Below are 57,671 nucleotides of genomic sequence, written 5' to 3'. Positions count from 1 at the left end.
ATGCCGCCTCGTTTTTTGCCCTTATGCAGAAGTTCGTTTACATGCTCGTTAGTGTTCTTTTTGTCTGTCATTTTACTCCCCCCTCCCGTCGGCTGTTTGGGTCTAGGTGTAATGAGTAGCAGTTAACACTGCTGTAGTTTTCTAATCTCATCATTGATTCGCTTACTTTCAGCCAATTCCTCCTGAAAGCGACTATCCCCCATGCGTTCTAATTCATCGGCTTTTAACCGGTGTTGCTCATACAAGGCTTTAAGGCGCGCAAGCCGGATTGTCTTTAAGCAGTCGTCGACCACTTTTGTGACATCGGCACATTTCCCATCTATTAACATAATATGCGACAACTCGGTATTTGCTGTTTCGCTGAGTCCCATTGCTAAAACAGCAGGCTCCAAATTTTCACCAGTATTATAGGCCATGAAAATACGGTGCACAATCTCCTGTCGTGCGCCATCGGAAAAATCATCGACAGCGAGCTGTACCTGAACATAAGGAATTAGCGCCCCATCGTCGCACATAAGACGGATTAACTGTCGCTCCGCGGCAACAGTGGCCGCTTCCGGCCCTTTGGCAAACTTGACAAAATTAAGATGGCTATTTATATTGTTTCCCTTATTTACAATTTTATCCTTTTTATACTGGTGAATATACTTACCATATTCAGTCCTTATGGCACTTTCATCAATATTTAACTTCTGCGCCAAACGCGCGATATGATCATTCACTTCAACAGCGTTCCCAACCGAAGCCAAGACAGGTAGAACCTTCGATACAACCGCAACCTTACCTTCAAGGGTTGAATAGTCGCTACTCTCCAGGGCCTGTTGAATCTGATAATCAACAAACGGCAATGCTTGAGATAAAGCCCGGGTAAAAGCTTCCGGCCCGTGCCGCCGCAGAAATTCATCTGGATCCTTGCCATCTGGAATGGAAACAACTTTGACGTTAAACCCCCGTTCACGGACTGTTGACAAAGCGCGAACAGTAGCATTTTGCCCAGCAGCGTCGCTGTCATAGGCAAACAGCACTTGCGAAACGGAGCACTGCTTCAGTAGTCCGGCCTGTTCGGGTGTAAAGGCTGTACCCAACGAGGCTACCACATTCGTAAAACCGAAACCGTGAGCCGTAATGACATCCATGTACCCTTCCACTACAATGGCTAGGCCAGATTCTTTGATTGAACGAAAAGCCGCATCAAGCCCGTAGAGCAAGTGACGTTTATTGAAGAGTAAGGTATCCGGCGAATTTAGATATTTGGGACTACTATCATCTAGTACCCGTCCGCCAAACCCTACTACCCGCCCGCGAGCATCTCGGATGGGAAACATAACACGGTTGCGGAAGCGGTCATAAATACCGTCGCCCCTAGGACGCGCCGAAACCAAACCGGCCTTTAGCAACAATTCTTCCGTAAGCCCGCGCCGGGTAAGAGCCTGAGCTAATTTGTCCCAGGCAGGCGGTGCAAATCCCAACTTAAACTTGCGGATAATGTCGTCACTGATACCCCGACCGGCAAGGTATTCTCTGGCGGCTCTTCCCATGTTGGTCTTAGTGAGGCAGGCGTGATAAAATTCGCTGGCATATTCATTAACCAAATAAAGCGCGGCTAATTCTCGTTCCCTGGCTATTTCCGCCGGTGATTTTTCTTTTTCGGGCAACGGGATATTCAGTTTGGCAGCCAATTTTTTAGCGGCTTCAAAGAAGCTGATGTTTTCAATTTTCATTAGGAAATTAAAAACATTGCCGCCAGTCTGACAACCAAAACAATAGAAAAATCCTTTTTCCGGCGTGACAGAAAAAGACGGCGTCTTTTCATGGTGAAAAGGGCAACAACCCCAATAATTTTTCCCTTTTTTCTTTAGTGGAACATATTCGGAGATTACGCTGACGATATCGCACTCCGAACGCAGGCGATCTATGAAATCGTCAAACCTAGCATCTTTCATAACATACCTATAATATGCACGATTAATAGTTAAATAAAGGCGATTGCCCAAGATTGGTCTTATTCTACATTAAATGCCAAAATCCTCCTTTACCCGTAGGTTAATAGACCTATTTATATATTAATATTCAATGTGAACAACAAATATCCTCTTTGACCCCTTGACAAATTAAATAGTTTTTGCTAGTGACTACAGAATGTAAAAAACCCGCCTAGGCGGGGCATAACGTGTGTACTCAGGCAGTTCCTTTGCGCTGTATGACAGCCCATAAGCAAATAACAAATCTGGCGCCAACCCGTTTTGACATAATCATCCCATTCCCCACTTGGAAGGAATAAACAAGTTTTCAAAAAGACTAATCGCGTAAGAATCCGTGAGACCGGCAATATAATCTATTACTGTTACTTGAAGACCCCAGCGCTCTTCCCGGTCGAGAAATTCCTGCGGCAAACGGCCGGGATGAGCCATAAAATAATCATAGAGCTTATGGATTACATATTTGGCTTTCGTCCGATCCGGTTCGAGTTCGGCCGAGTGGTAAATCTTCTCGAACATGAACTCACGAAACTCATCCATAGCTTCTTGCACTGCCGATGACATCCGAATCTCGCTTTGGCCGTCGGAAACCTGAATCATATCCGACACCATAACCGTAATCATACTGGAAGGATTGGTGCCAAGGGTACGGGCTACTTTTTCCGGAAGGTCGGTGGGTCTAAGCATGCCGGCCCGAATGCCGTCATCGTAATCGTGGCAAAGGTAGGCGATGCGATCGCCAATTCGTACAATGTTGCCTTCAAGTGTAAACGGTTTGTTCGTGCCGGTATGGTTGACGATGCCATCCTTGACTTCAAGGGTTAAATTAAGCCCCTGCCCGTTACGCTCCAGATAATCCACAACCCGCAAACTCTGTTCGTTGTGATTGAAATGACCGATGATTTCCCGCAAGGCATATTCGCCGGCATGGCCAAAAGGGGTATGGCCGACATCATGGCCGAGTGCAATGGCCTCGGTCAAATCTTCATTGAGCCTAAGTCCCCTGGCAATGGTGCGCGATATTTGCGCTACTTCTAAACTATGGGTCATACGCATGCGATAATGATCACCCGGCGCAATATAAACCTGCGTCTTGTGTTTTAAGCGCCGAAAGGCTTTACTGTGGATAATGCGGTCCCGATCCCGTTGAAAAGAAGTGCGAAAATCGCACAGCTGTTCCTCACGGTCACGAACAGCATCACGGCTCTTGGCAGCATAAGGCGACAGCAATTTGTATTCCAGCTCTTCCAGGCGTTCACGTACCTTCATACTCTCCCCTCCAGTCTGACCTGGCTAGTTACAACCCCATTATATCATTCCTTTTGACAAATATCGCTAAAGTGTATCAAATATTTACTTACGCTTACCGGTCCAAAATTTGTTATAATTAGTGTTTAGAAGGAAGGTTGATCACATGCGAAAAAAAGTTATCCTGCTTACTATTCTGCTTTTAGTAACCCTCACCGCAACGGCGCTGGCGGCTAAACTTTCGTTTAAGGCTGACCGCCAATACTTTGACTTTAGCACCGGCTTGCACGTCCTCAGCGGCAACGTACAGATTGAAATCGGAACGCGGACTATCACCGCCGGTGAAGCGAGGGTGAACCTGGCTACGATGGAAGTTTGGGCCTCCGGCGGCGTAACTGTCATCCAGAATGACTTGTTTTTTACCGGCGACACCGTGTATGTATACGCTAAAGATAGCGCCGAGATAAGCGGCGGCGTCGTACTAACCCGCAGCGATCTCAAAATTTCGGCTGACAGTGTAGACTACAACTGGCGTACCAAAACAGCGGTATTCAGAGGCAATGTGCAGGTATCACAAAACGGAATTGTTTGGTCAGCCGCAACGGTAACCTATAATGTGAAAACCAACACCATTCTATAGTTCACAGGTGAAAACCCCAGCCTACGGCAAACGTGGCTGGGGTTAGTTTATTTTGCGTTCGCGTTCTTTTGCGCAATCTCCAATACTTTATTTGCCGTTTCCTCGATCGCCTTGTTTGATACGTCGATGATGGGGCAGCGAAGCTTGCGCATAATTGCCCTAGCATACTCCAGTTCTTCGGTAATGCGCTCCAGATTGGCATAGTTGGCATCGGCTGACAAACCCATTGCCTTTAAGCGTTCGGCGCGAATCTCGTTCAGTTTGAAGGGATCAATAACCAAGCCTACAATCCGCTGCGGCGGAATTTGAAACAATTCCTCCGGGGGCGGAACTTCCGGCACAAGTGGTACATTGGCCACTTTCAGCTTTTTGTGAGCCAAATACATGCTGAGAGGTGTCTTGGAGGTACGGGATACGCCGATAATCACCATGTCGGCTTTGTGCAAACCCCAAGGGTTTTTGCCATCATCGTATTTGACGGCAAACTCCACCGCCTCGACCCGTTTAAAATATTCCTGATCCAACTTATGAATCAGTCCTGGTTTGAGTTTAGGCTCGGTTCCCGCAATTTTTTGAACGGCAGAAATCATAGGACCCATAATATCTACCGTTGTAATGCCAAAACGCTCTGCCTGCACCTTTAACGCTTCCCGCAGGTCTGGTGATACAAGCGTATGGCAGATAACACTGCGTTGCGTTGCCGCTTCCCTGACTACCTCCTCGATTTGCTCCACCGAGTTGATATAGGGAACACGGATAATGTCAAACTTACCGGAATCAAATTGACTGGCGGTCGCCCGAGCCACCATTTCAGCCGTTTCACCAATTGAGTCCGAGATCGCATAAATGACTGGTAAAGACGAAATAGTCGTTACCTCCTTTTACCTTCGCCGAGTTCAACAAATAGCCTGGTAATATTCGTTTTCGTCAGGCGTCCCACTACTTCATATGTCCTATCCGCCGCCAAAGGACGGACTACAGGTAAGCTGTCTACCTCGTTGTCAATAATCTTTTTCGCGGCCTCTAGCACGGATTCATCCGCAGTGGTCACTATAATCTTTGTCATCGGCGTCATAATAACTTTAACCGGCACTTTGTGCAAGTCGCCGCTACCCATAGCAATTTTTAGCAAGTCTTTCCGGGAAACTACTCCGGCCAAAATTCCACCCTGTTCAACTACATATACTGTTCCCACATCTTCAAGAAACATGGTAACAATTACATCATAGGCGCTCGTGTTGGTAGGAACGACAACCGGTACGGACTGGACATCACGGACCTTGATGCGGCTGATTTCCTCGACCAACATGTTAAAGGTGTTTTTGCCGGTATAGTAGTACCCTACCTTGGGACGGGCATCAATAATACCGGCCATTACCAAAATTGCCAAATCCGGTCTCAGGGCTGCCCTGGTAACATTCAGGCGCTCAGCGATTTGCTCCCCGGTGATGGGTCCCTCGGTGCGCACAATTTCAGCAATCTTTTCTTGCCGGGGTGTTAAAGCGATGATGAACCCCCCCTTTTCACTGATATTTCGGATATATACGCTAAAAGTAAGCCAATTCCTTTCTTTCGTTATAACAAAGTTTGACTTATTTACCAGGTATAATCCTCTTTATCAACCAAACCGCGGCCAGTCAGCTTATCTAAAACAAGCCGCTGCTCGACCTGTGCCACCAATTTTTTAGTCGCTTTAACCGCATCTGGATTTACGGAAATGGAATCAATGCCGCTTTTTACTAAGAATTCGGTGAAATCAGGATACACACTGGGCGCCTGCCCGCAGATCGATACTGTTTTGCCGTCGCGGTGCGCCACCTCGATAAGGTGGCGGATTGCTCTTTTCACAGCCAAGTCTCGCTCGCTGAAAATATGAGCAACTGTTTCGTTATCGCGGTCACAGCCCAAAAGGAGCATGGTCAGGTCGTTGGACCCGATAGAGTAACCGTCGACAAACTGGTTGAACTGGTCAGCAAGAATAATATTGGAAGGAATTTCCGCCATCAGCCAGACTTTAAAATCAGGCCCGCGTCTTAATCCTTCTTCAGCCATAAGGGCCGTCACTTTGGCAGCCTCTTCGACAGTGCGGCAGAAAGGGATCATAACGTGTAAATTCTTAAAACCGTATTCTTCCCGTACTTTGCGCACCGCTTTAATCTCCAGCTTAAACGCCTCAATATATTTGGGATCATAATAGCGCGAAGCACCACGCCAGCCAAGCAGAGCACTGGGTTCATAAGGCTCATAGCGTTCGCCGCCTTTCAGTTCACGATACTCACTCGACTTGAAATCGCTGAACCGGAGCACAACCGGCCTGGGCGCCATCGCCTGGCATACCTTGCGCATTCCGTCCGCCAACCCCTCCACTACCCGGTCCGGGCGGCCTGTTTCGATCAAGTACAGCGGATGTTCGTGAATATAGGTCGTCCAGATAAACTCCTCCCGCATCAAGCCGATACCGTCACATGGCAGCGCAGCATAGCGCTCGGCTAAATCGGGATCGCCAAGATTCATGTATACTTTCGTACCGGTAACGGGGAAAGTTTCGGCAACCGTTATGGACTGACCGCCTTCCTCCGTCGTTTTGGGAACGACTAAGTCGCTGATAATACCGGCATACACTATACCATTAGTGGCATCGACGGTAATCTCGGCTCCGTCCGGAACAGCAGCCGTCGCAGGAGTACCGCGGCTTTTGGTCCCCACGATACAGGGAATGCCGAGTTCGCGGCTGACGATGGAAGCGTGGCAAGTCATACCGCCGGCATTAGTTATAATTGCGCGGGCTTTTTTCATCGCCGGTACCCAGTCGGGCGCCGTCATTTCGGTTATTAGGATTTCACCCTCCCGGAAGGTGTCAATCATGGAAGGATCCAGAATGACATGGGCTTTGCCCGCTACCCGACCCGGGCTGGCAGGCAGCCCCTTGGTCAGTATTTTACGATTGGCACTGTCCGCTGTCGAGGCCACTTCTATCCCAGCCCCTTTCTCTTTATTCCGGCGCGACCATACCGTCTCCGGGCGCGCCTGTAAAATCCATATTTTATCATTCCGTTCATCAATACCCCATTCAATATCCATGTAGGAGCCGTAATGCTTCTCAATATCCAGTGCATACCGGGCTAATTCCCGAATTTGGCTGTCGGTGAGAACAGGAGCGTTGACCATTTCCGGCGGCACCGGTTTCTCTTCACAACCGCCGGCGGGATTTCGCACCAGCATAACGGTTTTTTCGTGAACATTACTTTTCTCAATTGCCAAATCTTGCTTGCGCACCAAAAAATTATCGGGAGTAACGACGCCCTGAACGATATACTCTCCTAAACCCCAAGCACCTTCAATAAGAATATGGGTATCATTGCCAGTCGCGACGTCCACGGTAAACATAACCCCAGATGCTTTGGAAAAAACCATCATCTGTACCACGGCGCTGAGAGCTACGTCTAAATGGGCAAAATTCTTCTTCACTCGATAATACACTGCCCGGTCAGTAAAGGTAGATGCATAGCATTCCTTTACTTTTTCAACGACCTGTTCAGCGCCCTGTACATTTAAATAACTTTCTTGCTGGCCGGCAAAACTGGCGTCAGGAAGGTCCTCAGCGGTAGCGCTGGAACGTACCGCAACAAACGGGTCAACCTCTCCTGCCCGCTTGCCTAGTTCCTGATAGGCAGCCATAATTTCCCCGGCCAACTCGGTAGGCATAGGGGCATTCATAATGGCTTGACGAATGGCGGCACTAACTTCCCGCAGTTTGCGGCTATCCTCAACATCATCGAGTTGCTTTAAAAGGTCAGCAATTTTTGCCTCCAATCCGCTATGCTTGATGAAATAGCGGTACGCCGCTGCCGTTGTGGCAAACCCAAAGGGCACAGGTACTTTGGTACGTGATGTTAACTCCCCCAGCGAAGCTGATTTGCCGCCGACAATTGCAACATCCTCTTTGCTGATCTCATCAAACCACAATACTAACTTTTCCTTCTCTGCCATAAAGACCTCCTAATTGTGCTATACTTTAAAACAAAATCATCAATATAGTATATACTATATTTAAAATCCGTTTCCTTCTTTGCCTGCAATAGCTATAATTTTTTTATTTCTAGCTTCCCATATTGATGGTTCAATAATACAAAAACCTGTACCGCAAGGTACAGGTTTAAATATGACTCTACACAATTTTGCTAAGATCAGCTACGTTTGCCGTCAGGCTAGCGATTGCTTGTAACAAAGCTAAGCGGTTGTTGCGCACAGCCATGTCTTCCACCATAACCATGACTGCTCCAAAGAAGGCATCTATCGGGCCGGCCATTTCGGCCATTACCTTGAGCACTCCTGCGTAGTCACGGACGGCCAGCTTTTCCGCTACGGTTTGGCGGGCGTTTAGGTAAGCCTGATACAGCTCGTGCTCGGCGGCAGCGGTAAACAGGGACGGGTCAATTGTTTCCGTTGTCGCATTTTTCGCCAAATTGCCGGCACGGGTAAAGGCCTGAACTGCCCGCTGCATGGCCATGGTACCGCCCTCTAACGCCAACGCTTTTGCCCGTAACCAAGCATCGTACAAATCGTCGGTCCCAACGGCGATAACGGCGTCAATCATGTCATGACGCATGCCTTCCTCGGCGAGAATGTTCTTAATGCGTAAACGGAAGAAATCTCCAATATCGTCCGTTAGTTTGACCCGCCGGTCATGGTCATGAATACCCAGCAGATCCATCGCATGTTGCACCATTTCTGTCACCGACAAGTGATACTTTGCATCAATCAAGATGTTTACAATCCCCAACGCCTGCCTCCTTAGTGCATAAGGGTCCTGCGAGCCGGTAGGAATTAGGCCGCGACTAAAGGTTGCGACAATGTTGTCCAGTTTATCGGCAATACCAACTACCCTGCCGGCCGGGCTTACCGGCAGTTTATCGCCGGCAAAGCGGGGCAGGTAGTGTTCGTAAATTGCCTGCGCGACCGCCTCGGGCTCGCCGCTTATCCGTGCATATTCACGCCCCATAATGCCCTGGAGTTCAGTAAATTCATATACCATTCCGGTAACAAGGTCAGCCTTTGCCAAATAGGCGCTACGTTCAATGACGGGAATTTCCCTTTCAGGCAGACCAACCTTCCGGGCTATGCCAACAGCCAAACGTTCAAGCCGCAGCGTTTTGTCATATAAGGTTCCAAGACCTTCCTGAAAAACGATAGTCTTGAGTTTCTCCACCCGCTCGGCCAAAGGTATCTTTTGATCCTCGGTAAAGAAAAACTGAGCATCGGCGAGACGGGCTTTAAGTACCCGCTCGTTGCCATGGCGAACAATATCAATATAGTCCGCGCCGCCGTTGCGGACAGTTATAAAGACAGGCAACAACTTTCCGTCCTTGCCAAAAACCGGGAAGTAGCGCTGATGCTCGCGCATAGGAGTAATGACAGCCTCCGGCGGCAAAGATAAATATTTCTCTTCAAACCGGCCATCAAGAGCGGTGGGGTATTCTACCAGGTACACTACTTCTTCCAGCAGTTCCTCATCAATACTGGCCACACCGCCCTGGCTTACGGCAATGTTTTCGACTTGCTCGCGAATAACACGCCGCCGCACCTCTTGGTCAACCATAACATGATGCTCAGCCAGTTTGGCAAAATAGTCATCCGGGGAAGAGATTACTACCGGCCCTTTGCTCAAAAAACGATGGCCTCGCGTCACATTGCCGGAAGCAACCCCGGCCAAGGTAAAGGGAACCACTTCGTTGCCATAGAGCGCCACAAGCCAGCGAATCGGTCGGACAAACCGTAAATCCAGATTGCCCCAGCGCATGTTCTTGGGAAAACTCAACGCTAAAATAATTTCTGGTAGCAAAACCGGAAGAATTTCTTGGACGGAGCGGCCCGCTTCCTCGACGATCGCATAAACATAGCCATCCTTGGTCACCAACTGGCTAACATCCACGCCCTGGCTGCGCGCAAACCCCAGAGCAGCTTTGGTAGGAACACCCTTTTCGTCATAGGCAATTTTCACAGCCGGTCCCTTGTTTTCGCTCCTCCGGTCAGCTTGTTTTTCGCTAACCTGACGCACAATCAGCGCTAACCGGCGCGGGGTACCAACGGCCCGTATATTGCTAAAACCAATCCTGTTCGCTTCCAGTTTATTTTTGGCGACGCTTTCCAGTTGCGCCAGAGCGCCAGGCATAAATTTTGCGGGTATCTCCTCGGTGCCAATTTCCAACAGTAAATCTTTAGCCATTATTGCATCCTCCTTTGAGGAGTGGATAACCTAATTTTTCGCGCTGCTCCAAATAGGCCTGCGCGCACAGCCGCGCCATATTGCGTACCCGCCCGATAAAACTCGTCCGCTCACTTACGCTGATAGCGCCGCGCGCATCTAAAAGGTTGAATGTATGCGAACATTTCAAAACATAGTCATAAGCCGGCAGTACAAAGCCTTTTTCGATGATGCGAATAGCCTCTTTTTCATACATCTCAAATAACTGGAACAGCAAACTAGTATCAGCCAGCTCAAAGTTGTAGTGGGAATGTTCAACTTCATTCCGATGAAAGACATCGCCGTAAGTAATGCCATCAACCCATTCAATTTCAAATACATTTTCCTTGCCCTGGATATACATGGCCAAGCGCTCAAGCCCATACGTAATTTCCACTGAAACCGGTTTGACGTCAATGCTTCCCACTTGCTGGAAATAAGTGAACTGGGTAATCTCCATGCCGTCAAGCCAAACCTCCCAGCCCAGCCCCCAAGCCCCAAGGGTAGGCGATTCCCAGTTATCCTCCACAAACCGGATATCATGCTTATCCGGGTCTATGCCGAGACGAGCTAGACTCTCAAGATATAATTCCTGGATATTGGCCGGCGACGGCTTCATGATTACCTGGTACTGGTGATGCTGAAATAACCGGTTGGGATTATCGCCGTAACGCCCATCAGCCGGCCGGCGTGATGGTTCCACATACGCTACGTTCCATGGCTCAGGACCAAGTGCACGTAAGAAAGTAGCAGGATTCATGGTTCCTGCCCCCTTCTCCACGTCATAAGGCTGTTGAATTATGCATTTTTGTTCAGCCCAAAAGTTTTGCAGGGTTAAAATAATGTCTTGAAATGTCATTATACGCCCTCCTTCTTTATGTAAAATAAAAAGCCTCGCCATCCACAGTAACAGTGCTGTTACAGGGACGGGAGGCTTATCTTCCCGCGGTTCCACCCTGATTGGCCTAATCGGCCCACCTTGGTTTTATGGCGAGCTTTACTCTTCCGGCGATAAACCGGAATTTCCTCTCGCAGCTTGGGACTGCCTTCGTTTTACGGTGCCGGGCTCACACCCTCCCCGGCTCGCTGAGTGCAAAACTACTTGTGTCCCGCATTGCCGTAATTTTAATATTCACTATAACAAAAGCGACAAGATTTGTCAAATTTTACAGCATTCCTTTATCAATACGTTCGGTCTGAGCATTGTCCTGCGCTTCGGTTCGGGAAGAATCGGCCGCTTCTCGACTGGTTTCGTTACGAACGACTTCAATGGTGCACCGCTTAAACACAGCCACCAGTACGCCTAAAGCGGCAAGCTGCGGCAAAACAACAGCGCCGATGGTCCCTAAAGTAACCGGAATATCAACAAGCGTGCGACCGTCATGCTTGATCCGGATTTTGGTTACGTTACCTTCATAGATTAATTCTTTTACTTTGTCAATTACTTCCGCTGAGCGGACAGAAAACTCCTCCGCCCAAGTGCTTTCTTTTTTGCTTTCCAATTCAATCAATGCCTCGATGACATTACCGCCATTGCGCTCTAGGACTTCTTTGGCTTCGCGGTAGGAAACGCCGGTCCGCTCGCGAATGATGTCAATTTTTTCAAGCGTAATTTCCACGCAGCACCCCTCCTATGCCGTTTGATTTATTTTTTGCCGAAGTCCATATCTTTTATCCCTTACCGGGTTGCTCGAACCGCTGGATAAAGGCCCATGTCTTTAGTTCCTTTTCCAGATGGTAAAATAAGCACTGCCCTAGCAATTTCTCCAACTCCGCCAAGACAGCAGCATTCACGGTAAATCGACCAGGGCTCCTAAAATCCAATGTCAGAAACTTGGCTAGCAAATTAGCCTGTCCTTCCGTAAAGTTGGTCTGCGAGCCACCACAGGCAGGGCACATTACCCCTCCGGCCCCAATATTGAAATGGGCGGGTAGAGAAATAACCGAACCGCAGGCAACACATCTTCGGTACTCGGGGGCAAACCCCGCCAAGGCCAGAAGCTGCCAAGCGGCGGCAATGGCCGCTACGCGGGGATTACGCTCTTCCAGTGTAAACAATACATCTACCAGCAGTTCAAAAACATCAGAATCTGCTTCGTTTTCCGGCCAAAGTTCGGTTACAATTTCAGCAACAAGGGTTGCATAAACCATGCGCGGCAGTTCTTCCCGCAGTTTACGGTGCCCATGAATTATTTCACACTGCCGGATACATTCGCCACCCCGGTTACGTGCTAATAATAAATCAACATGAGAAAAAGGTTGAAGGCAACCAGCAAAACTGCTTTTGGGCCGTCTGGCCCCAAAGGCAACTGCCGTAATTTTGCCATATTGCCGGGAAAACAGCGTGACCATCCTGTCGACCGTTCCGCAATCACGGACGGTCAACAGGATGGCCTCAGCAGAATATTCTTGCGTCATCTTTTTAGTCGTGTGATGTTTCAGGACTTAACGTGTTACGGAACTGACACTCGCGGTAGATTAAGTAAGCCCGTATATCTCCGGTACTCCGGAAGATTTCCCACATTACTTCCTGCAACAACACTCGACATCATCCTTTCGTAAGATTATTCAGCAATAGCCATTCTTTGGGATTCGAGCGGCACAGCCTTTACGCGGACAACGCGAAAACCGTTTACTTGCAGAACTTCGAACTTATAATCGCCTATACTAATCTTGTCCCCTACTTCCGGGCGTCGGCCCAACATGCCAAAAATGTAGCCCCCGATGGTATCTTCATCGTGTTCTTCCAAACGGATGTTTAATAGCTCGGTCACATCGTCCAATAATACCCGCCCGTCAAATTCATAGGTGCCATCGGCCAAACGACGAACTTCTACATCCTCCTCGTCATCATGTTCATCCTGAATATCACCGACAATTTCTTCGATTACATCCTCAAGCGCCACTAATCCAGCCGTACCCCCGTATTCGTCGATAACAATGGCCATATGGGTACGCTTGCGTCGCATAAACTGGAGCAACTTAGCCACCGACATTCCTTCGGGGACCACGAGAATTTCCCGCATGATTGACCTGAGATCCTTTTCCTCGGTACTGCACATATCCAGATCCATAAGATCGCGAATATGGACCATCCCAATGACATGGTCCTTGTCCTCCACACACAAAGGATAACGCGTGTGACCTGTTTCGCGAACGATACGCATGTTTTCCTCAAAAGAATCATCGACAAAAAGGCAAACCATGTCCTGCCTCGGCACCATTACTTCGCGGGCCAGCCGGTCGGCGAAATCAAATACATTATCAATCAATTCGCTTTCCATTTGGTCGAGGACGCCGCCTCGGTGACTCGCACTTACGATCATGCGCAATTCTTCTTCCGAGTGCGCTAAATCAGCCTCGTTAGCCGCCTTGATGCCCATAACGGCAAGAATGCCTTTAGCCGCTTTATTAAACAAGATAATAATAGGATAGCCGATTTTATGAAAAATATAGAGCGGCCAAACGGAAAATAGAGCTATACTTTCTACCTTTTGGATAGCAAGTGATTTGGGCACAAGTTCTCCTATCACGATGTGGAGAAACGTAATAATGGTAAAACCTAGCATGATGGTTATCGTATGCAGAAGCCAGGTTGAACCGGGAAAGTAACGAAAAACCAAAGGCTCTAGTAGCGAAGCCACTGCCGGTTCCCCAAGCCAGCCGAGGGCAAGTGATGCCAGCGTAATTCCCAGTTGCGTTGCGCCAAGATAGGTGTCAAACCCCGAAACGACTTTTAACGCCAATTTAGCCCGCCCGTTTCCCTGGTGAGCAAGCTCTTCCAAACGGGTTTTACGAATTTTTACCAACGAAAACTCGGCTGCCACAAAGAATCCGTTAATAAGCACCAGGAGAATAGCAGCCAGTAATTTCACAGCACTATATAAAGGCGACTCGATAGCGCATCTCTCCCTATTTAATTATCTGGCCGGCGTGGCATGACGGCGCCAGCGGTTAATATATATTGTAAAGCACTTTCACTTGTTATGTCTAAAAGTATTATATCCCGCTTCGGCACGATTATATTAAAACCTGAAGTCAGGTTGAGACTCATGGGAACAAAGACACAAACATTGTCGGCACCGACTTTTTCTACGAGCGGTTCAGACAGTTCAGGCATGATAAAACCCAGTGCCTTGACGCCTGGATGGGGATAGGGCACAAGCACAGCCTGCTTAAAAAGCTGCTGCGACTCAAGCATTGCCGTGGACAGTTGTTTTACACTGTTATAAATAAACTTCACGAAGGGAATGGCCCCAAGCAGACGATCGCCTAATTCCAAGAGCCGTTTTAAAACCCAGTAGGAAGATAACCAACCTACGAGGACTATCAGTAAAAAAACGGCAATGAGCGGCAGACCGGGGAAATGAATTGGCAGATGACGGCCCAGCAGTTTTTCTGCTAAATTAAATATTTGCAATACTACCAGAATTGTAATGGCGATGGGGACCACTACAATCAATCCGCGAATGAAATTTTTAGAAATCCACTTCATGATTCACCCCTCTTAACAAATAATACCACCTAAATAAATACCGGTCAATAAAAGTCAATAAAAGCTTTGAGCCATAAAAACTGACAATAAAATAAGAAAACTGCCCTGGCGGGCAGATAATTTTTATCATTAGGCAAATTTTAAAAGCTTGCGCCGCCGCTGCGGCAAGACGGCGTCAATCACATCATCAACCGTTATGATGCCAACTAATTTACCGTTATTAGCCACGACCGGTACAGCAAGCAGGTCGTACTTGCGAATAATGCCGATCGCATCCTCAACCGGCGCTGTATCTTGCACCGCCATAATTTTGCTATGCATGATGCTGCGGAGCTGAGTCTCCGGCCTGGCAATAATAAGCTCGCGCAAAGACAATACACCCGTCAGATGTTCTTCATCATCTACCACATAAATATAGTAGATCGTCTCCGCTTCCGGCGCCAATTCCCGCAATTTACTTATTGTTTCGTCCGCCGTAAGCTGTTCTGACAGGGCAATGTATTCGGTCGTCATCAAACTTCCGGCTTCGTTTTCGTCATAGTTTCTTAGCTCCTTAACCTCGGCAGCGTCCTCATCCTCCATCAATTGCAGGATTTCCTCCGCTTTCTCGGCCGGCAGCTCATTCAGGACATCGGCGGCGTCATCCGAAGCCATAATTTCTAAAATATCGGCGGCACGGTCCTTACTCATCCCTTCCAGTATAGCCGCCTGGACATCTGCCTCCATTTCGACCAGTGTTTCCGCCGCCGTTTCATTATCAAAGGTCTGGAAAATGGCAGTGCGATCCTGAGCGCTCAGTTTACTGACAATCTGCGCAATATCATAGGGATGAAGCTCCGCCAGCTTACGCCGCGAAACAGACAGCTTAACCGAAGATAAATCAGCGGTAATAAACTCCACATAATCCCAGGAAATTAGCTTTTCTGGTATTTCTTTTTGAAATAAGCGCGCCAGAGAAGTAAATATTCGTTCCACGCCTAGACGGCGCACCAGCCCCCTTACGCCGATATCCACAGCCAATAGCCGGTATTCCTGGTGGATTTGACTTAATTTTAAATCATTGATGCGCTCTACCTTCGCGCCATTAATATCCACAATCTGACGATCCATTAAATCGCGACGCAAATATATTGCTCCGGCAGGCAAAGGATTGTTTGAAATATCCTCACGGAGCACATCTAATGACACAATCTGCTTGTTTAAAAGAGCGATGTGATTATCAGCAACAACCACGCTCCCCCCCGGACGCATAACTTCAATTCCGCATACCCGAGGAAAAGAAGCATGTGGTAAAATCAGGATGTCCGCAACCTTGCCTACCCGATTGCCAATTTTATCAATGACAAGTTTGCCAATAAGCTCGCTGACAAACACTTCGGTAAAGGCCAAGGTCACGGCTATCACCCCGCTCTCACCATATTTACTCATAGCCGAGAGAACGTAGAATACTTTCACGATTGCGCCAGTCTTTTTTCACCTTTACCCACAAATCCAAATAGCTTTTGGAACCTAATAGACCCTCTATGTCAACACGCGCTAAACGACCAATTTCCTTCAGCATGTTTCCCCCGGCGCCGATAATAATACCTTTTTGGGAATCCCGCTCAACATAAATGACCGCCCGGATGTACAAGTCCCCGTTAGGCCGTTTTACTATTTCTTCAATGTCTACGGCAATTGCGTGCGGAATTTCTTCTCTCGTCAAATGCAGCGCCTTTTCCCGGATAAGTTCGGCGATAATTAGCCGCTCGGGCTGGTCAGTGACCATATCGTCCGGGTAATACTTCGGCCCAGGCGCGAGATGTTTTTTCACTTCGTCAACCAGGCGGTCTAAATTGATTTTTTCCAGGGCGGAAATCGGGACCACCGCATCAAATTCCCGCAATTGCGCATATTGGTCGATAATCGGCAATACCTGCGGTTTTAATATTTGATCTATTTTATTCACGACCAAGATTACGGGTGTCTTCACTTTTGCCAGCCGTTCCAAAATATATTGTTCTCCCGGTCCTTTTTCGGCGGTAGCGTCTACGACAAACAAAATGACATCGACTTCGCGGAGCGTTGTTTCCGCGGCTTGAACCATATATTCGCCGAGTCGGTGTTTAGGTTTATGAATGCCTGGAGTATCGATAAACAAAATTTGCGCGTCTTCAAGAGTAAGGACACACAAGATTCGGTTACGGGTGGTCTGTGGTTTATCCGACATTATAGCAATTTTTTGACCTACCAGGCTGTTAACGAGGGTAGATTTACCGACATTCGGCCGACCGATTACGGCGACAAAACCAGATTTATAGTCCCCAGCTTTTTGCATTAAGCCTCATCTCCTGTTAAAAACCTTTCACTAAAAGCATAAGGCAACAGTTCGTCCAGTGTCGCTTCACGCCGTTGCCCGTTAGTAGTGCATAAAATCACTCTGTTTATGCCAAATTCAGCCATCACTTGCCGGCACGCCCCACAGGGAGTAACAGGCTCATTTGTATTAGCAATAACAGCTAACGCCGCAAAATCACGCTCACCTTCGGAAATAGCTTTGAAAATGGCCGTCCGTTCTGCACAAATGGTCAGACCATAAGAGGCATTTTCAATATTGCACCCCAGGTATAAACGGCCACTTTTGGCTAGTAGGGCTGCGCCTACCTGAAATCGGGAATAGGGAGTATAGGCCAGCTCCCGCGCTTTACTGGCCGCCGCAATCAGTTCATCCATACGTTGTCCCTCCTTCACCGAAATAATCTGGGATAAAATAAGATAAATCCCACTGCTACCGAAGCAAGCGCCGTCACTAAAACAGCGGCAGCGGCCACATCCTTGGCCGTCTTGGCCAAAGGATGGCGGCGCGGTGAGGCTAGGTCAACCACCTTTTCCACGGCGGTGTTAAGCATTTCAGCTACCAATACAGCGGTAACTGTCAACAGGAGCAAGACAAATTCCGTGGCGCTAAACTGAAGCCACCAAGCGAAGAACAAAACCACTATCCCGGCAGTAAAATGTATCCGCATATTGCGCTGAGTAGCAAGGCAGTAAAGTAAGCCGGCAAGCGCATAACGAAACGAAGCAAGAAGTGATTTACTGCGCATAAGTTAATCACGGGTGATACCAAGCTGCGAAAGGATATATTCTTCCTCCTGCCGCATTTCGACCCGCGCCTCTTCGGTTTCATGATCATATCCCAGCAAATGAAGCATCCCATGTACGGTTAAGTATGCCAATTCACGCTCCGAACCATGCCCAAATTCCTCCGCTTGCCGGGCAGCAGTTTCTAGAGAAATCACAATATCACCAAGTAGCTGTTCAGCCGGATCATCAATAACAACGGGCTCGTCCCCCTCGTTAAGGGCAAAAGACAATACGTCCGTTGGCGCGTCTTTGCCCCGGTATTGACGATTTAGCTCACGGATGTATTCGTCATCAACCAAGACAACGCTGACCTCCGCCTGCTCGCTAAGACCATAAACCTCAGCCGCTTTATTTAATACAGCTACCACCGTCTGCTCCATTTGCGGCGTAAAGATCATCTTCTCTTGGAGATTGCTTATTACTATTTCCACTTTTAGTTTTCTCCTCTCTAAGCCCCTTTACGTCCGGGTACTCGATACGCTTGTGAAAAACACTGGACAGTACGCGGATAAAAACATCACCGATAACATTGAGCTCCCTGAGAGTAAGATTGCAATCATCGAGCTGCCCGTCATAGAGACGCTCGCGGATTATCTTGCGCACCGTCGCCTCAATCCGGTTGACATTAGGTTTTGAAAGGGAGCGTACTGCCGCTTCACAGGCATCGGCGAGCATAACAAGCGCCGCTTCTTTTGTCTGCGGACGCGGGCCCTCGTACCGAAAGTCAGCTTCGATGATGCAATCGCCATGCTCATTTTCCGCAGCTCGCTTATAAAAATAAGATACCAGCGTTGTACCATGGTGCTGCTGCACAATATCGATGACGCACTGCGGCAGCTTATAGTCGCGGCATAAATCAACACCATCTTTAATATGTGAAGTAACAATAAGCGTACTTAGGGAGGGAGCAATCTTATCATGAGGATTTTCGACACCCACCTGGTTTTCAACAAAAAAGTAAGGGCGCCGGATTTTCCCAATATCATGATAATAGGCCCCAACACGAGCCAAAACAGCGTCGGCCCCTACCAAGTCAGCTGCCGTTTCTGCGAGATTACCCACTAGAATACTATGATGATATGTGCCCGGCGCGTCAAGCAGCAATCGCTGCAGGAGCGGATGGTTAGGCCGTGCCAAATCCAAGAGTTTGATAGGTGTAGTTATATTAAAGGTATGTTCCAGATACGGCAATAGCCCGGTAGTGATAACGGCCGAAGCAATACCGCTGATCACGCCCAAGAGGCCCTGGGTTAGTACATGCACATTATCGACCTGTTCAATGAAGCCGGTTGAACTGATAACCAAAAAATTGATCGCGGCAATCCATAATCCAGCCCTAGCAAGACTATAACCATGAGACATTTTTGAAACACTGTAAACGCCCGCCATACTACCAACTAACGCGGCGGCCACAGCCCGCAGATCATGGTCTACAATTACGCCAAACAGTAAGGACAAAGCAATGCTAACCAATAATCCTAAACGGGTATCAATCAGAATCGCCGTCAATAAGGCACCTGCCGCCAATGGCGCGGCAAAATCAGAATAATAATGGGCAGCTTTACCCAGTAGAAGCGTAACTAAAATAATCAACCCGAGCAAAACAAGATATAAATCGTTTTGGTAAATACGCGGGGCAAATTTATAAAGATAGCCTAAAACTATAACCATCACGGTAATAACAAATATGGCTAAACCAAAGATCCGAAGCTCATTCACATGACCAGCGTATAACCCAAGTTCTTCCATGGCATGAATTTGTTCGCTAGTTACAATATCTCCCTGCCGGACTAAAACTTGGCCCTTTTTTACCGTTAGCCGCACCGGCTCAATACTGGCTAGTGCCGCCTGTTTACGTTTGTCCGTTTCCCGGACGTTCAGGATATAATTAGGCCGGAGCAGCGTTTGGGCTATGCTGGCAACAACAGTTTCAGCATTGGCACCCAGTCCCAGTTCTTCCGCTTCGATGGCGACCTGTTTGCGCGCCATATCCAAATCGTCTTCGCGAATACCGCGCTGAAAATATTTGCGTAGAATATTACGTGTATATTCCTCCGTTTTTGCTAGACCGGTCTCATCAAGACTAACTAAGCCGATAACAGCACTGGTTGATAATGGTACCGGCAAAAGCATATGCAGCTTGTCAGCACGCTGGTCAGCAGTGTTTAAATTTTTATCCGCCATAACCGTACGGGCTGCCCGGAATATACCTGCTAAGTTTTCTTCAGCCTTGGTCATGACTGACACATCTAAATCATACACATTTGGCACGCTTGCCAGTACTTCCGCTTCTAGTTGCCGGGTTTTGACGGGATCAACATACGATACTGTACGCGGGGCAATGACATCGCGGTCGCTTACCTGGCCAACCTGTAATGATACCTTATCCGGAATAAAGTCAGCCGATAAAATGAGCATAAAAAGGGAAAAGAAAGCCAGCCCCAGGATTATCCGACGAACAATAGGCTTAGCATATATGCTTGCCGGCTGGACAAATAGTTCCCGCAATCGTTTATTTACTGACAACATAATATTCAACTCACTTTTCCTGCTCGTAGCGCTCATAGGCCCGAATAATACGGCCTACGATTTCATGCCTGACTACGTCGCTTTCGCTCAAATGCACAATTTCGATGCCAGGAATCCCGCTTAAAACAGTCTGCGCATGCTTCAAGCCGGAGCAAAGGCCAGGCGGCAGGTCAACCTGAGTGACATCCCCGGTAACAACGATTTTGGATCCAAATCCCATTCTAGTGAGAAACATCTTCATTTGTTCAGGTGTCGTATTTTGGGCTTCATCAAGGATGATAAAGGAATCATCCAGGGTGCGTCCGCGCATGTAGGCTAAAGGCGCCACCTCAATAATGTTTTTAGCCATATATTTCTGGAATGTATCGATACCAAGAATATCATAAAGGGCATCATAAAGCGGCCGAAGGTACGGGTTGACTTTTTCCTGCAAATCACCAGGCAAAAAGCCTAGTTTTTCACCGGCTTCAACAGCCGGACGCGTCAGAATTATCCGCTCTACTTCCTTGTTTCGCAAGGAAAAAACTGCCATCGCTACGGCTAAATAAGTTTTCCCCGTCCCGGCCGGTCCTATTCCTAACGTGATGTAATTTTGACGAATAGCTTGCAGATAACGGTGTTGTCCTACCGTTTTCGGCTTAATTTGACGTCCCCGGGCAGTGACTAAAACTGTTTCCGCATACATCTCGTGGAGCGACTTTTCCCGTCCTTCTTTCACAAGGCGAATGCTGTATTGTACATCATGGGTCGTAATCGCGTTGCCTTCGCGGTAGAAGAATAAAAGTTCCCGGAATAGCTTATCCAGTTGCTCAACTTCGCCGGGATCCCCGGTGATAACGATTTCATTCCCCCGGGCCACGATACGGCTGGAAAACTGCTCGGTAATAATGCGCAAGTGTTCGTCATTGCGCCCTAAAACCGCCATGGCTTCCTGAGTATCGCTCAAACTAAGCCGCTTCTCCATATCTGGTTGGATCTCCAATAAGATTAGCCTCCTTGTATTTATCGGACTATAGATACACTTTGCCCAATATCTTCAACTGTTTCTACGCTGACTTTCACCCGAACCAAATTGGGCTCTTCCGTTTTTAAGGTCTCGATATTGCGGGACAAAATTTGTGCATTTTCCGGAATCAGCCGCTGAACGACGTGCCATGCCTTGCCAATAGCCTCGTCGCGCGCCTGTTCTACAGTTATTTCCCGCCAGCTCGTTCCTAATTCATAGTAGATTTTTATAGTTGATTCGACAATGAACTCGCTATTCCTCCACCAGGCCAGTTTTTTATGTACTTCCTCCGTTTCGTAGTTTTCAAAAGGCGGCTCAGGAATGCGTTTCAACGGAATCTGGCGACTGCCAATGGTCACAGTAATTGCCATATCTTGATTGCCCGTTCGTTGTCGAACGGCCTGCACGGTACTAGCCTCGCCGTAGCCTTCATACCATACCCGTGCTTTAACAATTCCTTGCGCTCTTATGAGTTGAGAAGGAACGGAAATAATCGGTGTCTGGCCCGGTGCTATCGGTGCAGTGTTGCCGGGTTCCAACCCTTTAATTAGCAAATCTCCCTTCTTAACGGTATCGCCTTTTTTCACGGCTGGTTGACCTGCAACGGCGATTATTTCGGTAATGACCCCGTCCTTGGCGGCAATAACATGGGCTGGAGCCTTATCTTCTGTGCGAGGCATTGTTTTTTCCACAACTTCAATAAGTACACGCGTTCCCGCGATATGAACGCCAACCCATGCTACCTCGGGCAAACCAAACAAAATAGTGTTTTCCAGCGCCTTGACATCTACCTTTTCTTTGGGTACACCGGGCCTTAGCCCGTTACCGTCTACAATAGCCTTGATTCGGTCACTGCTCAGGATTTTCAGACCTGTAATATCCACAAACCAAATAAAACTTACAAGAAAGTTTAGTAAAAACAAATATAGAACCGCACCGACCACGAGCATTTTACGGCGCCTGAGCCTGTCGACGATGAAGGGCCAGCCATAGCGACTTACCACGCGAACACGGGCCCGGCTTTTTCTTGCAAGTGGTCTGATGCGAAAAAAATCGGACAGCCGCATGAACGCGAACATTTCGTCGTTTCTTTTAGAAATGCCCCATAAAAAAATATGCTGTGCCAAGCACAGGTTAATAAACTTTTCTGGCATCATACCCTGGATGCGAACGCGAACAGTACCGCTAAGGTAGTTGGCGATTTTATAAGTCATACTTGACCACCCCTACCGTGCCTTCTACCAAAATCTGCTCTGCCTGCAGGTTGCCCAAAGTAAGATTGGTACCGTTCACAATTAGTTCCCCCTGGTTCAGCTTCACCCGGACGGTAGTAGGAGTGTATTCTATAATGCCTTTGTGATTTTCAATCAGCAGTTGTTTATTGCCCAACATGGTAATCCGCGGCAAATCAAGGACAATATCCTGCGGTATTTCCAGTAATCTTGCCAATGTCTGTAAGCTTCCTTTTTTGCGGCGCATGCACACTCCCCCCTTATACCAAAAATGTATGCATAAACTATAGGTTTAGACCATGACATGAAAAAGCGTAGGATCTTTGTCCTACGCAGCAAGGGGGTTAGCTATTGGGGGCAACGAGGGTGTGACCTGATCGGCAACGCGCCAGAAAGTCCTCAAACTTGTGCACTTTGACCGGCGCTGCAAATCGCATATAGTTAGTTGCTAAAATCATTTCTCCACAATCGAGATTTTTGATTTCATTACGCTGTTGTAAAATATCTTTACGGCACATTGATTCTAGTTTGCTCCGATCGGCTTTTGACGCCAAACCCAATATAAATAGCGTATTTAGCTGAGAGAGCACCTTGTCGGCCAAAAGGCGGGGCTGCTGATCGACAACGCATAGGCCCAGGTTAAATTTTCGGGCCTCGCTAACTAGCCTGGCAAAAACGTTATTACTCGTGTGTTCCTTCTTCCCCAGGAAACGATGGGCTTCTTCCAACACGATCATAATAGGTTTTAAGCCGGCTCTTAGGTTATCCTGTTTTGAAGCATAATTCTGAAGCAGTTTTTTGGACAATAGGGTAGACAGCGCCTGTTCGCCCACAGGCGATATATTTTTAAGCTCTATAAGTACAACCTTTCCTTGCTCAAGTTCCCCTAGCAGCTGGTTAATTGTCGATTGCTGATATTCCTGGATATTCAATTCCTGTTGCAAGTTCCAACAAATACTCTTTATCTTGCTGATTGTGCGGGACTGAAATTTTTGCCCGGTACATCCCGCTAGCTCATCAATAATGTCCGCTACATCGTATTGAAGAAGATACTGTATCCAATTCTCCTGCCAAACGGAATGTAGTTTATATATGGCGTCAAGCTGAGGTTCGGTAAAGGTGGCACAGGCTGTAATATCTCCAGGGTCAATTTCCTGGGCATTTACGGCTAGTTTGCGCGTATGACTATCATAAGGACAAGTATTATAGACAGCCAACCGGTCAGCCGCCTTAGGGTGCTGACTCAAATCTCGAAAATATTCATTATGAACATCAAAAATCAGCATGCCATAGTTGCCATTATTGATCACCGAACTGGCTAATACTTTTACAAGATTGCTCTTACCGGAGCCCGTCGTTCCAAAAATACCGATATGTTCTGTAATCGCTTTAGATCCATAGATGCCAACCGGGAGGTCTAACACGCCTCGGCCACTCTTTAAAAAGCCTAATTCCAAATCGCCTTTCATTTCTGACAACAGTGCCGCGTCGTCCGAGCTAAGCCCACGGACTTCGCAAAAAAAGTCCGGACAAGTTTTCGGATTATGAAGATTGCCTTGGGAATCCACGTAACAAAGTTGTTCCGCCATGCCAATTTTAACCGTATGATTGCCGCCTAGATAAAAATCCAGCTCTTCTTGGTTTTCAACCTGTCCATTCTCATCCAACTTGCTCATTAAATAGCCAACGCCATTTAACCCTGACCAACGGGACTTCACCTTGAAGTCATAGGCGCGAATGTAAAAACGGTCACTGTTTTTGCCTTGCACCACTAAAATATCGCCAAAGTCAACATCCTGATTAGGAGCAACTACAAATTCCACATAAGTACCTTTTGCATAGGTCAACCTGCCTTTATACGTTGACAATGCGCTGCCCCCTTTCATAAGAATCGACCTAATCTTATTCTCTGCAAATTGTAATTAAAAATAACCTGTTTCACTTGCCAAATTTTAAAGCTTCAAATTTTAAAAACCGCTCTCCCCTGCGGTGCATTTATTCCTACCGCCATACCATTTTCCATTACCCCAAAAAATCAGCCTGGCACATCGGCTGTCGGGCCAGATGCGCCCAACAGTTTTACTGCCTAATAAATGACAAACCTGTATCAATTATGGCCATTGCCGTTTCCGCCTTGTGCATCATTAGGCAATGGAAAAGGAAATTGGACATAAGTATTAGGAACCTCGCCAACTACGACATATTCAGCAACCGGCACCTGCGTATGAACACTGATACTTTTGCTGACCAAAGGAACAACAATGCGAATTTGGGTAGTAGCCATGAGGTAAACCATATGGCGCGTCTGATTTATGCCAGCTTGTTCAAACTTGTCGACAACTTTTACCTGAACTGTGCCCATAGGGATAATTGTAACAAGAATTTTAGGCCCCCAGCTTGCCAAAATTTGACTACCTAAAACCTGGCCAATGGGAATATAGATTTTTTCTTCCGTAATAGTGTGTAAAGCATCTTGTACTTTAATGGTAGTATCAGCGGCCAGTTTATTAAATTCCATTGCATTGGGCTGGATCAAGACAACGCGCCCTTTACTGTCAAAACGAACTGTTACGAGCGTCTGAGGCTCAATGGTGCGACTTACTTTATCGTTGATAACATTATTAATAGTTTGTGTTGCAATAGCAGTAGCCCTTGCTTCCGCGATCGCCATCAATGTTGGTTTCAAATGCACTTCAACCCGCCAAAATACATAGGCTACCAAGCTGAACAACAGCAAGCCCATAATAGCGAATAAAGGCACAGAGGATTTTTTCCGCACGGAGAACCTCATTGTTCTCCCTCCTCAATAATGTTGCTTATTATTATATGCGCCAATATAGCGTCGGTGCTTTCGAAATTTTCCAGTCTATTTTTTTCTAAAATGCAAAAACTAGTTTTAAACAACAACACAGGAGTGGATGGCCATGGCAAACGATCATGAGATTCTGGAACCAAAAGCCAAGAACGCCCTGGAAAAACTGAAAATTAGAGTGGCCGACGAAACGCTTGGCCGTGAAATGGAACAACAAGTAACCGCGGAAAACTATGATAGCGTACTAGATCAAAAAAAATACGAAGTAGCCGAAGAACTAGGCCTAAAAGAAAAGATAGAGCAGGTTGGCTGGGAAAACATGACCACCAAAGAAGTAGGTAAAATCGGCGGCCATATGGGAGGAAAGATTGGCGGCAATATGGTAAAAAAATTAATCTCTATGGCCGAGGCCCAAATGGCGCCTGTGGCGGACGAAGCTGTGGATAAAAAAGCAGTGCTTGACAATAACGACGAATGACATAAAAAATACTAGACCGCTTATTCGCGGTCTAGTATTTTTTATCGACCAAAGGCTTTCAATATTATGTTTTCTTGTTCCAGTTTTGCCCGAATCGCTTTTATCATTTCAACCGCGCCCGGCGTATCGCCGTGAACGCAAATCGTTTGCGCCGCAATTGATACAACAGTACCGTCGATGGCAGTAACCGTCTTGTTTTTCACCATCGACAACACTCTGTCGGCGACGGCATTGACATCGTGAATGACGGCACCCGCTTGCCTGCGCGGCACTAGGGTGCCCTGACTCGTATACGCCCGGTCAGCGAAGGCTTCCTCGACATACTTGACGCCTACTTTTTTGGCCGCCTCTGTCATAGCGGAATTGCCCAAACAAACCATATAAAGCTCGGGATCGACGGCCTTAATGGATTCCGCAATTGCGACTGCCGTGGCCATATCTTTTTCCGCAACGTTATACAGCGCACCATGCGGTTTAACATGTTGCAGTTTAACACCTTCAGCTTTACAGAACGCCCACAAGGCGCCAATTTGATACATAACATCGGCTTTGATCTCTTCGAGGGAAGCAGCCATAACCCGGCGCCCGAAGCCTACCAAGTCCGGAAAGGAAGGATGAGCCCCGACCGCTACATCATATTTCTTCGCCAGTCGCACCGTCTTAAGCATATTCCCAGGATCCGATGCGTGAAAGCCGCAAGCTACGTTAATTGATGTCACATAGGGCATTGCTTCTTCATCATATCCCAATTTATAAACGCCAAAGCTTTCCCCCATATCACAGTTCAAGTCAATTGTCATCATATTGCTACACCTCCGTAATTTCTACCCGATAGGTCTGGTCGCCCACCTTGACATTAAACATTCTTGTCGGCCGGAAAATCTGATTGCCTGCCAAAGCCGCCTGGATTTGGGCATAAATCTGATGTTCGGCACGCAGAGCCGCAACCGCTTCCTCATTATTGCAGCGGACGAAGGAAACCGTATCGCCGGGCTTGGCCTGCGCCAGCTTGGTCAAATCCGGGCCAATGACCGTGCCGATCTTGGCATATCCTCCCGTTGTCTGACGGTCAGCCATCATGACGATGGGCATTCCATGCCCCGGCACCTGAATAGCTCCCTGACATAACGCATCTGAAACAATATCCGGTTTGCCGCTGTGTTCAATTTTTTCGCCTTCTAACCGGTATCCCATCCGGTCGGCCTCAGAAGATATGGTATAAACGGCCGTGAACAGAGTATCAATACCTTTGGCGGTGAAAAGGTCGTCCTGCGGTCCCAAGAGAACGCGCAGTTGGACGTGATTGCCGTATTGAGGAACAAATTGTTCGGGAAGATGCCGCGGCGCCGCAGGATGCCGGCTTTCACGACCAACCGACAGTTGATCTCCGGCCTGCAATTGCCGGCCTTGAAAACCGCCGACACCGGCCCGCGTGTACGTCGACCGGCTGCCCAAGACAACAGGCACATCAATACCGCCATGAACAGCCAGATAAGCGCGGCAACCACTTACGGCATAATCGAAGGCCAATTCGCTCCCTGCCGTTACCCAAAAGGAAGACCAGTTGCGGATTTTTTGCCCGTCCAGCCTACCCTGCATATCGGCGCCGCATACCGCCACCAGACAGTCGCGCTCAAAACGAAAGGCGCCGCCACGAAGGGTCATTTCCAGCACAGCGGCATTTACGGCATTACCGGCTAAAATATTGGCAATCTGGAATGCATACCGGTCCATGGCGCCGGCGACCGGCATCCCAAAAGCTTGGTAACCCCATCGCCCGTAGTCTTGAACGGTCGTAAACAGCCCAGGATTAAGAACGGTAATCATGGCTAAATCCCTCCTTTCACCACCATCTCGGCAATTTTCGGCGTATATCTGCCGGTCGCAACATCCCGCGCAATAGTTTGATATTCTTCGGGCGATATCGCGTAGAACTTAAGATAGTCGCCGGCCGCAAACAAGAACGGATTGGCCGCTTGCGGATCAAATGCTTTTACGGGTGTGCGTCCGATTAATTGCCACCCGCCGGGGCTTTCTATCGGGTAAAAACCTGTCTGTGTCCCGGCAATACCGACCGAACCGGCCGGTATTTTGGTCCGCGGCTTTTCCAAACGGGGGGTGGCAATCCGCTGCGACATTCCGCCTAAATAAGGAAACCCTGGCGTGAACCCCAGCATATAGACAAGATACGGCACGGAAGTATGAATCTCAATTACTTCCGCTTCTGTCAAACCGTTATGGTTAGCCACGAACCCCAAGTCAGGACCAAACTCGCCGCCATAACACACCGGGATATGAATGACGCGCGCCTTACTGCCCCCAGCCCCTACGGTGTCTTCACGGTCAAGCAAAGACATTGCCTGCTCGGCTACCGCTTGCCGCGTAATAGTTAACGGATCAAAGTAGATTAACAGCGACCGGTAAGTAGGCACGACTTCGATAATGCCCGGCAGTTTCAGGCCGGTAAGCCGGCGGCCAAGTTGATGCACCCGCCGGTTAATGTCGGGGTCGATGGATTGGCCGAATTCAACGACTATAGCCTGTTCCCCGGCTGGCAGTATTCTTACCCCTTCCATAGGTATCACCTCGCATTTGCTATCCACACACGGAGGCACCATGCAGGTTACATGGCGCCTCCGTGTATTTCTTATTTACTCCACAGTGCCGCAATCCCCTGGAGTGACATAACACCAGCATATGCCGAGACTAAAGCGGCCAAAATTCCGAACACAAGGAGCCAGGTCGGATGTTCATAATCGCCTACAATCTTCTTATTGCGAGCAGCGAGCAGCATGGATCCCAGTGTAATAGGCAGGATGAGGCCATTGAGTGAACCGACAATGACCAGCACGGTTACCGGTCTGCCGACAATCACAAAAACAAGGGTAGAAAAAATAATAAACAGCATTATGAAATAGGAGTTATACTTATCAACTACTTTAAACGTGGACCGCAGGAAGGAGACGCTCGTGTAAGCACAGCCCACAACGGAGGTAATTGCCGCCGACCAAAGGACGATCCCAAAAAACTTATAGCCCAGATTACCGGCAGCAATTTGGAAGACCGAAGCGGGAGGATTGTTTTTGGCCAGGGTAGCGCCAGCCGAAACGACGCCAAGAACCGCCAGGAACAAGATTACACGCATCACACCAGTGATTAAAATGCCGGTTACGGAGCTTTTATTAACTTCCTTAAGATTTTCATGGCCAACAATACCCGCGTCGAGCAACCGGTGGCCGCCGGCAAAGGTAATGTAGCCACCTACCGTACCGCCGACAAGGGTAATCATCGGCAGCAGCAGGCTGCCGTAGTCGGACGGGAAAACAGACTTAACAACCGCTTGCCCGACCGGAGGATTAGAAATAAGCATAACATAGGCCGTAAGCACAATCATGACGGCGCCCAAAGCCTTGGCTACCATGTCCATGGCAGCACCTGCTTCTTTCGAAGCAAAAATCGCCAGAGCTATTACACAGGATATTATCGCCCCCGTTTGCTCTGTAACGCCAAACAAAACGTTAAAGCCCATGCCGCAACCGGCAATATTGCCGATGTTAAAAGCCAGACCACCCATGACAATTAGCAGTGCAATAAAGTGACCAAGACCGGGAAAAACTTTATTGGCCACATCCTGGCCGCGCATCCGACTCATTGTAATAACGCGCCACACGTTCATCTGGGCGCCGATGTCAATGATTATAGACGCCAAAATGGCAAAGGCAAAGTCCGCGCGAAATTTTTCCGTAAACACCGTGGTTTGGGTCAAAAAACCCGGACCGATAGCAGAAGTAGCCATGATGAAAGCTGCCCCTAACAATACGGACCAGTTTGATTTAGAAGTTGTTCCAGATTTGGTAATTACCGGTTCTGCCATTATATACCTCCTAAAAATTTATTGCCCTCCATGCTATCTAAACCATTATTTAATTCCATCGGGCAGCACTTGCACAGTATACTCATGTCGCAATGAACGGCCCAATACCGGGTCAATCATTTCCAGTTCGTATTTGTCGGCAAAAATAAGCGCTTTGCCGACCGTATTAATCGTCCCGGAGAAAAAGACACTGTTGTTCAGTTTGGTAATACCCAGCTTTGTAAAAATAGGTTCCCATTCTTCCCAGCGCATGAGGGCGGCAAGCGTGGCATCCTGATAAAGAACCCGCTGGCCATCTTTTGTCACCCAGCATTTTAACTGGATTTGGTCCCAGTGATCCTTTACATCCTCATACAGCCACACTTCTTTGGCAATGATGTTGGGACAGGCCTGTTTGGATTTGGCAACACTGAAATTTTCCAACTCCCTGTCAGTATGGTCACTGCCAACAGTAACATATGCCCTGCCGGCCTGCCACAGCAAAACATATTCGATTTCCCCGGAAGTTTCGCTGTTTTGCACTTGAATTCGGTCCGCCGTTGTTAAATTGTAATTCGCTAAAGGATAAAGAGTAGGCGTAGTAGTCGGAGCGGGAACACCGACCTTGGCCAATTCTTCAATATGCTCCCTTACGTGTTCCTGATTGCGGCCAGCATACCCACCGTTATAGATGTTCTCAACTACCATTCCTACTTTGTCGCAGCCACCATTTTTATAAACGACTGTCAACTCAAGCAGATTTTTCATTAAACCCCTCCTCAATAACACAAAATAGTTTGCTATAACATGAACAAATGTATCTACACGATAATAAATGTTCCATTTATTGGTTAAAAATCCTTCTTTAACGGAAGGTATTACAACATTTTTTGTATAATTACTTTTTGTATAATTACATAGATAAATTTTCTAATAGGAAAGGTGATTTGTTTGGATTTGTCACAGATGCTTCCTAAAGCCGTTAAGGCCCTTATCAGGCAAAACAAGTTAGTCCAGCCTACTTCCGGCATGGCCAAAGGATACGCTCAGGCTAATCTAGTCGTTCTTCCCAAAGACCTGGCCTTTGATTTTCTCCTTTTTGCCCAGCGCAATCCCAAACCTTGTCCCATCCTCGATGTCACTGAAGTGGGTTCGCCTGAACCGGCATTGGTTGCACCCGGTTCCGATTTGCGCTACGACATCCCCAAATACCGGATCTATGTAAAAGGCCAGCTTGTTGAAGAAGTCTTGGATCTCGAGAAATATTGGACTCAAGACCTTGTCGCTTTTCTGCTAGGCTGCAGTTTTACGTTTGAAGCTGGGCTGTTGGATGCCGGAATACCCGTCCGGCATATTGAAGAAAACTGTAATGTTCCCATGTATATTACTAATAAACAGTGCATACCGGCGGGAGTATTCCGCGGCCCCATGGTGGTTAGCATGCGCCCCATCCCGCAGGAGCAGGTAGTCAAAGCCGTGCAGGTGACATCACGGTTTCCCGCCGTGCATGGCGCTCCCGTCCATATTGGCGATCCGGCGGCCATAGGGATTAAAGATCTTAGTAAACCCGATTTCGGCGATGCCGTAACCATAAAGCCCGGAGAAGTTCCTGTATTCTGGGCGTGTGGTGTTACCCCTCAGGCCGTAGCCATGACAGTCAAGCCTGAATTAATGATTACGCATGCTCCCGGTCATATGTTCATCTGTGACATCCGCGACGAAGACCTCGCTCTCTTCTAAAAAAGAAAAAGGCTAGACCGCATCACCGGTCTAGCCTTTTTCTCTAAAAAATCTATTTTACTAAAACGATCTTGGCAAATTTTCGTCTGCCCACTTGAGCCACCAAACCATCAACAAGGAACACTTCTTCATCCACATTGGTAATTTTCTCGCCGTTAATCTTAACTGCTCCCTGCTGAATGGCACGCTTGGCTTCACTGTTGCTGCCTGCCAGACCAAGTTGGACAAGCAGCTTGGGCAGCCACACGGGAGCATCACTGGCCGGCAAGCTGATCTCCGGCATATCCGTAGGAATGTCCCGCTGCTGAAAAACGCGAATAAATTCCGCTTGGGCATTATCTGCCGCTTCTACACCATGATATAGCCGAACCAGCGTATGGGCCAAACGCATCTTGGCGTCGCGTGGGTGAAGCTCGCCGGTCTTCAGGCCATGCCGAATAGCTTCCAATTCCTCCAGGCTTACATCGGTAACCAATTCGAAATAACGAACCATCAGGTCATCTGGGATGGACATCGCTTTCCCGTAAATTTCACCGGGCGGTTCATTGATACCAATATAATTACCCAGACTTTTGCTCATTTTGTTGACGCCGTCAAGCCCTTCCAAGATAGGCATCATAATCGCCACCTGCGGTTCCTGGCCAAACTGTTCCTGCAAGTGCCGCCCCATCAGCAGGTTAAATTTTTGGTCGGTGCCGCCAAACTCAATGTCCGCCTTTAGCGCTACTGAGTCATAACCCTGCATAAGAGGATAAAAGAACTCATGAATACTGATCGGCCGCCCCTCTTTAAACCGCTTGGAAAAATCCTCCCTTTCCAGCATCCGGGCAACGGTATATTGTGCGGCCAGTTTTATAACGTCGGCAAATGAAAGCGGCGCTAGCCAAGAGCTGTTAAACACTACTTCTGTTTTTTCTTTGTCAAGAATCCGGAAAATTTGCTCCTCGTAAGTGCGGGCGTTAATGCGGATTTCTTCTTCGGTAAGCTGTTTACGAGTCTCCGATTTGCCGGTCGGGTCACCAATTCGACCGGTAAAATCGCCGATGATAATAATAACGTGGTGCCCCAAGTCCTGAAACTGCTTGAGCTTGCGGAGCACCACCGTATGTCCAAGATGAATATCCGGTGCGGTAGGGTCTAACCCAAGCTTTACCCTAAGAGGTATGCCCGTACTAACAGACCGCTTCAGTTTTTCTACCAGCAGCGGTTCTGGCAGGATTTCGGCGACACCGCGTTTAATTATTCTTAACTGTTGTTCAACAGGTAGCATATCCTTCCTCCCAAAACGCCAAAATGGACATTTTTTACCTTATTTTGGGTATCATCCAGCCGCATTATAACATAACATTTAGGAATTTGCAAATTAGCCTAATTATGCTTAAGGTGCTGTTTATGATATAATAATTTGTATGCTGGCAAGTTAAGGAGGCATTATGAGTAAAAAGCATAACGAGCAGGGTCAGTACGACCGACGCCGCCGCGGCAAAATTGGAAGGCTGATCGCCATTGCACTGATTGTTTTTGCTGTCTTGGTAGCGGGCGCAGGACTAGGCTTTGTAACGGCTAGTATTCATACCATGCCAAGCCTGAAAGGGGAAATTCGTCCTGCCGCATCGTCGCAGGTTTTCGACAGCAACGGAAAATTGATCACGACTATCCACTCTGTCGAGAACCGTCTTCCCGTATCTATTAATAAAATACCTAAAGACTTGCAGAACGCTTTCATCGCCGCCGAAGATGCCCGGTTTTACCAGCACATTGGCATTGATCCCCGGGGAATTTTGCGGGCCATTTGGGCGAATATTACCGATAGGGGCGTATCGGAAGGCGGCAGCACAATAACTCAACAGTTGGCCAAAAATGCCCTTCTGTCACAGGAACGTACCCTCAAGCGGAAAATCCAGGAAGCCGTACTTGCCTTACAAATTGAGCGGCAATACAGTAAAACTGAGATTTTGGAAATGTACCTTAACCAGATTTATTTTGGACAGGGAGCTTACGGCGTACAAGCCGCTGCGCAGGTATATTTTGGGAAGAATGTTGAGAACCTTTCTTTAGCGGAATGCGCCATGTTGGCCGGTATTCCGAAAAGCCCTAATTATTACTCGCCGACAAATAACTTTAAGGCGGCAAAAGAACGGCAACTCACTGTCCTCAACCAGATGGTCAAGTATGGATACATTGACGAAGCCACTGAGGAAAAGGCGAAGAAAGAAGAAATTAAATTAGTATCACCTTCTGCAAAAGACCGGCCAACCGCATCCTATTTTGTCGACTATGTTGTCCAGCAATTAATTGATAAATATGGTGCCGATGCCGTATATAAAGACGGGTTAAAAATTTATACCAGCCTCGATCTGGATATGCAGCAAGCCGCTGAGCGGGCCATGGCCCAACTCCCTACTGCATACACGGATAAAAACGGGATTAAACAGCCCCAGGGAGCGCTGGTGGCGATAGATCCGCACACAGGATACATCAAAGCAATGGTTGGCGGCAGGGGCAACGACCAATTTAACCGGGCCGTTATGGCGGAACGTCAGCCCGGTTCGGCTTTTAAACCTTTTGTATACCTAGCAGCCCTCGAAAATGGCTTTACAGCTGCTTCGATTATAGATGATAGCCCTGTTTCTTTCGGCAGTTGGTCTCCTGTAAACTATGACGGCAAGTTTCGCGGACCTGTTTCGCTGCGTACCGCCCTGGAGCAATCACTCAACGTGGTAGCCGTCAAAATCGCGCACCAAGTTGGCGTGGATAAACCTCTATATTATGCCCAGCAGATGGGGATTTCTACATTAGTCTTGCATGGCAATACTAATGACCGCAATTTGGCAATGGCCTTAGGCGGTCTTACCCGTGGCGTAACGCCGCTGGAAATTGCGAGCGCTTACGGTGTGCTGGCCAACCACGGTATTCGGGTGGAGCCTGTCGCCATTATTAAAGTTGTTGACCGCAATGGCAAAGTTCTTGAACAACATACTCGCCGCGAAAAGATTGTCGTTAACGAACGCACTGCTTATCTTTTGACAGACATGCTGCGCGGAGTAATCACTCATGGCACCGGTACGGGAGCCAATATCGGCCGCCCGGCCGCGGGCAAAACGGGGACAACCAGCGACTACAAGGATGCCTGGTTCGTGGGCTATACCCCTGACCTGGTCGCTGCCGTCTGGATGGGTTACGACAATGACGGGTATCTAGGGGGCATAACCGGAGGCTCCATCCCAGCCAGTATTTGGCGTACTTTCATGAGCAGCGCCCTAGCTAAATATCCGGTACGGGACTTTGTGGCGCCTCAAGGCATTGTGACCGCTACGATATCGAATAAAGACGGACTGCTGGTTACCGATCCGAATAATAAAGAAAGCCGCAAGGAAATCTTTATCGAAGGCACGCAGCCGACCCAACCTAGCCCAGCCGCCAATAAACCCAATAACCCCGATAACAAAGATGAAAAAGATAAAAAACCAGCCGAACAGGCTGATAGCAAGACCGGTGATAAGTCAGTACCCCCTCCGCCTGCCCGACAAGATAAACCGGTCACTGCGCCTACTACCCCGGCTACCCCGCCGCCGCCCAAACCGGAGCCTAAAAAAGGCGGGCCGTAACATCAAAAAAACACGCGAATTTCTCGCGTGTTTTTTTGTATGCCCGCATATATATTCAGTAGATACGCTGTAGTCAAATACGGTGAAGAATTTGTCCCCAAAAGTTTTTTAGGCAAACTAGATTGCTAAATAGAAGTACACGAATCTTCATCGACAAAGAAGAACAGTAGCAGGATTATAATAATGAGAATAATCACCCAGCTACTATTACCAAAGCCACAACGCCCGAAACCCATAAACTTTTCCTCCTTTCCTTAACTTTAGGTGAAAAATGATTTAGCGATAATCCTTAAAACATATGTTTCTACTTTGAAGGTCTCTAACCCTTATAAAATTCAGGAACACGATGTGCGTGTTCCTTAGGGGCTAGAGATTATAAACTGCTGTCACAGTCGTCTTCAAAGAAGAATAACAGTAGAATAATTATAATGATAATCCAGACAAACCCACCATGGCCAAATCCGCAACCTCTTGCCATAATATAACCTCCTTAAATGTATCATTTGGGGAGGGCTATTTGTGGTGCCCTCTTTCTAATTTCAATATATGGAGTTAGCAGGAGAAGTGTTACACCAAGGCGCCTCACATTTTGCGAGAACGTTTTCTCACTTCAATAGTTTTCTAACATGATTTGGCACTTCCGCTGCCGTTTTTAAAGATTGCAAGGTAGTATTCATGAGTTCGGTTACGTTCCTGATTTTATCTATCGAAGTAGTCATACTGCTTATTCTTCTGTCCATATTTACATTGTCAGACATCAGAGTAAGTAAAATTACTAACAATTGAGAACCAGAATTGGGGTTATTTAATACTTTTCTAAGCAAACGAACCGGCGTTACCGGCTTTGCCTGTTTCGCCTTTCCTGCTGCCGTTTCGCCACTGGCGGCAGTACGTTCCCGCCGTTTTTTCTTATGCAACCCAAAGGCCATTTTATGTCACCCCTTAAAGTCATAATTTATTTCTAATCTAATATATGACTAGCGACCTGCATCGGTCTCGAGGAATAGAAAAGACATACATTAAATTTCTAATAAACGAATAGATTAACTTAAGTTTAAAATTTATGGAGGTGAAGTTTATGCTGGAAAACCTGGGAAACATTATGGAAATGGTGAAAAAAATTCAACAAAATGTCGAGAATGTCCAGGAAAACTTGAAAAATGAACGGATTGAAGTTTCAAGCGGGGATGTAATAAGAGTTGTCATAAACGGCCAGCAAGATATTATATCCATTGAATTGAACGCCAAGTATTTGTCGCCGGATAATGCAGCTCTCCTTCAAGATTTGCTTGTGGCCACCATAAATAATGCCCTGGCAAAATCGCGCGATCTTAATCAGACTGCCATGAATAAATTGGCAACCGAGTTAAATTTGCCGAAAATTCCGGGACTATTTTGAGGGGGCATCAGAATGGCAAATGACAATTCTGATAAGCCCATGACCCTTCTCCCCTCGATCATCCGTATGCTTGATGCCGCGGTTCAAGGCAGCGCAAGCTATGGTGCAGTTATGGATATTTTGGCTCTAATCTGCCTTTTCCTTATCCTAAACCGCCACCAAACCACAACCGTGGTTGCGTTACCGCCTTCGGCGGGTAATCCCGTGCAAAAGTTACTTGGCGAGCTAGGCAAATCTAGTGGCGGCAGCGCGCCTGCAGATGCCCTCTCTACACTTCTGCCTCTATTAAATAATTCACAACTTAAATCAAAATTAACCCCGGCCAATATTGCTGCTGTCCTTGGACTGCTAAGCAGTTTAAGCAGTGGCGAAAAACACGAAGGGAAAAACGAGAAACAGGAAAAAAGTGAAAAGGAAGTAATAAATACGGAACCGAAAAAGAATACGCCAGCCGCCACGATAACGACAGCAGAGACGGATAACGAAGGTCACGTCAGAAATATCACCGATCAGGACTCGGAAAAAAAAGACGGTAGCCGCTATTTAAACTGGAAAAATCATTTTTAAGTCATAAAAAAACTGAGGTGCGAATACACCTCAGTTTTTTATGTTCTGTCAAAAAAGGGGCTTTTTCCGGAAATGCTTAGGGGAATACCATAGGCAATTTTTACAACGTCTTCTTCAAAAATATCCAGATTGAGAGCTGCCCGGCCGATGCTAAACATAACGCGGTTATCGACATGATGCTGGGCCGCGACGCTTACGGCCGAGCCAATAGCAATACCTAAATCGCCTATACTGATAGCACAAAGGCCATTGTTTTTTTCGTTTTCGGCACAGTTGGCAAAACCGCAATAACCGCAAGCAGGTACTCCCAAAGGTTTCACTTTTTGTCCGAGAAGTACAACCAGTGCAGCCTTGTCTAAACAAATAGCATCCCTTTCAAAAAAATGCGCACCGGTCGTCTTGGCAATCCGGCGCATTTCTTCCGCCAACTGGTCTTTCACCCGCCCTTTTACCACCATAGCAACCAGATTGTCCACACCTTTGGCTTTTGGCGCTGTCCTAGCCGCCACGCACATCAGGTCGGCAACATACTCGATAGCGCGTTCCTCAATCTCCCGATATTTAGTTATCATCTGCCTCTCCTCCATATTACTTTACTTTAATTTAACAACCGTTACTCCGTCCCCGCCTTCACTAAGCTCACCGATGCGTATCTCAACTACATGCGGATGGTCTTTAAGATATGCGCGAACTCCCTTGCGTAACGCGCCTGTACCTTTACCGTGAATCACGTTTACTTCACTTAAACCGGCAAGCAAAGCATCATCCAAGTATTTTTCCAATACTGTCTCGGCCTCGGCAACGGTCATACCGCGGACGTCAATTTCCCGAGAAACACTTTGAACTTTAGCCAGGTCTACGCTTACCCCCTTATGCCCCTGACCGGTCGGCGCCATTTCTTCTACTATCCGGCAAGCAGCCACCGGCACGTTTACCTTTAAAACGCCTAATTGAACAACCGCCTCCCCGTCTTTAATTGCTAAAACAGAGCCCTTTTGCCGCAAAGTTGTTACATAAACTGTAGAGCCTGGCGCAAGTAACGCGGGAGGTGCTGTCTTTTCGGCAGCGTCAGGTTCCGGATGATGCAACTCAGCCATCTGTCGCTGCAATTGCCGCCGCGCATCCGCGATAGCTTGTTGTCGCTGTTTATCGCTGGCAGCGGAAAACTGTTCCTTAAGACGGGCAATAACCTCTTCAGCCTGCCGTCTGGCTTGGCGAACAATACTCATCGCCTCTTCCTGCGCCTTATCGATAATTTCCCGTCTGCGCAATAAAAGCGCTGCTTCTTCCTGGGCTAATTTCTGGCGCAGGGCGGCTACTTCCGTTTCTAGCTCCGCCATTCGCCGCCGGCGCTCTCCATATTCTTTCTTTTCTTGTTCCAAAGCAGCCAAAATCTTTTCAAATTGGGCATAATCTTTATCTAAAAATTGTCTGGCCCTATCGATCAGTTCCTGTGGCAGCCCTAACCGCCGGCTGATAGCGAAGGCGTTGCTGCTGCCGGGAATACCAATCTGCAGTCGGTAGGTAGGACGTAATGTATGTATATCAAATTCTACGCTAGCATTCTCAATTCCATGTCTGGAGTAAGCGAAAGTTTTAAGTTCACTGTAATGAGTGGTGGCAATCGTCCTGGCCCCCGCGCCGTGTAAATATTCAAGAATGGCCATGGCTAAAGCCGCCCCTTCACCCGGATCGGTACCTGCGCCGATTTCATCAACCAGTACCAGGTCATGGGCCGACACTTTTGCCAATATTTTCACCAAATTGGTCATATGAGCCGAAAACGTGCTCAGGCTTTGTTCAATACTCTGCTCATCGCCAATATCGGCAAAAACGTTTCTAAATACTGGCATTTCCGAGCCTGAACCGGCAGGAATGAACAACCCGGCCTGAGTCATAAGGGCAAATAGCCCGACTGTTTTTAAGGTTACCGTTTTACCGCCGGTATTTGGCCCCGTAATAAGCAAAATAGAAAAGTCTTCACCCAATCTTACGTCGATCGGTACAACTTCATCACGAGGAATCAAAGGATGGCGAGCTTGCCGCAGAAAAATTCGGCCTTTATCATTTAATAGCGGTATATTGGCTTGCATATCCAGCCCCAACTTAGCCTTTGCGAAAGCAAGATCAAGGGCGGCCACTATTTCGCTATTTTGACGGATGGCATCGACATGGCGGGCAACCTGTGAACTTAAAGACGCAAGAATGCGTTCTACTTCATTTTTTTCCGCCGCTACCAGTTGCTTAATGTCATTGTTGAGGTTGACGACGGCCATCGGTTCGATAAAAACAGTCGCCCCGCTCGCCGACTGGTCGTGAACAATGCCGGGGAAATGATAACGATGCTCCTGCTTAATGGGGATGACATAGCGGTCACCCCTGATGGTAACTAAAGCCTCTTGAAAATATTTTTGATACGCGGAGGAATGAAGTATTTGATCCAATTTTTCCTTTACCCGCTGCTGCGCTGCCCTAATCTCCCGGCGAATACGGGTAAGTTCCACACTCGCTTCGTCGCGCACTACCCCTTGTTCACTCACGGTGCTCTCAATGGCTGCTTCCAAATTGCGTAAAATGGTAATCCGCCCTGCTTTCTCGGCTAAAAGCACGGTTGGCGGCTTTGCCTCTAGCAAGAATTGTTTAAGCCGGCGGGCCGCATACAGTGTACTGCCAATGGCCAGTAATTCTTCCGGTTCAAGGATCGCCCCGATTTCCAGCCGGCGAAGAATAGCGCGAATATCACGTGCTCCGCCAAACGGGACCTGGGACGAAGCCAAGAGAATGTCTCGTGCTTCCCCTGTTTCCCGTAGCCGGCGCTCTACTTCGTTTCGATCGTCGGTAGGCTCAAGGGCCAAAGCCAGTTCCCGGCCCATACTGGTAACCGTTGCCTCAGCCAGCATGTTGCGAATTTTTACAAACTCCAAAGTTGTCAATACTGATGTATCCATTACCTTCTCCTTATAAAACGCCCCTAAAATAATGCCCCCTGGTGATGTCGGCATGCTCAACCGTGGAGAAATCGCCCTTAATTAACAGAGGGTGGTCTTCACCAAAGTCCAATAACTGGCGGTACAATTGGGTAATTCGCTGCACATAGGCAGGGTCACCTGTTTTCGCTTCAATACGAATACGGTCAATGCCGAGTTGAATGAACTTCATGACATGAGGCAGCATATTAAGTTCTTTGGCATTTAAAATATGCATGCGGCAAAACTGGTCAGTTGCCACCGCAAATTTCTCATTCATCCGATCGCGGAGCCAATACTCGCCGCGCAGGCAGGCTTGGTTGCAATTACCGGTATGCAGAGCTCCGATAAAGCTGCCGACAACACAGTACTCAGAAACCATTAAAGGCAAATAGCCATGGACAATACATTCCAACGCCGCACTGCCCCAACCGGCAATTTTCTCAATCTGATCAAAGTTCAGCTCAGGCGATAAAGTCAGGCTCGCCACTCCCTGCTCAGTGAGAAAACAAACGGCAGCACTATTATAAATATTGAAAGAAAAATCAGCATGTAGCGGCAAAGGGCATATTTGGCGTGCAATATGCAAAGAGCCAAGGTTACCTACACTAATACCATCCGGGCAAATTTCAGTAAATAGTTCCAGTTCTTTGCGCAGCCCCGGTATTTGCCATTCCTTTACCAGCCGCGGTGTATTTAATATTATCTTCCTACCATGATATCGGGTAAGTTCAACGGCCTGACGATATTCATCAGCCGTTATCGACCGGTGGTTATAAGTCTCTCCGCCATACAGCACCCAATCCGCTCCGGCAACTAACGCGGCTTCAAGCTTTTCCAGGGTATCAACATTAACGATAAGTTCGGTTTTCGCTTTGGCACTGGCCGCCTTATCCGGAGGACACAGCTCTTCCAAGGTGATACTCCTTGGCGACAGATCCGGGCGGCGATAACGGGACAGCCGCGCCTGCTCCAAGGCTTCGACGGCCTTACGACGCGCTTCGTTAATTTCGCTTAGCGGAACCATGACTTCGCCCTCAATCCGACATATTAAGTTCCGTAAGGCAAAAACGGTTGTACCAAGGCGCTCAAGCTGTTTCTTTACTGTTTCCGCGGTAAGCGGCCGTTTGATTGCCCTTTCTGCAATAAAATTGGTTGCGGCGGCGCCGCGAAATCCATCTACATCAGTAAATGTGATAGTCAACGGTCGTCCTTCGCCGACATCCACTTCGGCATCTACCGCGATGCGGCGCAAGGGGGCGCCAGTATTGAAGAAAGCGCGTGCCCGTTCCATCAGCTTAGCATCAAAGGTTTTAAACACCCGGTCGCCCGGCCTTACCGGTGACGGAACGGGTATTGCTACCGCCCTGCCTGCCGGTGCTTCCGGGACATCTTGGCCCTGCAGTTTCAGCGCGGTCACGTTCGTGCAAACCCGACCGCCTACTTTGACCCAAAATTCTACCATATCGCCAAGCGCCAGCGGCTCATCCAGCCGAATTACCGCCGTCTTCTCCCGCGGCGAATAGTCTATTACCCGGCCAATGCGAACGCCGCGATTATTAGGCCGACGGTCACTCATCATAAATCTGCCTTCTTTTCCGAAGAGGTAGGCGGTTGTAAAATCGCGGTTAAAAATTTGGGCTAAATCCTTATGGTCCTGTGTACTTACGGTAAAATTCGTTTTATTTGCTAAATAAGCATCTATCGCGCGCCGGTATGTGTCCACGACTACCGCGACATATTCCGGCCGCTTCATCCGTCCTTCGATTTTAAGCGATACAACACCAGCCTCGATGAGGCGGGGTATATGTTCGATAGTTTTTAGGTCTTTGGGACTTAATAAATATTCGCCCGCATCCCGACCTTCAAGAATATTGCGCCCCTCTTTGTCCACCAGAGTATAAGGAAGACGGCAAGGCTGTGCACATCGCCCGCGGTTGCCGCTGCGCCCGCCGATTAGACTGCTCATAAGACATTGTCCCGAATAGCATATACAAAGTGCACCATGAATGAAAGTCTCAATTTCAATGGGAGCATGACGGCAAATATAAGCTATATCATCCAGAGAAAGCTCGCGGGCAAGTACTGCGCGGGTAAAGCCGTGCTCGGCCAAAAACTGCACTCCGGCCAAGTTATGAACTGTCATCTGTGTACTGGCATGAATTGGCAGATGGGGCACAACGGTTTTGGCGATACAGGCCACGCCTATGTCCTGTACAATAATCGCATCCACGCCGATTGTGTATAAATAACGAAGGTAATCGATAAGCAATGGCATTTCCCCATTATCAACAAGGGTATTGACCGTGACATAAACCGAAATGCCGCGCAGGTGGGCCAGCCGCACGGCTTCCGCGAGCTCTTCATCGGTAAAGTTGGGAGCATAATGGCGTGCCCCAAACATCTTACCACCTAAATAAACCGCGTCAGCGCCACTCTCCAGCGCCGCCACCAGCGCCTCCTTACTCCCAACCGGGGCAAGCAATTCAACCACTGTTCTCATTCCTTTCCAACAGACCAATAATGGTTGGTGTCACGTCCGTTAGTTGCCTAATTTGCTCCGCCGCTTCCGTACAACGGCAGCCAAACACTATAACCGGGACAGGATTGTATGTATGAGTCCTGACGCTAAAATCTTCAAAATTCCCGTGGTCACTGGCGATAATTACCGTCATATTCGCTGGCATAGCCTGCCAGATGGCCCAAAAAAACTGATCCAGCCTGCCGACAATGTGAGCCGCTTTCTGCCAGTCCTGTTTATGCCCACACCGATCAGTCTGAAAATACTCGAACATGGTGAAATGATGCCGGCAGGCGATTTCCACCAAACGGCGCCCGGCCAGAGCCGGGGTGACAAGAGGGACGGGAAAACCGGCTTCCGCTAACATTTCATTGGTAAGATCTTGATAGACGGCGTCGCCGTTTAACAGCTCGGCCAGCGACCGCAACGGCTGTCCGGCTTCTAAAATAACCAGCGTAGTTGCTGCGTGCCGCCGCTTACGTGCTGCAACCAGGTTTAGATAATTCGGCGTATACATATTGGCGGATGTTGCCATGTATTTTTTGTCAACTAATCTTTTCATAATCCCGTACTGGCGAATAAATTCGGTCAGTTGCGGCCCCGGAAAGCCAGCAACGTGCCGTCCTAGCTCTTTAGCAGCATTAATGCCGGTAAAAAGCGCCGTTTGTCCGGTCGCGCTCTGCGGCAGTCCCGCTGTTTCCAGTCTGGCGTCAACTGGGACAAGGCAAGCACGGCTGCTCACAAAACGGCCTATTTCCTGAGTTAGCGGCCTACCGAAAAGCATCTCAAAAAAAGTCGTGTGAAAGCGAATAAGCGGGTTTACCGTTTCATCACTGGTGCCAAGACCAAGGCCATCGACAAAAACTAATAACACGTGCATGAAGTAATAGCAACCGTCCTCCTTATGAAATGGAAAAAGAAGGGCGTTACCCCCTTCCCCTTTAATGCAGTTCTTTCCCCGCGTCTTCTTGACCGTCATCTACCATCTCTTGCCGCTGCTTGCGGATTTGTTCGGCGAGACAGTGTATGTCGGCCATAAACTGTTCCAGCTTAGCCCATTGCCCCCCCTGTGGACTAAGGGGGTTTTCATAAAAACTTTTTAAGAAATCAGCAAAATCTTGTCGGGTGAGCGGTTCCTTTTCCGGTACCTTAATAACCGAAAAGGTGCCGCAGCTTTCCAGGCGCGCCAGTTTTATATCCTTAACATTGGTAATATCCATACCTAGCTTGTGAAGTTCCTGGCGCAGGTCATCGTAATTAAACTGTGTTTTTACAAAGTTTTCACGAAGAATGCGTCCATTTTCAATTAACGTGACCGGCGCCCCTTCAAACCATTTGCGGAGCGTCTTATTTTTAAGAGCCAGGTATGCCAATAACTGTTGGAGCAATAATAAACCGACCAGGCCTTCCGCACCAGCCCACAGAGCTTCCGTGCCGTCCATCGCCACATTCGCTACAATATCGCCTATTCCGACCATAAGCACAAAATCGAAGGGTGAAAGCTGGCCGACGGCCCGGTTACCCATAACTCGTACGACAACAAGGGCAACCGCAAAGATGGCGATCATCCGCACTATCACTTGCCCTACGCCTTCGTAACCAAACATAGCACCACTCCTTCTGTCTGTTATTATGAACAGACAGAAAGAGCCGTATTCCGGAGCAATTATCAGTGACGCTGCGGAGCAATGGTATTATTTTTCGTCCTTCAGCATTTTTAACAGTTGTTGATAATCCTGTTCCAAACGCAAATACTCGTCGGCAATGTTCAATGCAGCCAATACGGCAACTTTGGACGGAGACAACCGGGAATTCGCCTTAGCAATTTTTTTCATGCGCTCATCCAGCATAGCTGCCACGCGTAGAATCCGTTCTGGCTCAATATCGCCTTTTAAGGCGTATGTTTCTCCAAATATTTCAACTGTAATTTTTGTTTTTTTGCCGTCCATAGCGCCACCTAACTATTTTTAATATCACCAAAATTTCCCGTTAATTTTTGCTTAATTCGACCCAGCCTTTCTTTTTCCTGCCTTCAAAAAAGAAAAGGCAGTTTATGTGACATAAACTGCCTACTTCAAAAATAATAACTAGCGCAATTTAGCTTCAGCCGCTGCCTTGTATTTGTTCAAAGCACTATTACGGTAACTATAGATAAAATACACCGCAAGGCCAATGGCGCTCCAGACAATAAACCGAACCCAAGTTTCCCCAGGAAGATTATACATCAAATAGCTGCACGACAGAACGGCCAAAGGAGCCACAATCGTTACCGCCGGACACCGGAAAGGCCGATGAACATCAGGTTTTGTATAACGGAGTACAAAAACCCCTACCGCTGCAACAACAAAAGCAAACAAGGTGCCAATATTAGTCAGTTCAGCAATAATGCCAATCGGTGTAAAGCCGGCAATCAACGCAACGGCAATGCCGGCGACGAGAGTAATAATGTGTGGCGTGCCGTACTTAGGATGGATTTTACAGATGCTGGCGGGAATAAGCCCGTCACGTGACATAGCGAAAAAGATCCGGGTCTGACCATACATCAAAACAAGTAGTACCGTAGTAATACCAGCAATTGCGCCTGTGCCCACCAAAGCCGAACCCATATTGTAACCAATAGTCCGCAAAGCGTAGGCAACAGGTTCAGCGTTGTTAAGTTGCTGATAAGGAACAACACCGGTGAGAACGCCGGCAACAGCAATATAAAGTATCGTACATACTGCAAGCGAGCCCACAATACCAATCGGCAAATCACGGTTAGGATTGCGACATTCTTCGGCAGCCGTTGCAACAGCATCAAAACCGATATAAGCAAAAAAGATGATGGCTGCCCCTGCGGCAACACCAGAAAAACCGTAAGGCATAAGGGGGGACCAATTAGCAGGATTCACTTTCGGGCCGGCTAGTACAAGAAAGATAAATACGGCAGCTAATTTAATAAACACGAGAATTTTATTTAGGGTTGCGCTTTCTTTGGTACCCCGCACCAGTAAGGCACTCAAGAACAAAGCAATAACCATTGCCGGTAGATTAACAATCCCTCCATCGGCGGGAACGGCTGTGAACGCATGGGGCAATTCAATTCCCGCCGATTTAAGGAGACCGACCATATACCCTGACCAGCCGGCCGCGACAGCACTGGAACCGACGGAATATTCCAGGACTAAGTTCCAACCAACCATCCAGGCGATAATTTCGCCCAACGCAGCGTAAGAGTAGGTGTAGGCACTGCCCGCAACTGGAACCATGGCTGCCAGCTCGGCATAAGCCAACGCGGCAAAAGCGCAGGCCAAACCAGAAAGAACAAACGAAAGCATAATTCCCGGGCCGGCATACTTAGCGGCAGCGACCCCGGTTAAGACGAAAATACCCGTGCCAATAATACAGCCGATGCCTAACATCACCATGTCTAAGGCCCCTAGCGTTTTTTTCAGACCTTTTTGTTCGGCGCCCTCTTTCAGCGAATCAATGCTCTTAGTGCGAAAAATGTTCATACCTTTCCCCCTCTTCAGCAGTATAATACTAGAATTTGCTGATGGTTGGCACCTTATAAGCACTTCCTCAAAAAAAAGACGGGTCGGCAATAGGACCGACCCATCTTTCGTCCGAGTGATGTGCCTACGTCCATCTTGATTTACAGTTTAACATAAAAATCGATACAGGTAAAGTAATTAATGTGTTTTTCCAAAAGACATTTGTTGGTTAAACCCGCAGTTTAGCTTCCAGCGTTTTTTCGAGATAAATAACAATATCTTTATAGTAAACTTCGACTTCACTATCCGTTAATGTTCTGTCAATGGCCCGGAAAGTAAGGGAAAAGGCTAAACTGCGCGACCCTTTCGGAACTTGCTCGCCGGTGTAAACATCAAAGAGCTTCACATCGGCCAACAGCGGCCCGCCGCTTTCCCAAATAGCGTGAGTTACGCGGTCAACGGAAACGTCACTCGCCAGTACTATCGCCAGATCACGTACAATTGCCGGAAACCGGGGCAAAGGTTGGTAAGCTGGTATCGGGACAGCGTGCCTCAATAAAATTTCGGCGGTTATTTCAAAGAGATATACTGGACGATTCAGCCCAAATGCGTCCAAAACTTTTGGATGCGCTTCGCCGACTACGGCCAAGCGGTCGCCGTCCTTGACAAAAACGGCGGTTTTGCCCGGATGAAGCGCGTAGTGGGTTCCTTCTTCTACCTTATAGCCGCTAATACCGATACTTGTAAGCAATGTTTCGACGGCGCCTTTGGCATCATAAAAGTCAACAAATTCTTTTGCTTGATTCCAAGAAAGTTCATACCGCCTCCCGGTCAGAGCACCGCACACCATCAACGGTTCCTGCGGGAAATCCTTGAGCGGAAGCTGCTTCGGACGATAAACTGCCCCTACTTCAAAAATCTTCATATCTTCGTTCTTCCGGGAAAGGTTACGTACAATGGTTTCCATTAAGCCGCCAAGCAGCGTCGTCCGCAACAGCGGAAAATCATCGGTAATAGGATTGAGGAGCGGAATAGCCATCCGTAAACTACTGTCTTGCGGTACATTTAGCTTGTCCAATACGGCTGGATGGGTAAAGCTGTATGAAATAGTCTCCGTAAAACCAATCCCGGCCAAAATGTTTCTGGCTCTATCAATCACGTTCTGCAGACTGCTCTGGCCGCCGTAAACTATGTCGCCACTGGGGGTGGTGGAAGGTATTTTGTCATATCCGTAAATACGCGCAACCTCTTCGCAAATGTCGGCCGGACCGGCAACATCGGCGCGCCAGGTTGGAACGGTGACCGTGAGCTTTTCACCATGTACATCCACATCAAATTCCAAGCGGCGCAGAATATCGACCATCTTCGCCTGTGGCACTTCCGTACCTAGAAAATTGTTCACTTGCTTTGCCGTGAAGCTAATTTGCCGCGGTAAAACAACGGTCGGATATTGGTCAACAATGCCAGGACACACAGTGCATGCGCCCATATCTTCCAGCAGTTTGGCTGCCCGATCCAAAGCACGGACAATATTGGTAACATCAACACCCCGTTCAAACCGTCCCGATGCTTCCGACCGCAGCCCTAACGCCCGGGAAGTCCGCCGGATATTGGCGCCGTTGAATGCAGCGGCCTCGAGTAAAACGGTCTTGGTGCTTTCCGTCACTTCTGTAGCCAGTCCACCCATTACGCCGGCAATCCCAACAGCCTGTACCGCATCGGCAATGACCAGCATGTCGGGAGTCAACTCCCGCTTGACGCCATCCAATGTTGTCAGCCGTTCGCCCGGATAAGCCCGCCGCACAATAATCTGGTGACGGGCTAAGAGGTCATAATTATAAGCATGCATGGGTTGCCCCAATTCCAACATAACAAAGTTGGTGACATCTACTACATTGTTAATGGGACGCATACCTGCCGCCTGCAGGCGGTGCTGTAACCAGACAGGTGAGGGACCTACCTTGACATTGCGCAGAACTCTTGCCGCAAAACGCGAACACAAGGCCGGCTCAGCAATCGCAATATCTACCAGTGCGGCCGCTTTTTCCCCGCCCGTCTCCCGTAAATTAAGCATAGGTTTACGCAAAACGCCGCCTGTCAAGGCAGCAATTTCCCTGGCTAAACCAAGAATGCTAAAGCAATCCGCTCTATTTGCCGTCAATTCGAATTCCAAAACCACATCATCGAGACCCATCGCTTCCTTTACATCAATCCCAATAGGCGTATCGGGCGGTAAAATATAGATGCCGTCGCGCAGCTCCGGCGAAATGGTCTTACTATCCAGATTCAGCTCCTCAGCTGAGCACAACATGCCGTGCGACTCGACGCCCCGGAATACAGCATGGTCAATTTCCTGTCCGTTCGGCAATTTCGCCCCTACCAAAGCGACAGGTACGATTTGCCCTTCTTGAATATTGGTGGCTCCGGTTACAATCGTTAAATCTTCCCTTCCCGTATTGACCCGGCAAACAAATAACCTGTCGGCAGCGGGATGTTTACGAATTTCCTTAATCTTGCCCGTAATCACCCGGTCAATGTTTTTGCCCAGATACTCGATACAAGCAACAGGAACGCCGGCCATGGTAAGCTTTTCGGCTAACGTTTCAGGGCTGTCCGTAAATGTTACATAATCTTTTAACCATTTTATGGACGCGCGCATACACTTCCTCCCTCATCCTTATTAGCGAAATTGCTGCAAAAACCGCAAATCGTTTTCATAAAACAACCTAAGATCGTCAATACCATATAGCAGCATAGCAATGCGTTCCACTCCCATGCCGAAAGCAAACCCGCTCACTACTGCCGGATCAAAATTGCTCATCTCCAGAACCCGTGGATGAACCATGCCGGATCCGAGAATTTCTAACCAACCGGTGCCTGAACAAACACGGCAGCCTGTCCCCCCACACATAACGCAGGAAATATCTACTTCGGCGCTTGGCTCGGTAAAAGGAAAAAAGCTGGGACGGAACCTCACCTTAACACCGCCGCCAAAGATTTCGCGAAGGAAAAGCTCCAGAGTTCCTTTTAAATCAGCGAAACTGATGCCTTCGCCAATAACCAGCCCTTCAACTTGATGAAACATAGGCGAATGCGTGGCATCATAGTCACGTCGGTAGACCTTGCCGGGAGCAATGATACGAACCGGCTGGTTGGGCTTTACAGACTGCATGGTCCGAACTTGAACCGGCGAAGTATGCGTGCGCAGCAAAAATTCTTCGGTAATATAAAAAGAGTCCTGCATGTCGCGCGCGGGATGATCCTGAGGCAAGTTCAAAGCCTCAAAATTATAATAATCATTTTCTATTTCCGGACCTTCGGCTACTTTGAAACCCATGCGCATAAATGTTTCTTTAATACGGTTTAAAGTTAGGGTAATAGGATGCAAATGCCCGCTGGGCGGACGGCGTCCCGGGAGAGTCACATCAATTTTCTCTGCAGCGAGCCGCCGCATAAGTTCGGCCTGCTTTAACTCCTCTGTTTTACTGGCGATAATTCGTTCTAACTCTTCCCGAATTTCGTTGACAATTTGGCCGATGCGGGGACGCATTTCAGGGCTAAGCGATCCCATTCCGCGCAAAACAGCGGTCAAACTCCCTTTTTTTCCTAAATATTTGACCCGCAGTTCATTTAAGGTTTCCATGTCGGCCACTCGCGACAATTCGTCAACTGCCGTATTTTTCAATGTCTGCAGTTTTTCTTCCATACATACCTCCACTGACGCAAATTTATCTTAAAAAAGGATATAAAAAAGACTTTCACCCCTAAGGGGCGAAAGTCCGGACTCCCGCGGTACCACCCTAATTTGTACTCAATTTCCTCTAACGCGGAAAACGCGTCCGGCCTACTGGGACAATCAATGTCCTTTCAGTCCGAAAGCTCAGGAGTGAACTTCCGCTAGCCGTGTTGAATACGCTCTCAATCTATGGCGTATTCTCCCTGTGAAACCGTACTAGCCTACTCTCTCCGTCATCGCCAAATGCACTATTGGAGCATCAAACGCTTATATAAAAGATACGCAGCAATGGAACCAGTGGCTTCAAACATTCTCCAAAAAAATTCGGCGGTCACTACCATGAGACACACCTCACTGCCCATTGTTGGAAATTTCAGGTCATTGCTAACCGTATTATAGCACAATACCCCCGAAATTACAAGTAAGCCATCCGTCGCTGCCGTCGGGCCTCATAAAGAATAACAGCGGCTGCTACAGCGACATTGAGCGATTCGGCGCGCCCGTATAACGGTATATACACGCGCTCGTCCGCCTTTTCCAGTATTGCCTTACTCACTCCCGCTCCTTCATTACCAAAAACAATCGCTACCGGACCACGTAAATCAACATCGTGGTAAAGAGATGAAGCATCTAATGCTGTAGCTAATAAGCGGATGTTCCGCTGCTCTAAAAAGGCGGCGACCTCTTGCTCTGTAACCCCGGTTATCACCGGCAAATGAAAAAGAGAGCCCATGGTAGCCCTAACCGTTTTTCCAGAAAACAAGTCAGCACAACCCTTCGTGAGGATGACGCCGCAGCAGCCGGCGGCATCGGCGGTTCGCACCACTGTACCAATATTACCGGGATCCTGGACATTGTCAAGAATGACAATCAGAGCCCTATCGGAAGCTTGTAAGTCGCTAAAGGTATATTGCTTTTTTTCCATTACGCAAAGGATGCCCTGCGGTTGATCCGTATCGGTAATTTTAGTATAGACATTATCAGATACCTCAACAATCCGGCATCCCTTGGCCGCAAGAATTTCCAGTGTCGACTGCACCCGTTTTGCCGCTGCTGCCTTTTCCGTATAAAAACATATAGCTGGCCGCCAGGCGGAACCAGCCGCTTCTTCTACCAGCCGAATACCTTCGACTGCAAATAGATTGTATTCGTCCCGGTATTTTTTTTGTTTTAGTGAAGCTACTTTTTTTATTATTTGGTTGTTAGGACTAGTGATCACGTCTGTCATTCCAATTCCTCCAGCCGTTGGATTCCATCATTTTGCCCCACTACGATCAAGACGTCCCCGGCGGTAATTTTCTCGGTAGGACTGGGTGGTACTAAAATTTGCTCCCCCCGCTTAATAGCAACAATATTAATTGCATATTTAGCCCGTAGGTCGGCCCCAACCAGCGTTTGTCCTACGAGGGCGTGCGGGGCAGAGATTTCCACCAAGCCGAGATTGGGGGACAGTTCAATATAATCAAAAACATTAGTGGAAACAAGATTATGGGCAACACGCTGCCCCATATCGTATTCAGGGTGAACCACCCGATCGGCGCCGATTTTTTTTAACATCTTGCCGTGAAGAAAATTGCGGGCTTTTGCTACGATATAGCGTACCCCCATTTCTTTTAACAGCAAGGTAGTAAGTACATTGGCCTGAATATCGTCGCCAATCGCGACAACTGCTACGTCAAAATTCCGTATCCCTAATGCTTCCAAACTGGCTTCGTCTGTGGTATCCGCCTGGACAACATGAGTTACTTCATCGCTGAATTTTTGTACGCGTTCCGCATTAATGTCGACGGCCAATACCTGATAGCCGGACCGATGAAGCGAACGAGCCACGCTTGTGCCAAAACGGCCAAGCCCTATAACCACAAACTGTTTTTCCTTTTTCACCCTTTACACTCCTGATAAAGTTATCCTAAAATAATTTTACCAGTTTTCCCCGAAAACAAACAATACAAGTACAAAACACCCGTCTGTGACGGGTGTTTTGTCTGAGCCGGATTTTTTAAATAGCTTTGGAAATGCAGTCAAAGCATAACATATACTTACGAACCGAGTCTTTAACTCCTTTTTTGACAACCGACATGAGGTGGATATAGTTTGCATTCGGATTTTTTGCCAATTCGGCTTTCAGTCTTTCCGCTGCCGCCTGCGACATATCGGTAGCAATATTTATTTTGGTGATGCCTGACTGAATAGAATTACGGTATTCGTCTCTGGTAAGGCGCGCTCCTCCGTGCATGACAAGCGGTACCTGAACGGCGGCGCTGAGTTCGCTTAAGCGGGAAAAGTTCAACTTTGGCGCGCCGCGGTATGCCCCATGGTTGTTGCCTACCGCAACAGCCAGTGCATCAACTCCCGTTTTGTCAACAAAGTCAGCCGCCATTTCCGGTTTCACCAAATTATCTTCGTTTAGATCACGCAAACTATCATAACAGCCAACATAGCCCAATTCACCCTCGACAGAAATACCAAGGGAATGGGCTATGCGACTGATTTCTTTCGTCCGTTTTAAGTTTTCACTAAAAGACAAAGATGAGCCATCAAACATTACCGAAGTAAATCCCCAACGGATAGCCTTCATAATACCTTCGTAAGTATGCCCATGATCAAGATGTAACGCAACTGGAACAGAAGCTTTCTGGGCAGCGCGTACCATTGCCGCGCCAAGAGTGTCCACGTCGACGAATTTAAACAGCCGTTCCGGAATACCGAGCACCAAAGGTGTTTTTAGTTCTTCCGCAACTTCGACTACTGCGCCCAATGTCTCAAAATTAAAGACATTGAACCCGCCCACCGCGTACTTACGCTTCCGTGCATCTTGAAGTAGTTCATGCATCGTTACTAAGGCCAAGGTTGAACTCCTCCTTACTTGGATTATTTTAGTGGCACTCTAGTTGATATATCTTATTCGCGGGCCACCACAAAAAAACCTGCCGAATTATCTTAAAAATTCTAATTAAAATACAATTCACAACAAGCCGTTCATTAACTTAGACAAAATTGTTTCCATTTTTTCCGTGATTATGCAAATAAAAACGACTCTTGAAAAAATAAAATTCAAGAGTCGTCTATTATTTATTAAAGTTGAGCTTTTGCTGTTTCAACAAGTTTACTAAAAGCAGCCATATCATTTACTGCCAGATCGGCAAGCATTTTACGATTAACTTCCACGCCAGCTTTTTTCAGGCCGTTAATAAGCTGACTGTAAGATAAGCCATTGATGCGAGCCGCCGCGTTAATTCGAGCAATCCAAAGTTTACGGAATTCGCCTTTCTTGGCCCGGCGGTCACGGCGGGCATAGTATAGAGCTTTCATTACTAGCTCGTTAGCTTTCTTAAATTGTTTACTTCTGGCGCCACGATAACCTTTTGCCAGTTTTAAGATTTTTTTGTGACGTCTATGTGCAGTTACCCCTTTTTTTACTCTTGGCATGTGTATAACCTCCTAGCAATTATCGTTGTAGTCTGTATTCCTTACGCATAAGGCAGCATGCGCGCTACACGTTCATAGTCCGCTTTGCTTACAAGGGCGGCCTTGCGCAGATTACGTTTGCGAGCCGGAGATTTTTTTTCAAGAATATGGCTCTTGAAAGCTTTCGCCCTTTTAAATTCACCAGAGCCAGTAACTTTAAAACGTTTTGCAGCACTTTTGCGAGTTTTAATTTTCGGCATGATTGGTCCTCCCTTTAATTATGTGTCTTGGGTGCAAGAATCATAATCATATTTTTTCCTTCCAGTTTGGGCTCGCGTTCCACGGTAGCAATGTTTTTCAGTTCATTTGCCATCTTCATTAGAACTTGTTTGCCCAATTCAGGGTGGGATAGCTCGCGTCCCCGGAACATGATCGTTACTTTTACTTTATCGCCGTCTTCCAGGAACCGCTGCGCATGTTTTATTTTAACATTGAAGTCATGATCCTCAATGTTAGGCCGAATCTTTACTTCTTTTACGGTTATGATTTTTTGTTTTTTCTTGGCTTCTTTGTCCCGCTTTTGTTGCTCATACTTGAACTTGCCAAAGTCCATAATACGGCAAACCGGCGGTTTAGCCTGGGGCGCCACTTCTACCAGGTCAAGCTGTTGCTCACCGGCCAGGCGTAGCGCATCCCGCAGCGGCATAATCCCCAACTGCTCTCCGGTACTGCTGATAACCCGAACTTCACGCGCCCTGATTTCTTCATTAATCCTCATCGTGGTATCTTTGCTAATTGCCGCTCACCTCCTATGATACTGCCAAACAAAAAAACGGATGGCATAAACCACCCGCAATAAAGCGTAAACAAGGGTTTACAGAACCTTACGAACTGCTAACGCGTTGTAAGGTGAGAAGCGGATGGCTTCTACTTGTCAAGCTTATTTAACTTTACTATGATATGTTAGCATCCATTGCCATAAAAGTCAAGCTAACAATCAATTATTTATTTTTCTTTGTATTTCTGCCAAAATAGCGGCAATAAAATCGTCTACGGCTTGTGCGCCGATGTCCCCTTGGCCGCGCTTTCTTACCGCAACCGTCCGGGTTTCAACCTCTTTATCCCCTACTATCAACATATAGGGTACTTTCTCCAGTTGGCCTTCGCGAATTTTATAGCCAATCTTTTCGTTGCGGCTGTCTACTTCTACCCGGATATCTTTGTCACGCATGAGAGTTGCGATTTCCTGAGCATAAGCGACATGCCGGTCGGTTATCGGCAGAATTTTAACCTGGACAGGTGCAAGCCAAGTCGGAAAAGCGCCGGCATAATGCTCGATGAGGATACCAATGAACCGCTCCAAACTGCCATAAGCAACACGGTGGATCATAACAGGACGGTGCTTCTGGCCATCTTCACCGACATAAGTAAGATCAAACTTTTCCGGCATAAGCATGTCTAACTGAATGGTACCGCACTGCCAGGTCCGACCGATGGAGTCCTGGAGGTGAAAGTCGATTTTGGGACCGTAAAATGCGCCATCCCCTTCGTTAACTTTGTATGGCATGCCGCGTTCTTCCAGTGCCTCCCGGAGCGCGTTGGTGGCAACTTCCCAAATTTCGTCTGAACCCATGGCTTTTTCCGGTTTGGTGCTGAGTTCGGCATGATAAGATAAGCCAAACGTGCTGTAGACTTCGTTAAATAAGTCGATAACACCTTGAATTTCGTCTTTAATCTGCGAGGGCAGCATAAAAATATGGGCATCGTCCTGGGTAAAACTGCGTACACGCATCAAACCGTGCAAAGCGCCGGACAACTCATGCCGATGAACTAGACCAAGTTCGCAGGTGCGCAGCGGAAGGTCCCGATAGCTATGGTGCTGGGTACGATAGACGAGAATACCGCCAGGACAGTTCATTGGCTTGACCGCATAACCTTCGCCATCAATAGTAGTGAAATACATATTTTCCCGATAATGGTCCCAATGGCCCGATTGCTGCCATAACCGCTGGTGGAGAATAATTGGCGTCTTAATTTCCTGATAACCATACTTTACGTGTAGTTTCCGCCAGAAATTTTCGAGCTCATTGCGAATAACCATCCCTTTAGGATGGAAAAAAGGAAAACCAGGGCCTTCATCTTGGATACTGAACAAGTCCAGCTCGCGGCCCAATTTACGATGGTCACGTTTAGCGGCTTCTTCCAGCATATGGAGGTAAGCGTCTAAGTCAGCCTTTTTCTCAAATGCCGTACCGTAGATACGCTGGAGCATTTTCCGCTTTTCGTCGCCCCGCCAGTAAGCGCCGGCAAGACTCTGCAGCTTTATCGCCTTAACCCGCCCCGTTGACGGTACATGCGGCCCTGCACAAAGATCAATAAACTCGCCCTGCCGGTAGAGGCTAATCGTTACATCCTCTGGCAGGTCACGAATAAGCTCCACCTTATAAACTTCACCTTGTTCCGTAAAAAGCCGAAGCGCTTCCTCACGGCTAACTTCCATTCTCTCAATAGGCAGATCTTCCTTCACAATCTTTTCCATTTCAGCCTGAATTTTTTCCAGGTCATCCGGCGTGAAGGTATGAGTTGTATCAAAATCATAGTAAAACCCGGTGGCAATTGCCGGACCAATACCAAGCTTTACATCCCCGTAAAGGCGTTTAACAGCTTGGGCAAGGATGTGCGAAGCACTATGCCGCAAAGCGCCTTTACCCTCTTCATCCTCAAAGGTTAGAAACTCAACTTTCCCTCCTTTATTGAGGCGGTAGGCCAAGTCGACAACTTGACCGTCAAGTTTGGCAACAAGCGCACTTTTGGCTAAACTGCGACTAATACTCTCGGCCAGTTGCATTAAGGTCGTGCCTGGTTCGACTTCCCTAATTGCCCCGTCTTTTAGCACAATTTGAAGCTTACTCACATGTATCCTCCTCATACAACAAATTTTATTAAACCAATGCTATTTAGCGTCAAAAATAAGAAAACTCCCGCCCATTCCAAGGGACGAGAGTTAGCCCGCGGTTCCACCCTGATTGGCCTGTTTAAGCCCACTTCGTTAACATAACGGGACGCGCCCGGCTTGGCTTACTATATGTTCAGCCAAGCAGTTTGGAGGGGGTAACAGCAACGGCCCGTAAAGGCGCTCACAGCCTACGACGCCTTTTCTCTGAAACGGGTGAAATATTACTGCCATGTCCTCCGCATTACTATTGGCACTATTTTACTTTAGAAACATTATACATAGTTTTAGCAGACAAGTCAACGGCTATAGACATAAGTCGCAACCGGGACAGATTGCAACCCTGCCTACAAATATATTTTTAATCGTATCTACCAAATTAGGCGACTTGGCGGCCTCCAGATTATGGAGCATGATATTGAACGGAGCAATGGTAATTAGAGCTGTAATCAAGATGTCCTCGTAATTGATTACTTCCGAATTCTGGACAATAAAGTTTTCCAGATACTGACTAGGGATTGGTTGTCCTAGGGTATCGAGTAGTTTAAACGTGTCATTGGCATTGATAACCACATGGACCTCTTTAATCCGCGGCTGTTGCACATCGACAAAGTAACGTAATATACGGATAAATTCTTTATATTCGACGTCCATCGTGTACTCGTCAACAGCTTTATCGACGATCTGGGCCAACCGGTCGCGATAATCCTTAAGCCGGAAGGTGATAAAGCCATCCAAAACCAGTTCATGGTGGTTATCTAAATACTCTAAAATTCGGTTCAATATTTGGGAATGCCGGGCAGAAAGACTAAAATCTTCGAGCAGAGCCCCTCCATTACTTAGGATTTTTAAAGTGGTTTCCAAAACAATGTTACGTTCTTCTACACTAAGATACGAATAATTACGGTCAATAATTTTACGAATAATATTTATTTCCTCGCGTTCTAAAATCTGATCGGTTAAAAGTTTGGCCACGAAATGTTTAAGCAGTTTTTTTATGCGTTCATAATTGCGAAAGGACAGTTCGCCTTCAATAATATTACAGCCAAGAAAGGTATATCGCCCCTTGCTTAATTCATCAATAGTAATACGAAACCCGTCCTGGACCAAACTGCCGCAGTCTCGTTGCAGTCTTGCCCGGATTTCTTCGATAGTACCAGTCAAGCCAACAGACAGTAGCTTCACATCCCCACTTCCTTCCACACTATATTATATGTATGCATTTTCAAGACCATACAAAAAGGCGCATATCCATAGGGAAGGAAAGGAAGAAAGATATAACGCGTATTCACCAAAAAAAGGGCTACCAGCCAGGTAGCCCCAAAAACTTATGTTTGGTTTTGTCAACACAAAAGTTGACCGCCCGTGCTAGAGCAAAAGTTGACCGGGCCTTGCTAATCGCTGGTAAAATGACAGATAATTCTGCCTAGAAATAGTCATTAGCAAAAACACTTTTAGTTTTCTTTAGCAACACGCTTTCGCAGCTCAAGGGTTTGGCGAAAACGGTAGCTTTCGCCGTTCATGACATGGATGTCCGCACGATGCGTTAATCGATCAATGAGCGCTTCCGTCATCCGTGCATCGCCGAAGACGTCCGGCCATTTATCAAAATCCAGATTAGTTGTCAGGATAATGCTGCCCAGTTCATGGCGCGTTGAACA

56 protein-coding genes and 2 other annotated features (1 of these 58 running past the window's edge) are annotated in these 57,671 nt (G+C 47.7%); of the genes, 6 read left to right on the top strand and 50 right to left on the bottom strand.

Annotated elements, in window-relative coordinates; translation table 11 throughout:
- The 3 genes from rpoD to BLQ99_RS04475 all read right to left on the bottom strand — a co-directional run.
- Positions 1-71: the 5' portion of an RNA polymerase sigma factor RpoD gene (gene rpoD / locus BLQ99_RS04485; protein ID WP_093688554.1), read on the bottom strand. It extends 1,036 nt beyond the left edge of the window; 71 of the gene's 1,107 nt are visible here — the first part of the coding sequence; its start codon is at positions 69-71; its stop codon lies beyond the left edge, outside the window.
- Positions 72-122: 51 nt separating this feature from the next.
- Positions 123-1,943, bottom strand: coding sequence for a DNA primase (dnaG, locus tag BLQ99_RS04480; protein ID WP_093688730.1), 1,821 nt, complete (start codon positions 1,941-1,943; stop codon positions 123-125).
- A gap of 309 nt (positions 1,944-2,252) precedes the next feature.
- Positions 2,253-3,248 carry a deoxyguanosinetriphosphate triphosphohydrolase gene (locus BLQ99_RS04475; protein WP_093688552.1) on the bottom strand — a complete coding sequence of 332 codons (996 nt, stop codon included), beginning with the start codon at positions 3,246-3,248 and terminating at the stop codon, positions 2,253-2,255.
- Between the two features lie 145 nt (positions 3,249-3,393).
- On the opposite strand from BLQ99_RS04475, the gene BLQ99_RS04470 reads away from it, so the two are divergent.
- The gene (locus tag BLQ99_RS04470; RefSeq protein ID WP_093688550.1) at positions 3,394-3,867 is read left to right on the top strand and encodes an LptA/OstA family protein; all 474 of its coding nucleotides are present in this window, start codon (positions 3,394-3,396) and stop codon (positions 3,865-3,867) included.
- 47 nt (positions 3,868-3,914) lie between these two features.
- Here the strand turns inward: BLQ99_RS04470 and BLQ99_RS04465 are convergent, their stop codons facing one another.
- From BLQ99_RS04465 to yunB, 21 genes are all read right to left on the bottom strand, one after another.
- Positions 3,915-4,733: a pyruvate, water dikinase regulatory protein gene (locus tag BLQ99_RS04465; RefSeq protein ID WP_093688548.1), complete on the bottom strand. Its 819-nt coding sequence runs from the start codon at positions 4,731-4,733 to the stop codon at positions 3,915-3,917.
- A 5-nt stretch (positions 4,734-4,738) separates the two neighbouring features.
- The gene (gene ccpN, locus BLQ99_RS04460; protein ID WP_093688546.1) at positions 4,739-5,374 is read right to left on the bottom strand and encodes a transcriptional regulator CcpN; all 636 of its coding nucleotides are present in this window, start codon (positions 5,372-5,374) and stop codon (positions 4,739-4,741) included.
- A gap of 89 nt (positions 5,375-5,463) precedes the next feature.
- Positions 5,464-7,857, bottom strand: a complete 2,394-nt coding sequence (gene ppsA, locus BLQ99_RS04455; RefSeq protein ID WP_093688544.1) for a phosphoenolpyruvate synthase — start codon at positions 7,855-7,857, stop codon at positions 5,464-5,466.
- Positions 7,858-8,035: 178 nt separating this feature from the next.
- Positions 8,036-10,093 carry a glycine--tRNA ligase subunit beta gene (gene glyS, locus BLQ99_RS04450; RefSeq protein ID WP_093688542.1) on the bottom strand — a complete coding sequence of 686 codons (2,058 nt, stop codon included), beginning with the start codon at positions 10,091-10,093 and terminating at the stop codon, positions 8,036-8,038.
- Positions 10,086-10,970 (bottom strand): glycine--tRNA ligase subunit alpha, encoded by an 885-nt coding sequence (gene glyQ, locus BLQ99_RS04445; RefSeq protein WP_093688540.1) that lies wholly within the window; start codon positions 10,968-10,970, stop codon positions 10,086-10,088. The genes glyS and glyQ overlap by 8 nt, the downstream gene beginning before the upstream one ends.
- Before the next feature lie 307 nt (positions 10,971-11,277).
- Positions 11,278-11,730, bottom strand: a complete 453-nt coding sequence (locus tag BLQ99_RS04440) for a DUF4342 domain-containing protein (protein ID WP_093688538.1) — start codon at positions 11,728-11,730, stop codon at positions 11,278-11,280.
- 52 nt (positions 11,731-11,782) lie between these two features.
- On the bottom strand, positions 11,783-12,529 hold the full coding sequence (recO, locus tag BLQ99_RS04435) for a DNA repair protein RecO (protein ID WP_093688536.1): 747 nt from the start codon (positions 12,527-12,529) through the stop codon (positions 11,783-11,785).
- A gap of 4 nt (positions 12,530-12,533) precedes the next feature.
- Positions 12,534-12,635 carry a YqzL family protein gene (locus tag BLQ99_RS15405; protein ID WP_425440871.1) on the bottom strand — a complete coding sequence of 34 codons (102 nt, stop codon included), beginning with the start codon at positions 12,633-12,635 and terminating at the stop codon, positions 12,534-12,536.
- Between the two features lie 40 nt (positions 12,636-12,675).
- Positions 12,676-13,938, bottom strand: a complete 1,263-nt coding sequence (locus BLQ99_RS04425; RefSeq protein ID WP_245690258.1) for a hemolysin family protein — start codon at positions 13,936-13,938, stop codon at positions 12,676-12,678.
- A gap of 89 nt (positions 13,939-14,027) precedes the next feature.
- A complete protein-coding gene (locus BLQ99_RS04420; protein ID WP_093688532.1) occupies positions 14,028-14,606 on the bottom strand; it encodes a DUF502 domain-containing protein in 579 nt (192 codons plus the stop codon).
- Between the two features lie 129 nt (positions 14,607-14,735).
- Entirely contained in the window at positions 14,736-16,010 is a 1,275-nt protein-coding gene (locus BLQ99_RS04415; protein ID WP_216093627.1) for a magnesium transporter, read from the bottom strand.
- A gap of 16 nt (positions 16,011-16,026) precedes the next feature.
- Positions 16,027-16,923 carry a GTPase Era gene (gene era / locus BLQ99_RS04410; RefSeq protein ID WP_093688528.1) on the bottom strand — a complete coding sequence of 299 codons (897 nt, stop codon included), beginning with the start codon at positions 16,921-16,923 and terminating at the stop codon, positions 16,027-16,029.
- Positions 16,923-17,318, bottom strand: coding sequence for a cytidine deaminase (locus BLQ99_RS04405; protein ID WP_093688526.1), 396 nt, complete (start codon positions 17,316-17,318; stop codon positions 16,923-16,925). Before BLQ99_RS04405 ends, era begins: the two co-directional genes overlap by 1 nt.
- Before the next feature lie 14 nt (positions 17,319-17,332).
- A complete protein-coding gene (locus BLQ99_RS04400) occupies positions 17,333-17,689 on the bottom strand; it encodes a diacylglycerol kinase family protein (protein WP_093688524.1) in 357 nt (118 codons plus the stop codon).
- Between the two features lie 3 nt (positions 17,690-17,692).
- A complete protein-coding gene (gene ybeY, locus BLQ99_RS04395; protein WP_216093629.1) occupies positions 17,693-18,127 on the bottom strand; it encodes an rRNA maturation RNase YbeY in 435 nt (144 codons plus the stop codon).
- Positions 18,078-20,258, bottom strand: a complete 2,181-nt coding sequence (locus BLQ99_RS04390; RefSeq protein ID WP_093688726.1) for an HD family phosphohydrolase — start codon at positions 20,256-20,258, stop codon at positions 18,078-18,080. Before BLQ99_RS04390 ends, ybeY begins: the two co-directional genes overlap by 50 nt.
- Before the next feature lie 10 nt (positions 20,259-20,268).
- On the bottom strand, positions 20,269-21,240 hold the full coding sequence (locus BLQ99_RS04385; RefSeq protein ID WP_245690256.1) for a PhoH family protein: 972 nt from the start codon (positions 21,238-21,240) through the stop codon (positions 20,269-20,271).
- Positions 21,241-21,260: 20 nt separating this feature from the next.
- The gene (gene yqfD / locus BLQ99_RS04380; protein ID WP_093688520.1) at positions 21,261-22,478 is read right to left on the bottom strand and encodes a sporulation protein YqfD; all 1,218 of its coding nucleotides are present in this window, start codon (positions 22,476-22,478) and stop codon (positions 21,261-21,263) included.
- Positions 22,468-22,743: a sporulation protein YqfC gene (yqfC, locus tag BLQ99_RS04375; RefSeq protein ID WP_093688518.1), complete on the bottom strand. Its 276-nt coding sequence runs from the start codon at positions 22,741-22,743 to the stop codon at positions 22,468-22,470. The genes yqfD and yqfC overlap by 11 nt, the downstream gene beginning before the upstream one ends.
- A gap of 97 nt (positions 22,744-22,840) precedes the next feature.
- Positions 22,841-24,364 carry an ATP-binding protein gene (locus BLQ99_RS04370; protein ID WP_245690254.1) on the bottom strand — a complete coding sequence of 508 codons (1,524 nt, stop codon included), beginning with the start codon at positions 24,362-24,364 and terminating at the stop codon, positions 22,841-22,843.
- A 239-nt stretch (positions 24,365-24,603) separates the two neighbouring features.
- Positions 24,604-25,287 (bottom strand): sporulation protein YunB, encoded by a 684-nt coding sequence (gene yunB, locus BLQ99_RS04365; protein ID WP_093688514.1) that lies wholly within the window; start codon positions 25,285-25,287, stop codon positions 24,604-24,606.
- A gap of 133 nt (positions 25,288-25,420) precedes the next feature.
- Here yunB and BLQ99_RS04360 point away from each other — a divergent pair, with 133 nt between their 5' ends.
- Entirely contained in the window at positions 25,421-25,786 is a 366-nt protein-coding gene (locus tag BLQ99_RS04360; protein WP_093688512.1) for an alpha/beta-type small acid-soluble spore protein, read from the top strand.
- A 41-nt stretch (positions 25,787-25,827) separates the two neighbouring features.
- Here the strand turns inward: BLQ99_RS04360 and BLQ99_RS04355 are convergent, their stop codons facing one another.
- The 5 genes from BLQ99_RS04355 to BLQ99_RS04335 form a co-directional block, all read right to left on the bottom strand.
- Positions 25,828-26,589, bottom strand: a complete 762-nt coding sequence (locus tag BLQ99_RS04355) for a LamB/YcsF family protein (RefSeq protein ID WP_093688510.1) — start codon at positions 26,587-26,589, stop codon at positions 25,828-25,830.
- 4 nt (positions 26,590-26,593) lie between these two features.
- Positions 26,594-27,613: a 5-oxoprolinase subunit C family protein gene (locus tag BLQ99_RS04350; protein WP_093688508.1), complete on the bottom strand. Its 1,020-nt coding sequence runs from the start codon at positions 27,611-27,613 to the stop codon at positions 26,594-26,596.
- Between the two features lie 2 nt (positions 27,614-27,615).
- The gene (gene pxpB / locus BLQ99_RS04345; RefSeq protein ID WP_093688506.1) at positions 27,616-28,362 is read right to left on the bottom strand and encodes a 5-oxoprolinase subunit PxpB; all 747 of its coding nucleotides are present in this window, start codon (positions 28,360-28,362) and stop codon (positions 27,616-27,618) included.
- Between the two features lie 71 nt (positions 28,363-28,433).
- Positions 28,434-29,660, bottom strand: coding sequence for an NRAMP family divalent metal transporter (locus BLQ99_RS04340; protein WP_093688504.1), 1,227 nt, complete (start codon positions 29,658-29,660; stop codon positions 28,434-28,436).
- A 45-nt stretch (positions 29,661-29,705) separates the two neighbouring features.
- Complete coding sequence (locus BLQ99_RS04335) at positions 29,706-30,407, bottom strand: DUF2848 domain-containing protein (RefSeq protein ID WP_093688502.1); 702 nt, start codon at positions 30,405-30,407, stop codon at positions 29,706-29,708.
- 183 nt (positions 30,408-30,590) lie between these two features.
- On the opposite strand from BLQ99_RS04335, the gene BLQ99_RS04330 reads away from it, so the two are divergent.
- Positions 30,591-31,379, top strand: coding sequence for a putative hydro-lyase (locus tag BLQ99_RS04330; protein ID WP_245690252.1), 789 nt, complete (start codon positions 30,591-30,593; stop codon positions 31,377-31,379).
- 52 nt (positions 31,380-31,431) lie between these two features.
- Here the strand turns inward: BLQ99_RS04330 and tyrS are convergent, their stop codons facing one another.
- Positions 31,432-32,649, bottom strand: a complete 1,218-nt coding sequence (tyrS, locus tag BLQ99_RS04325) for a tyrosine--tRNA ligase (protein ID WP_093688500.1) — start codon at positions 32,647-32,649, stop codon at positions 31,432-31,434.
- Positions 32,650-32,812: 163 nt separating this feature from the next.
- On the opposite strand from tyrS, the gene BLQ99_RS04320 reads away from it, so the two are divergent.
- The gene (locus tag BLQ99_RS04320; RefSeq protein ID WP_093688498.1) at positions 32,813-34,987 is read left to right on the top strand and encodes a transglycosylase domain-containing protein; all 2,175 of its coding nucleotides are present in this window, start codon (positions 32,813-32,815) and stop codon (positions 34,985-34,987) included.
- 605 nt (positions 34,988-35,592) lie between these two features.
- Here the strand turns inward: BLQ99_RS04320 and BLQ99_RS04315 are convergent.
- Positions 35,593-35,916 carry a hypothetical protein gene (locus BLQ99_RS04315; RefSeq protein WP_093688496.1) on the bottom strand — a complete coding sequence of 108 codons (324 nt, stop codon included), beginning with the start codon at positions 35,914-35,916 and terminating at the stop codon, positions 35,593-35,595.
- A gap of 149 nt (positions 35,917-36,065) precedes the next feature.
- Here BLQ99_RS04315 and BLQ99_RS04310 point away from each other — a divergent pair, with 149 nt between their 5' ends.
- Together BLQ99_RS04310 and BLQ99_RS04305 are read left to right on the top strand one after the other, a co-directional pair.
- Positions 36,066-36,386, top strand: a complete 321-nt coding sequence (locus tag BLQ99_RS04310) for a YbaB/EbfC family nucleoid-associated protein (protein WP_093688494.1) — start codon at positions 36,066-36,068, stop codon at positions 36,384-36,386.
- A gap of 12 nt (positions 36,387-36,398) precedes the next feature.
- Positions 36,399-36,953, top strand: coding sequence for a hypothetical protein (locus BLQ99_RS04305; RefSeq protein WP_093688492.1), 555 nt, complete (start codon positions 36,399-36,401; stop codon positions 36,951-36,953).
- A gap of 38 nt (positions 36,954-36,991) precedes the next feature.
- On the opposite strand, the gene BLQ99_RS04300 is transcribed toward BLQ99_RS04305, so the two are convergent.
- The 19 genes from BLQ99_RS04300 to BLQ99_RS04215 all read right to left on the bottom strand — a co-directional run.
- Positions 36,992-37,525, bottom strand: coding sequence for a ferredoxin domain-containing protein (locus BLQ99_RS04300; RefSeq protein WP_093688490.1), 534 nt, complete (start codon positions 37,523-37,525; stop codon positions 36,992-36,994).
- A gap of 21 nt (positions 37,526-37,546) precedes the next feature.
- On the bottom strand, positions 37,547-39,901 hold the full coding sequence (locus BLQ99_RS04295) for an endonuclease MutS2 (protein ID WP_093688488.1): 2,355 nt from the start codon (positions 39,899-39,901) through the stop codon (positions 37,547-37,549).
- 10 nt (positions 39,902-39,911) lie between these two features.
- Positions 39,912-42,422 carry a U32 family peptidase gene (locus BLQ99_RS04290; RefSeq protein ID WP_245690250.1) on the bottom strand — a complete coding sequence of 837 codons (2,511 nt, stop codon included), beginning with the start codon at positions 42,420-42,422 and terminating at the stop codon, positions 39,912-39,914.
- The gene (locus tag BLQ99_RS04285) at positions 42,406-43,320 is read right to left on the bottom strand and encodes an alkaline phosphatase family protein (RefSeq protein WP_093688720.1); all 915 of its coding nucleotides are present in this window, start codon (positions 43,318-43,320) and stop codon (positions 42,406-42,408) included. The genes BLQ99_RS04290 and BLQ99_RS04285 overlap by 17 nt, the downstream gene beginning before the upstream one ends.
- 61 nt (positions 43,321-43,381) lie before the next feature.
- Entirely contained in the window at positions 43,382-44,047 is a 666-nt protein-coding gene (locus BLQ99_RS04280; RefSeq protein WP_093688484.1) for a DUF421 domain-containing protein, read from the bottom strand.
- Between the two features lie 87 nt (positions 44,048-44,134).
- A complete protein-coding gene (locus BLQ99_RS04275) occupies positions 44,135-44,389 on the bottom strand; it encodes a cell division protein ZapA (RefSeq protein ID WP_093688482.1) in 255 nt (84 codons plus the stop codon).
- Between the two features lie 138 nt (positions 44,390-44,527).
- Positions 44,528-45,934, bottom strand: a complete 1,407-nt coding sequence (locus tag BLQ99_RS04270; protein ID WP_093688480.1) for an amino acid permease — start codon at positions 45,932-45,934, stop codon at positions 44,528-44,530.
- A gap of 208 nt (positions 45,935-46,142) precedes the next feature.
- On the bottom strand, positions 46,143-48,572 hold the full coding sequence (gene pheT, locus BLQ99_RS04265; RefSeq protein WP_093688478.1) for a phenylalanine--tRNA ligase subunit beta: 2,430 nt from the start codon (positions 48,570-48,572) through the stop codon (positions 46,143-46,145).
- A 21-nt stretch (positions 48,573-48,593) separates the two neighbouring features.
- Positions 48,594-49,619 (bottom strand): phenylalanine--tRNA ligase subunit alpha, encoded by a 1,026-nt coding sequence (gene pheS, locus BLQ99_RS04260; RefSeq protein ID WP_093688476.1) that lies wholly within the window; start codon positions 49,617-49,619, stop codon positions 48,594-48,596.
- A 278-nt stretch (positions 49,620-49,897) separates the two neighbouring features.
- Positions 49,898-49,990, bottom strand: coding sequence for a YqzL family protein (locus BLQ99_RS15400; protein WP_071934012.1), 93 nt, complete (start codon positions 49,988-49,990; stop codon positions 49,898-49,900).
- A 74-nt stretch (positions 49,991-50,064) separates the two neighbouring features.
- Positions 50,065-50,877 carry a TrmH family RNA methyltransferase gene (locus BLQ99_RS04255; protein WP_093688474.1) on the bottom strand — a complete coding sequence of 271 codons (813 nt, stop codon included), beginning with the start codon at positions 50,875-50,877 and terminating at the stop codon, positions 50,065-50,067.
- Positions 50,874-51,533: a potassium channel family protein gene (locus BLQ99_RS04250; RefSeq protein ID WP_093688472.1), complete on the bottom strand. Its 660-nt coding sequence runs from the start codon at positions 51,531-51,533 to the stop codon at positions 50,874-50,876. The genes BLQ99_RS04255 and BLQ99_RS04250 overlap by 4 nt, the downstream gene beginning before the upstream one ends.
- 115 nt (positions 51,534-51,648) lie before the next feature.
- The gene (locus tag BLQ99_RS04245; protein ID WP_093688470.1) at positions 51,649-52,497 is read right to left on the bottom strand and encodes a class II fructose-bisphosphate aldolase; all 849 of its coding nucleotides are present in this window, start codon (positions 52,495-52,497) and stop codon (positions 51,649-51,651) included.
- 227 nt (positions 52,498-52,724) lie between these two features.
- Complete coding sequence (gene rplT, locus BLQ99_RS04240) at positions 52,725-53,078, bottom strand: 50S ribosomal protein L20 (protein WP_093688468.1); 354 nt, start codon at positions 53,076-53,078, stop codon at positions 52,725-52,727.
- A 41-nt stretch (positions 53,079-53,119) separates the two neighbouring features.
- Entirely contained in the window at positions 53,120-53,317 is a 198-nt protein-coding gene (rpmI, locus tag BLQ99_RS04235; RefSeq protein WP_007290285.1) for a 50S ribosomal protein L35, read from the bottom strand.
- Positions 53,318-53,331: 14 nt separating this feature from the next.
- Positions 53,332-53,835 (bottom strand): translation initiation factor IF-3, encoded by a 504-nt coding sequence (infC, locus tag BLQ99_RS04230; protein ID WP_093688466.1) that lies wholly within the window; start codon positions 53,833-53,835, stop codon positions 53,332-53,334.
- Positions 53,836-53,875: 40 nt separating this feature from the next.
- Positions 53,876-53,996 (bottom strand) — a sequence feature (ribosomal protein L20 leader region).
- 58 nt (positions 53,997-54,054) lie between these two features.
- Positions 54,055-55,905: a threonine--tRNA ligase gene (thrS, locus tag BLQ99_RS04225; protein WP_425440870.1), complete on the bottom strand. Its 1,851-nt coding sequence runs from the start codon at positions 55,903-55,905 to the stop codon at positions 54,055-54,057.
- A 142-nt stretch (positions 55,906-56,047) separates the two neighbouring features.
- Positions 56,048-56,264 (bottom strand) — a binding site (T-box leader).
- A 52-nt stretch (positions 56,265-56,316) separates the two neighbouring features.
- Positions 56,317-57,195 (bottom strand): putative sporulation protein YtxC, encoded by an 879-nt coding sequence (gene ytxC, locus BLQ99_RS04220; RefSeq protein ID WP_093688462.1) that lies wholly within the window; start codon positions 57,193-57,195, stop codon positions 56,317-56,319.
- A gap of 269 nt (positions 57,196-57,464) precedes the next feature.
- Positions 57,465-57,671, bottom strand: a 207-nt coding sequence (locus BLQ99_RS04215) for an ATP-binding protein (protein WP_171904593.1), incomplete at its 5' end; no start/stop codon positions are given.

The sequence above is a fragment of the Sporolituus thermophilus DSM 23256 genome (assembly GCF_900102435.1).
GTDB classification, from domain to species: Bacteria; Bacillota; Negativicutes; order Sporomusales; family Thermosinaceae; genus Thermosinus; species Thermosinus thermophilus.
Note: the sequence above shows the minus strand (reverse complement) of the source record. Positions and strands in the feature narration are given on the sequence as shown.

What these genes read in the sequence shown, in the direction of transcription:
- BLQ99_RS04290 (WP_245690250.1), bottom strand. Translation starts at nt 42,422, where the DNA reads ATGAGAACAGTGGTTGAATTGCTTGCCCCGGTTGGGAGTAAGGAGGCG.
- BLQ99_RS15400 (WP_071934012.1), bottom strand. Translation starts at nt 49,990, where the DNA reads ATGGTAGTGACCGCCGAATTTTTTTGGAGAATGTTTGAAGCCACTGGT.
- BLQ99_RS04320 (WP_093688498.1), top strand. Translation starts at nt 32,813, where the DNA reads ATGAGTAAAAAGCATAACGAGCAGGGTCAGTACGACCGACGCCGCCGC.
- tyrS (WP_093688500.1), bottom strand. Translation starts at nt 32,649, where the DNA reads ATGCTACCTGTTGAACAACAGTTAAGAATAATTAAACGCGGTGTCGCC.
- BLQ99_RS04470 (WP_093688550.1), top strand. Translation starts at nt 3,394, where the DNA reads ATGCGAAAAAAAGTTATCCTGCTTACTATTCTGCTTTTAGTAACCCTC.
- era (WP_093688528.1), bottom strand. Translation starts at nt 16,923, where the DNA reads ATGCAAAAAGCTGGGGACTATAAATCTGGTTTTGTCGCCGTAATCGGT.
- BLQ99_RS04300 (WP_093688490.1), bottom strand. Translation starts at nt 37,525, where the DNA reads ATGATAACTAAATATCGGGAGATTGAGGAACGCGCTATCGAGTATGTT.
- BLQ99_RS04360 (WP_093688512.1), top strand. Translation starts at nt 25,421, where the DNA reads ATGGCAAACGATCATGAGATTCTGGAACCAAAAGCCAAGAACGCCCTG.
- BLQ99_RS04390 (WP_093688726.1), bottom strand. Translation starts at nt 20,258, where the DNA reads ATGTTGTCAGTAAATAAACGATTGCGGGAACTATTTGTCCAGCCGGCA.
- BLQ99_RS04275 (WP_093688482.1), bottom strand. Translation starts at nt 44,389, where the DNA reads ATGGACGGCAAAAAAACAAAAATTACAGTTGAAATATTTGGAGAAACA.
- thrS (WP_425440870.1), bottom strand. Translation starts at nt 55,905, where the DNA reads ATGCAACTGGCCGAGAGTATTAGTCGCAGTTTAGCCAAAAGTGCGCTT.
- BLQ99_RS04255 (WP_093688474.1), bottom strand. Translation starts at nt 50,877, where the DNA reads ATGACAGACGTGATCACTAGTCCTAACAACCAAATAATAAAAAAAGTA.
- BLQ99_RS04350 (WP_093688508.1), bottom strand. Translation starts at nt 27,613, where the DNA reads ATGATTACCGTTCTTAATCCTGGGCTGTTTACGACCGTTCAAGACTAC.
- yqfC (WP_093688518.1), bottom strand. Translation starts at nt 22,743, where the DNA reads ATGCGCCGCAAAAAAGGAAGCTTACAGACATTGGCAAGATTACTGGAA.
- BLQ99_RS04340 (WP_093688504.1), bottom strand. Translation starts at nt 29,660, where the DNA reads ATGGCAGAACCGGTAATTACCAAATCTGGAACAACTTCTAAATCAAAC.
- BLQ99_RS04280 (WP_093688484.1), bottom strand. Translation starts at nt 44,047, where the DNA reads ATGTTTGGTTACGAAGGCGTAGGGCAAGTGATAGTGCGGATGATCGCC.
- BLQ99_RS04315 (WP_093688496.1), bottom strand. Translation starts at nt 35,916, where the DNA reads ATGGCCTTTGGGTTGCATAAGAAAAAACGGCGGGAACGTACTGCCGCC.
- BLQ99_RS04355 (WP_093688510.1), bottom strand. Translation starts at nt 26,589, where the DNA reads ATGATGACAATTGACTTGAACTGTGATATGGGGGAAAGCTTTGGCGTT.
- BLQ99_RS04335 (WP_093688502.1), bottom strand. Translation starts at nt 30,407, where the DNA reads ATGAAAAATCTGCTTGAGTTGACAGTCGTTTATAAAAATGGTGGCTGC.
- BLQ99_RS04295 (WP_093688488.1), bottom strand. Translation starts at nt 39,901, where the DNA reads ATGGATACATCAGTATTGACAACTTTGGAGTTTGTAAAAATTCGCAAC.
- BLQ99_RS04310 (WP_093688494.1), top strand. Translation starts at nt 36,066, where the DNA reads ATGCTGGAAAACCTGGGAAACATTATGGAAATGGTGAAAAAAATTCAA.
- glyS (WP_093688542.1), bottom strand. Translation starts at nt 10,093, where the DNA reads ATGGCTAAAGATTTACTGTTGGAAATTGGCACCGAGGAGATACCCGCA.
- BLQ99_RS04420 (WP_093688532.1), bottom strand. Translation starts at nt 14,606, where the DNA reads ATGAAGTGGATTTCTAAAAATTTCATTCGCGGATTGATTGTAGTGGTC.
- pxpB (WP_093688506.1), bottom strand. Translation starts at nt 28,362, where the DNA reads ATGGAAGGGGTAAGAATACTGCCAGCCGGGGAACAGGCTATAGTCGTT.
- BLQ99_RS04285 (WP_093688720.1), bottom strand. Translation starts at nt 43,320, where the DNA reads ATGCACGTGTTATTAGTTTTTGTCGATGGCCTTGGTCTTGGCACCAGT.
- rpmI (WP_007290285.1), bottom strand. Translation starts at nt 53,317, where the DNA reads ATGCCGAAAATTAAAACTCGCAAAAGTGCTGCAAAACGTTTTAAAGTT.
- glyQ (WP_093688540.1), bottom strand. Translation starts at nt 10,970, where the DNA reads ATGACATTTCAAGACATTATTTTAACCCTGCAAAACTTTTGGGCTGAA.
- BLQ99_RS15405 (WP_425440871.1), bottom strand. Translation starts at nt 12,635, where the DNA reads ATGTGGGAAATCTTCCGGAGTACCGGAGATATACGGGCTTACTTAATC.
- pheT (WP_093688478.1), bottom strand. Translation starts at nt 48,572, where the DNA reads ATGCGCGCGTCCATAAAATGGTTAAAAGATTATGTAACATTTACGGAC.
- BLQ99_RS04270 (WP_093688480.1), bottom strand. Translation starts at nt 45,934, where the DNA reads ATGAACATTTTTCGCACTAAGAGCATTGATTCGCTGAAAGAGGGCGCC.
- ppsA (WP_093688544.1), bottom strand. Translation starts at nt 7,857, where the DNA reads ATGGCAGAGAAGGAAAAGTTAGTATTGTGGTTTGATGAGATCAGCAAA.
- BLQ99_RS04475 (WP_093688552.1), bottom strand. Translation starts at nt 3,248, where the DNA reads ATGAAGGTACGTGAACGCCTGGAAGAGCTGGAATACAAATTGCTGTCG.
- rplT (WP_093688468.1), bottom strand. Translation starts at nt 53,078, where the DNA reads ATGCCAAGAGTAAAAAAAGGGGTAACTGCACATAGACGTCACAAAAAA.
- BLQ99_RS04400 (WP_093688524.1), bottom strand. Translation starts at nt 17,689, where the DNA reads ATGCGCAGTAAATCACTTCTTGCTTCGTTTCGTTATGCGCTTGCCGGC.
- BLQ99_RS04405 (WP_093688526.1), bottom strand. Translation starts at nt 17,318, where the DNA reads ATGGATGAACTGATTGCGGCGGCCAGTAAAGCGCGGGAGCTGGCCTAT.
- BLQ99_RS04305 (WP_093688492.1), top strand. Translation starts at nt 36,399, where the DNA reads ATGGCAAATGACAATTCTGATAAGCCCATGACCCTTCTCCCCTCGATC.
- recO (WP_093688536.1), bottom strand. Translation starts at nt 12,529, where the DNA reads ATGACGCAAGAATATTCTGCTGAGGCCATCCTGTTGACCGTCCGTGAT.
- yqfD (WP_093688520.1), bottom strand. Translation starts at nt 22,478, where the DNA reads ATGACTTATAAAATCGCCAACTACCTTAGCGGTACTGTTCGCGTTCGC.
- ybeY (WP_216093629.1), bottom strand. Translation starts at nt 18,127, where the DNA reads ATGATCTTTACGCCGCAAATGGAGCAGACGGTGGTAGCTGTATTAAAT.
- infC (WP_093688466.1), bottom strand. Translation starts at nt 53,835, where the DNA reads ATGAGGATTAATGAAGAAATCAGGGCGCGTGAAGTTCGGGTTATCAGC.
- pheS (WP_093688476.1), bottom strand. Translation starts at nt 49,619, where the DNA reads ATGGAAGAAAAACTGCAGACATTGAAAAATACGGCAGTTGACGAATTG.
- dnaG (WP_093688730.1), bottom strand. Translation starts at nt 1,943, where the DNA reads ATGAAAGATGCTAGGTTTGACGATTTCATAGATCGCCTGCGTTCGGAG.
- yunB (WP_093688514.1), bottom strand. Translation starts at nt 25,287, where the DNA reads ATGAGGTTCTCCGTGCGGAAAAAATCCTCTGTGCCTTTATTCGCTATT.